Raw genomic sequence first — 57671 nt, forward strand, 5'->3', positions numbered from 1 at the left:
TCAACACAAAGACACGAAATAATCCAGAGCTTCCGCCGAACTCCTCTTCTGTTTTCTTTGATCCTTTGTGTTTGACAGGCTTCGCGTTATCTCTTTTCTCAACACAAAGACACAAAGTAAACTTTTGTTCGAACCTGTCCTCCGTGGTCTCTGATCCTTTATGTTAATAGGTAGGTAGCGGATAGTTAATCATCGATCTCGAGCGTACCCAAAGCGAAGTTCATCAGGATCTCCTGGAAATAGAGCGTGAATACAGCTTGGGCTTGATCTGACTGCGCTCGCACCATTGTCTGGTTGGCGGTGGAAATATCCACAAAGCTGGAAAGCCCCAATCTAAACCGTTCGTTTACCGCCTTAAAGGCCTCTTCCGCTGCCAGCACCTGCACTTGTGAATTTTTCTCCTTGCGCACTGCAGCGAGGTAGTTTTGGTACGAAAGCTTCACTTCCTGATATACTTTCCGCTCGGTGGATTCTTTTTGCAGCAGCTGATTTTCATACGCAGCTCTGCTTCTGGTTACATCCAATCGGGTCTGAAAATTGTTGAAAATCGGAATCGCCAGACCGATGCCCAACGTATTCTGAGGATAAATTTTCAAAAACTGCTCTTGAAGCGAGCGTTCATCCAAGGAGGTAAAAAACGTGTTGTAATTGTAAAAAGCATTCAACCTCGGATAGTACATGGCTTTCACAGCCTGCATGTCCTTTTTATAGGAAGTGGCCAAAAGACTTTGCTGACCCAAGTCCTCACGGTTGGACTTAGCCACCTCATAGAGCTGCGTCATGTCCATCCCCACAAACGAACTGGTCTCCCGGATGGGATCAACGGCCTCAATCTTGGGCACCACTCCCGGCGCCAGTTGCAGGTATTCTGTCAAAAGCCATAAATCATTCTCGAGTTGGATCTCGGCATCTACCTTGACCGATTCAAGCCTTGCCACTTCGGATTGCTGATTGTACAAGTCCGAAATCGTCCGCAAGCCCGCATCCACAAATCCTTCAATCTGAACCAACTGTTGCTTCTGATCATCCAAATTTTGAGTGGCAATCCGGAACAGTTCCTGATCCAGCAGCACCTGAAGATATCTTCTGGACACGTCAAAGATCACCTGTTGCTTGGCGCGGTTCAGGCCTTTTTCTCCCGCTTCCAAGGCAAGCTGGGCTGACTGGGTATCAAGGATTCTCCTTCCGGAGTTGAACAGCGGTAAGTTGACGTTCAGATTGCCACTGACGATCTCATTGGTCACGTTGGTCACCACGATTTCACCCTCAACCTGTTGAAACTGCTGTCCGGACTGTCGGCTGAAGTTAGAGCTTACTCCGACGTTGGGGAAATGGGAAAACAGGGCCACCTGCTTCTCTTTTTTGAGAATGGCCATGTTGTTTTCCTGGATTCGGTATTCCAGATTTTTGGTAAGCGCAAGATCCACCGCCGCTTCAAAATTCAGTGGGATGGTATCTTGTGCCTGTAGGTTGCCGATCGTGAAAAAGCTTCCAATCAAGGCGATCCGTGCAATATTAAGAGGCGATAGCTTCATCAGTTTCAATTCTTCCGTCTACTAAAGTGATTAATCGGGTGCCGAAATCGGCATTTTCCCGCGCATGGGTCGCTTGGATGATGGTCGTCCCTTCCGCATGCAATTCTTTGAATATTTCCATTATTTCTTTTGCCTGAGCTGAATGCAGGTTGCCGGTAGGTTCATCTGCGAGCAAAACTCTTGGCTTACCGGCAATCGCCCGTGCAATCCCCACCAATTGCTGCTGACCTCCCGAAAGCTGCGCCGGGAAAAGATCTTTCTTTGCAACCATATTGAATCTGTCCAGCAAATCAGCAATGATACTTTTACGCTCGCCGGAGGAGACATTTCGATACAGCAAAGGCGTCTCGATGTTTTCATAGACAGTCAGCTCGTCAATCAGATGATAGGCCTGAAAGATATAGCCAAACTCGCCTTTATGAAGATTGGAGCGGTCTCTGTCCCGCATGAGCCGGATATTTCGCTCTCCGAAAAAGTACTCTCCTTCGTAATCTTCATCGAGCAATCCGAGAATATTCAAAAGCGTGGATTTGCCCGCTCCTGAAGGGCCCATGAGCGTGATAAACTCCCCTTCCTTGATGGTCAGGTGGATTCCTTTGAGGATAAATACACGCTGAAAACGCGATTCGATGTACTTATCTATTTCTTTTAACTGTATCATTAAACTATTGGAAGATTGTAAAATTGAAAGATTGTAAAATTTTAAGTTGGGAAGTTGGAGGTCGGAGGTTGAAAGTTGGAAGTTGGGAGGTCAGAGGTTGATCTTTTTTTAATTTCCATAAAGTCAATCAACAAAGTTCTTACTCCATCTTAGAGGTCTGACTACATCTAACATCTGTCACCAAGCATCCCACATTTAGTCGCTTTTTAATGTATTGGAAGGATTCAGTGTGTAGACTTTCCAGCTTCGGTAGCCGATGGTGATCATTGCCAAAAGCAATACTACCAAGATCGCGCTCAGATACGGCCACAGCCCGACGCTTGTCCTGTTGGCAAAAGCTTCCAGCCAGACACCGCTAAACCATATCCCAAATCCTGTTGCCAGTACGGCAGATATTGCCAGCAGTCGGGCAAAATCAGCCGAAAGCACACCAAGTACGTCCGTTTGGGTTGCTCCCAATACCTTGCGGATGCCAATCTCGCGGGTTCTTCTCAGTGCGACATAAGACACCAATCCAAATAATCCCATGCAGGCGATAAGGATCGCGATGCCGGAGAACAAACCAAAGATAGTCCCTACCCGCTCCTCAGAGCGATAGAGCTGTGCATATTCCTGATCGACAAACTTGTAGTTGAAGGGTCTGTCGGGGACCATCTTCTTCCAGGTACTTTCCAAAATCGCCAGATGCTCTGCCGGATTTCCAGCTGGGATTCTTACCAGAAGCACGTTGGCTTGCTCTGGATCCAGGAAGATACCCAGTGGCTCTACTTTGTGATGAAGAGAATTGAAATAGAAGTCGCGGACTACAGCCTTCACATAAGCCGTCGAACCTCCATAGTTCACTTTTTTCCCAACAGCCTGCTCCGGACTCCAGCCCAATTGGCTGAGTGCAGCCTCATTCAAGATCACCGGAAATTCCATCGAGGAGTCGTGCGCAGCCTCCCGGGACAGATCTCTCTCCGCAAAGTTTTCTCCGGCCAAGATCGTCAGGTCAATCGTATTCACCAGGTCTTTGTCTACCGAATAGCCCTTGATCATAAACTCCTTTTGATTGTCTCCTCCCGGAAAGATCGTATACCCAGCCTGAATATGGATCGGCATGTCCGCTGCCAAAGCGATGGATTCAGCAGAACCTGTCCGCAGCATTTCCTGCTTCACGGTTTCGATCGACTTGCGCATATTGTAATGATACGGTAACGCCAACACATGCTCACGCTGATAGCCCAGATTGACTTCCTGCATGTATTCCAGTTGGGATTTGACCACAAAAGTCGCGATCAACAAGCCCATCGAAACGAAGAACTGAAAGACCACCAGCGACTTTCTCACCCAGGCTCCCCCTCCTATCTTCACTTTGTTGCCCAAGGCTTTGATCGGCTCCAATCCCGACAGGATGACCGAGGGATACATGCCAGCCAACAGACCCGTGGTCAGCACCAAAGCCGCCAAGAGCATCATGCCACGTACCGAATAGAGCAATGTCAAATCCAATGGCACGCCGCCGAGTTTGATAAACTGGGGTGCTATCAGATAGATGATCAGCAAACTCAACACTGCTGCTCCGATGGTCAAGATCATCGACTCGGAGATAAACTGACCGAAAAGTTGGCTGCGATCGGCTCCCATCGCCTTTCTCAGCCCCACTTCTTTGTTGCGCTCGGTAGCTTCGGCGGTCGCGAGATTCACGTAGTTGATGATACCGATTGCAATCAGGAGGATCGCTACGATGCCAAAGATGTAGAGATACTTGACATCTGTGCCGGGTTTAATGGAACCGAGCGTCTGATCACCGAGATGGATGTTGGTCACCGGTTGGGTATAGAAGGCCGTCTCAAAGCCGTATTCTTTCTGCTCTGCCCCGAGATGCTTTTCGACCAACTGGGGAAGCTTCGCTTCAAATGCACTCAGGTCCGCATCAGGACGCAATTTCACATAGCTGTAATAGTTGCTGGGTGACCATTCCGGATTCTTGCCATGTCGATGGGTTTTGAACGAAGCCAAGAAGTCAAAATCCAGGTGGCTGTTGCTTGGAAAATCCTCCATCACCCCGGTCACCTGATATTCTTTCCCGTCTATCTTCAGCGACTTGCCTTCGGCATTCTGAGCTGATCCAAAGTATCTTTTTGCAGTTTCTTCTGTCAAGACGACTTGATTGGGCTCGTTGAGAAGACTTCCCTTCTGCCCTGCGAGTATTTCGAAATCAAATACTTTGTAAAAATTTTCATCTACAAAGGCAAACCGGGATTCTTCCTGATTACCCTCCCCGGCATCGACCAGTACAGAAGAAAACATGCTCAGATCAAAAACCAAGGTGCCTGTCTCCACCTCCGGAAACTCCTCTATCAGCGTAGGAACCAACTTCGAGGGCGTACTGCTGACCAGTTGCCGCTCGCCACCGGAGACAAATTCCTGGTTGAATTTATAGATCCGGTCTGCACCGGAATACATTCGGTCATAGCTCCATTCATGATGGATGTAGAGCGAAATCACAAAAAAGCTGACCAATGCAATGGTCAGCCCCAGCAAGTTAATGCCTGTGTAAAGCTTTCGCTTCTTCAGGTTTCTAAAAGATATCTTAAGGTAATTTTTCCACATGGTTTGTCGGATTGGAAGATTGAAAAATTGGAAGGTTGTAAAATTGCCATCGTTTTCAACTCTGTCAGTTCCGTGTCGGTTTATACATCAGTTTCGGTCTTCAGGCTTTCGTCACCATTCTTTGATCATTCCTTCTTTTCCACTATTATGCCAATAAAAAATGCCTCTGAAATAGCTCCAGAGGCATTTTTCTAATTTTTAAGCGGAACAATTCTCGAACATTTTTGTTCGCCAGCGGACGAAACAGTAGGCACTGTTCAGTAGCCAGTCGCAGTGTTCAGTATTCAGTGATCAGTATCCAGTCGCAGTTTTCAGTCATCAGCCGCAAGGTGCGGTGTTCCGTCGCTGTTGTCGCTACCAAGAGATCGCTTCATTCGTTCCTCATTCGCGATGACGTTCTACTTTGTACTTAGTACATGGTACTTTGTACTTAAACTTAGAACTTACGATACTTCCCGTCCAGAAACTCGTTGGCTTCCTTCTCTGCAAACTTGGCTTTTTTGCTGTCCCAGTGTAAGGTCTGATTTGGGAAACGGCCCGCGATCACACCCAGCAAGATCGTCTCGGTCAATCGGGAAGCATAAGAGAACGGCGCGCTACACTCCCCTTTGCCCAGACATGCGTCGACAAACTGGTGGTAGTGTTTCTTGCTTTCGCCATCGTAATCCTTCACCGGCGCACCCAGGTTGAACGACTCGATGTCCATCTCCACATACTTGCCATCAACAATCTTTCTTGGCAACTGCTGGAAATGCGGCAACAACAATCGCCCTTTTTCCCCCATAAACATCGCGCCCTGATCCGGCAATTCGTCACCGTTTGGAAGCATCAAATCTTCATGGGCTGCAGGAGCGCCGATTCCATCGTACCATACCCACTTCAACGTCTCTGCAGTATGCTTGGTGCCCGGAAACTCATAGGTCACGACATTATTTGCAGGGAAACCAAAGCCGGTTGGCTGACGGCATTCGTTGATGATCGTACGCGGCACATCCAGTTCCAGCGCATTGTATGGCGTGTCAAAGATGTGGACACCCATGTCGCCGAGTGTACCGCAACCGTAATCCATTACTTTTCTCCAGTTGCCTGGGTGATAGTAACCTTCCTTGTATGGACGCTCCGGGGCAGTTCCCTGCCATAGATTCCAGTCAAGTGTGGCCGGTACCGGATCACTTCCTGTTGGCTCGGGACCATCAAAGCCCCAATCTTTTGGAGACCAAGCTCTAACGGTATGCACTTTGCCGATGATGCCAGACTGAATCAGCAGCGTGGCCAATTTATAATCGTAGAACGAGTGAACCTGAATCCCCATTTGGGTAACGAGGTTCTTTTTCTCAGCCAACTTCTTCATTGCCCTCGCCTCGGAGACGTGGTGCGTGAGCGGCTTTTGGCAGTAAACAGGCTTATCCATCTTCATCGCCATCATCGATGCCGGAGCATGCGTATGGTCGGGAGTAGATACGATTACCGCGTCGATTTCGTCTTCCAACTCTTTCAGCAAGATTCTGTAATCCGCGTAGGTCTTCGCATTGGGATGCAGCGCCTTCGCTTTGGCCATGGCCGCACTGTCTACGTCGCAAAGTGCCACCACGTCGACCATTGAGTGAGAAGAGATGGCATCCAAGTCTGCCATTCCCATACCCCCCAGTCCGATATGTGCTGTGCGGAGTCGTCCGCCTGCCTGTGCCTTTGCCAAAAGTGACGGAGCCAAAGCCAATCCCAGGATTCCCAGGCCGCTTTTCTTCACAAAGTCTCTCCGATCGATAAATTGGATTTGCTTACTCATGATTTATAAGATTGATTAATGGGTTGATGTTAACTCTTTGATCTTGATGTTTCGAAACCGGACTACGTCACCATGGCCCAAAAAGCCAATATGTCCGCTACTGCGTTGCAATCCCGGATGCTCTTTCCCGTCAAGGGTGCCGTTTTTACTTGCCTCCAGGTAGTCGCCTTCCAGGATGGTTTCACCGTTCAGAATCACCGTGATCTTGGGATGCTTGACGATCACCTCTTCCACATTCCATTCACCGACCGGCTTTTGGAAACCGCGTTTGGCGGCCATCACACCATACACTGAGCCGTGGTATTGATACACTTGGAGGTCTTTGTATTTGTCGGCATCGTTGTCCAGTATCTGGATTTCCTTGCCTACATAGGCAGCATCTCCTTCCAGCGGCGCATGAATCCCCAATCCGTTGTTGGCGCCGGGGGTGAGCTGAAATTCAAACTTCAGGATGAAGTCGCCGTATTCCTTTTCGGTCAGGAGATTTCCTCCGCCCGTGCCCTTGGGATCGATGACGATCATGCCGTCCTGAGCTTGGTAAGCGGTCTTGTTGCCTACCCAGCCATCGAGGTTCTCTCCGTTAAACAAGGGAGTAAATCCTTTGTCGGAAGTTGCTTTTTGGCTGCTGCAGGAACCCAAGGCAGCGGCAATCGTCATTGCCAAAAAAGTGTGTGTCAGTTTAAATTTTCGCATAAGCGTAGTGTCAAACAGTTTTATGTCAGTCACAAAACTAACCGAGAATTTGACTTTTCCAGCTATTTTCCACTCAAATGCCTTCTTTAAAAATATTTATTACTCCAATGGAGGTTTTATTATTTTTTCGGGAAAGATGCTTAAGTCATATGGCACCCTTGCCACGAGGAAGAATTGCCAAAGACGCTGATCGGAAGCAAATAGGAAGGATTACAGCGAAAAGCCGTAAGTGGCGTCTTGGACGGCGACAAAAAATAATGGAAATCCGAGAAACAAAAACCACCCGTAACGTCCTAATTATCAAAAAACTAAGTCCATGCTCAGCAGGTTATTCGTATATTCCTTGCTATGCCTTTTTAACCCATCAATAACCAAAATAACTATGATAAAAACGATCTATTCCAATCTAGTCGCCCTGGCAATCTTGGGGGCTACTTTTGCCTGTCAATCAAGTACAGAAGTGGAACCTGTCCTTTCAGAAAAGGCAGGAGAGCTCTCAATAGCGGGAGACGAAAATGCCAGAAAAGTCAATTCCAATGAATTTGGTGCTTTTCTAACGGGTACAGAAGAGGTTGTTCCCGTCAGTGCACCCGGAAGTGGGGCTGCTTCTCTCTCGGTCACGGAGGATGGCAGCGCGATTCAATTTGAAGTTAGGGTGGCCAATATTACAGGAATCACCATGGCGCATTTGCACCGCGCTCCCTTCGGAACCAACGGTGGCGTGGTGGTCACGTTGATTCCAACCCAAGCTCCATCGGGATTAGAAAATGGGGTGGTTGCCGAAGGGATTATCACTGAAGGTGATCTATCAGGTTTTCTGGCTGGTAAACCCTTATCAGCTTTGGTTGAGGATATGAAAAATGGGCTGATCTACGTAAATGTCCATACCGCCACTAATCCCGGAGGACAGATTCGTGGTCAGGTAAGTGTGGTACTGCCCGAATTAAACAAGAACTTTGTTGTTCATCTTGACGGGAAGAACGAAGTACCGTCGGTAACTTCAAAAGCATCAGGCCTTGCAATTTTTCAGTTTGACGCGATGGACAGCAGTCTGGATTTCCAAATCAATCTGAATCAGATATCGGATGTACGGTTTTCACATATCCACCTCGCCAAGGCCGGAGCAAACGGGCCGGTAGTAGTCGACCTCAGGATGGATAAGGTGATAGGGAACGTCTCTGGGGTATATGCGAAGGGGACAATCACAGCTGATCAGCTGAAGGGTCTTCTACTGGGAGGGGATTTGGCAATTCTCAAGGAGGCACTTCGAACCGGAAACGCCTACGTGAATGTACACTCGGACAATTTCCCCGGGGGAGAGGTCAGAGGACAATTTTAAATATAAGAATCAGGTATAGCATAAAGGCAACCCGAGTGGTTGCCTTTGTTTTTTGCAGTCCTTGTAGAAAGAAACATTCCGCTTACCAATGACGGATTTGATTCTAGGGCAGCCAAATTGTGTCAGTCCGACACTTCGACTTCCCGCCAGGGCGGGCAAGCTGCTCAGTGTGACAGGAGTCGAGGACCCTTCGAACTTCCCAACTCTCGTTGGTCAGGTGCTCAGGGTGACAACGATCCTGTTTCATGGGCTAATGGCCAGACCTATCTTTTTGGAAATGATTCGATAGAGGCTTGTCAGGTATGCTAAACTCTGAATCGGGATAGCAGACGGCTCAACCAACCCGCTGTTTTCTCCCCGTCTTCATTGTTGTAATAGGATCCGGTATACCCACTCTTTCCCATATAGGAGTAGTTGTAGCCATACCCATAGTTATATCCGCCGAAATCATAGACATCCAAACCGGCCTTCATGCCATTGAATACCGCATATATATTGTCGACCTGATCACTGACAAAGAGATCGTTGATCATCAAAAGATAGCGTTTATGGGTGAAGTCCTGCCTGATGATGTACAGATTGACATCGGAAAAACGCATCAAGTCCATGGTCTCCGATACCAGTCCTATCGGCGGGGTATCCATGATTACCACCTCGAATTCAGACTCCAGGGATTTCATAAATTCGTCCATCTTGTCCTTGAGCAAAAGCTCGGCAGGATTGGGTGGAACCGTACCCGATGGCACGATATACAGGTCGTCAAAGCCCGTCTTCAGCACTATATCTGCGCGTTCAGCCTTGCCTACCAAGTAATTTGAAAGCCCGACGCTGCTTTCCACTCCCACATATTCGGAAATCTTTGGGCGTCTCAAGTCAAGTCCTATCAGCACGGTCTTCTTCCCGCTCATTGCAATGGCTGATGCCAGATTGATGCTCACGAAAGTCTTTCCCTCGCCGGAAACGGAAGAAGTCACCAATATCTTCTTACAGGGCTTGTCACTTGCAATGTAGTAGAGTGCCGACCTGAGAGATCTGAACGACTCCGACACCATTGACTTGGGATGTTCCTGCACCAATAAGTTGGTGTCTTTGGTGCTATAGCCAATCGTGCCCAACAGGGGAATCCTGAGCACATTCTTTAGCTGAACCTGGTCCACGATCTTGTTATTCAGGTAGTGATAGAGGAGCAGCAGGGCCAAGGGAAGGGCCAAGCCCAGACCAAAGGCCATCCCATAATTCTGGGACTTTTTAGGGAAGATCTGGCTACCCCTTCGTGCACGGTCCAAGATCGAATTGTCTGAGATGTTTGATGCCTTGGCGATCTGCGCTTCAGCCTGTTTTTCCAGCAGGTAGTTGTAGAGGTTTTCCCGCAGCTTAAACTCCCTGCTTAGGCTCATGAAGTCAGATTCGGCTTGGGGGAGCTTTGAAAATTCAACCCCCTCATCATCCAGCTTAGCCAGCATCTGGGACTTTCTGGTCTCTGTGTTTTCTACCAGATTCTTGATATTCTCGAAGATATTCTCCCGCAGTTTTAAGATCTGCCCATCCAACTCGGCTACGTTCGGGTGGTTTTCGTTGACCACCGCAAGCAGTCGTCGTCTTTGCAGGGATATTTCGATGAGGGAGCTGATCAGGGAGTTGAGCATCCCATCTTCTATCCCCACGAGTGAAGGCGCCAGGATATCTGAATAGTCCTTCCCTTTTTCCTCCAGATAGGTTTTCAGGGATTTATAGTAGCTCAACTGGAATTCGACGATCTGGATCTGGTCTTCCAAATTTTGGATATTGCCGAGCACGCCTCCAAATTCAGAATTGATGTCGAGAAGTTTGTTGCTCACCTTGAAGTTCAACATCTTCCGTTCTACCGATTTTAGGGAGTCTTCCACGATGAAAAGCTGCTGTTGCAAGAAATCTATCGTGTTTTCGGTCATCTGGTTTTTTTCCCGAAGATTGTACTCGATGTAAGATTCCATCAGCGCATTTACATAGTCCGTTCCTTTATCCACTACCGTGGTGACCATGGATATCTGTAATACGGTACCATAGGAAGTCACCGGTCTGACGGAAAGCGCAGCAGCATAAGAGTCTGCTATCTGGGAAGGATTGTGGATGACAAAGGACAGCCTGTCCCCTGCCTTTAAGTTTTTTGTTTTGCGGATGGTAAAACGGCTGTTCTCGGATGAGATCAGTTCATCAAATCCGTAGGAACGGTTCAGGATTGTCTGATCTACCTGCCCTGAAGGTTTGGCGTTGAGAAAGTCAAAGAAGCCGGATTCTTCCTGTGTCAGCACAAATTGACTGTCAGAAATCATGGTAAAGGTAACCTCGCCCATCTCCATTTGCGGGAAATCAGGATCGACCTCCACGCGGATGGGGGATTGGTCGTACATCTCCACTTCCTTGATATTGGTGGCCGCATAGTAGCTGACATCTAGATGCAGCTTGCTGAGCGCTGCTTCAGCCAAGTTCCTTGAGGTAAGGAGAAGGATGTCGTTCTCGAGATTGTACATGCCCGAGAAGATATTCGACCTGTCCAGGATCTTCATCTCCGGGCTTGAGTTTTGCTTGATCAGGATGGAGCCCTGAACCTCATACCTTTCGACGGCATACCTGTGAAAAAGAAAAGTCAGGATCAGCCCCAGAAATATGCTAGTGACGTACAGGGGCCAGTACCTGGAATACTTGATCAGGTAGTACTTGATGTCGATCGGCTTGACCTCATCCTGAAACTTTGAAAGATCCTGCTTCCCGTCTATCATAGATTTCCTGTTGCTAGCGCTACAATTAGGATGATGGAAGACGTGACAGAGATGATCAGGCCAAGGGAGGACGTAAGATTCTCTGCGTTTCCAAACTGCCGGATAGCCATTGGCTCGAGGTAGAGGATGTCGTTGGGCTGGATAAAGTAGTACGGCGAGGCCAGCAGCTGCCGGTCATTGAGGTTGATCTGGTGTATCTTCGTCCCCTTGTCGTATTGGCGGATGATGAACAGCTTGTTTTTCTTGGCGAGTATGTTGGACTCCCCGGCCACGGAGAGCGCGTCAAATATGGTAGCGCGGTTTTTTAGGATGATCTGTGTACCGGTGTTGGAAAATTCGCCAAGGGCCGTGAACCGGATCCCCCCTATCCTCAGCTTGACATAGACTTCCTCTTTGAAGAAATCATTGATCGCTTCCTGCACCACCGTCTCCGCTTCGTCTTCAGTCAGGCCGCCGAGTTTGATCTTACCCAACTTTGGAATTTCGACAAACCCCGTCTGGTCAATCGAATAGCCGGTAAAATAGAACAGGTCACTGACGCCGCCACCTCCGCCGCCACCCTGCCGCATTGATCTGGAGCCCTGAAACTCAAAAGCCTGCGTCAATTCTTCATCGGAGGAGGCAAAATCAATATCCACAATATCAAAAGGCTGCAGGATGTACTGATAATCCACTTCGGCAAAAGGAATATACTCATCCAGGGCAATCTCCGGGTTGCCCGGAAGATTTTGGAGATAGGTGATTCGCTTGTTGCTGATACAGGAACTGGCTATAAACGCAAGAAAAACACTTGCCATCAAGATTGACCTCATCCTAGTCACCGTTTTATTTGTTCGCACCGAAACGTGCCCCTTCCCTGCTTTCAGATGAAATTTTATCCAATGAGTTTGCAAATTCATACATGGTTTGACTGACCAGTTGGCCCGATTCTATCTTGTTCCGAACGAAGTTTAACAAATTTCCCAATACCTTTATATTCTCCTCCGGCAAATGTCCAAAATTATGTGGGTGCCACCACAGATGATACGCTTCCCCCATGGCGCAGGCCCGGTCTATCTCAGCCTTGATCCGTGAGATCCGCTTTTCGTTGAAGATCGAGTTTTCCCGATAGGGTCTCAACAGCCGCGAGGCAGGGATCTTTACGATCTCCCCGGTGCTGGTGTGAGTGAGGTCAAAGCTGGATCTGTAGCCGACAGGAACCAGGGTATCACCGGTTCGAAAAATCCTTTTCAGCAAAGAGTCGGTGGGCGAAGCTTTCCAAAACCAGTCCCGGGGATTGATCCTTGCCACTTCATAGCCTGCCTCATAGGCAGTTTTAAGGTAGGCCCCATCATATTGGTTTCGGGGAAAAACAAGGGACTTCAGATCTACTCCAAACTTGTCCGTGGCAATCCTTTTCGAAGAAAGCAATTCCTCGCCAAAGCTTTCGGTATCTGCGCCTTCAACAGCGGTATAGTAGTGCGTGTAGGTATGGGACCCCAGCTCCTGAAACGGCGTATCAAGTATCTGTCTGACAAGATGGGGGGCGAAAAGGCCAAGCTCGGCTTGGATGTCACTGTCCCGGTACCATTGCACACCGGCGAATTTTTCCCGTCTGAATTCCGGGAGTTTCCGTGGAGCGAAGGTCTCCCATTCTTCCCGGTTTTCGGCCATCAGACTGCCTACCGTAGCCCAAGTGGCATGAATGCCATTTTCTTCAAAAAGTGCCAAAATACGGGGAATGGCATCGAGGGTATTTTGATAATATTCCAAATACGGAGCTAATCCGTACTTGTCAAACCTCCCCCAATGAAGCTCAAAATCCAGAGAAATAATAATTCTACCTGCCGTCAATTCCTAAACACTAAACTTTCTACTATCCGCAATTCCAATACAGGTTGCCCAGATAAAAGGCAGAGACAAAAAAGGCAAAAAAATGGACTTCATCCTATAAACTATGCCGTAATTGTTAAGGGTAAATGTATAAATGACGATCATCATCAGTGAAACGACGAAAAAGGTGAGCAACGGCAGCGGGATCATTCTTTTGCTTTTGAGTAAATAATACCCTCCAAGGAAGACCACCAGAATCAGGAAGGCATTTTCCAGGGAATACACCAAGGTATGGCTGTCCACCGCTTCCCAGGGAAATGGCCTGAGCAGGATAGCAGACAGACGTTCGAAGAAACCCATCCCGGACAGGTTTATCTGTGAGTTGGCGCCGAAACCCTCCAAAAATCCCAGCTGCTGCTCACTCACTTCAGTGATGGATTGAACACTTATCTCGTCTTCCCCAAAAAGTGCGCGCTGCAGGAATACAAGCCCATGCATTAACATCAGGCCTGTAACGCCACAAATTGCAAAGCGGAGCATCCGGGAAGTGTTACGGTTGGCAAGTACCAAGACCAGGAAAGGGATAGCCAGCACCAGGCCGACAACCACCCTGGACTGCAGCGCGAGAAAAAAGCCCAGGAAAGCCAGAAGCAGAGACTTTGCGTCCGCCCGATCGGAGTACCGATACACCAGGCCAAGTGCCACGATCAAAAGTGACTCTTTCGAGATTCCCCCGCTCCAAAAGTGCAGGCCCGGAGACAGACAAACCAACAGGGAGAAGAGCAAAGCCAGGGAACTGCCTCTCTTGTTTTGAGGGAATAGTGTGCCTGTTTTTTCGTAAATCAACCCTATCCCTACAAAGGACAGGAAGTTGTAGAGGGCAGTACCTCCCAGATAGCCAACCCCAGCCCAAACAAAAGGAGCATTTACGGTTTGGACAAAGGAGCTGCCATACTCATAATACGCAATCCATCCGGCAAATCCCTGCTCAGAATACCCCGGCAACTGCCAGTAAGAAACCGAATCTCCACCGTTTTGGGTGATATAGTCAAAGAAATAAATCCCCATCACCAGGTGGATCAGGTACAGCGCGAGATAAAGCCACTTGAAAAGCCGGTCAGGATTGCCCTTGGTACGGTAAACGATCCAAGCCCCCGCACCCAAGACATTTCCGGCAACTAGTGCCCAGTCCAAGATTCCAATCATCGACTCAGTGCAGTTTGGTAAGAATCCAGGGTCGACTCCAGGGAAAAATACATCCTGCCAAATTCCCCCACCTCCGCTCTGTTTACCCCCCGCATGCGGTCCTGCCAATTCAAAAACGCCTGTGCGTCGTAGCTTTCGCCCATCCTAAATACAAAAGGCAGGTCTGAGAGCATGCTGTCAAAGTCCCCGATACCCTCACTATAGATCACCGGGAGACCACACATGAGATATTCCCCCAGCTTGATGGGGGCTATCCCTGCGATGGACTTGGACTTTTTCCGCAGACAGATTCCGATATCGGAAGCCCTGAGTAGCTCAGGGATACTCTCAAACTCAAAGGAAATTACCGATACGAGTGATTGCAACGAGTCGGGCACCAAGTTTCTGGCAGTTTTTTCATCTCTTGTCAGCAGAAGAAGTCTCACGGCAAGCCCACGTTCATACAGATTTTGCAGCAGGTCAAACATCGTGGACGACTCATAGCCTCCACCCAAGGAACCCGAGTGAACAAGCAGCAGCTCTTCTTCCCCAATGCCTAGTTTTGCCCGGATGTCTTTAGCGGCGTGATCAACGTAAAACAGGGCCTCATCCCTCCCGTTGCCGACCTTAAAGAACTTCGAAGGATCCAGACTTGGATTATTTTCCAAATGGATCTCCTTCGCCCGGTTGCTTCGAACGAGTACCTTGTCTGCTTTTCGCAGCATGGCGCTCTCTATGCTGTACAAAAACCTGTGCATTAGGCTCCCTTCTCTCAGCCCCGCAAAGTCAATCCGCTCCTGTATTGGCAGGCCATCAGCATCGAATATAATCTCGGGCAATGCACGGCTCCGGGAAAGCAACCTAAGCACGATCCATGCGGGCATGGTACTTCTCGGCATCACTACCTCGATTCCTTTTTCCTGTATCAGGGCGCCAAGCGGCGTCCGCGCTTTCCAGACTGCAAACAGACTACCTATTGCAGGGTGCGGACTTCGGGACACGGGATAGTGATAGAATGCTATCCCGAGCTGGGCTGCGATGGCCGACAGCCGATCCACCTCCTGCCGACCCGCCCAGGAAAACTGAACGACATGGGGGATAATCACTCCCCGGACCTTTAAGCCAGACAGGATCGGGAAAAACAGAGTTTCCAGATAGTTCCCGGTATCCGAGTCCCAGGTGATGAACAGGAGTTTTTTAGGGTGTATAAGGTTGGAGGTTTGGAAGTGGGATGTTGGGTGTGGGATGTTGGGTGTTGGATGAGGGATGTGGGATGATGGATGTGGGATGTTGGGTGTTTTTTGTTGGAATGGAGTTGATAGGTGTCCTTCGAACTTCCCAACTCTCGTTGGTCAGGTGCTCAGGACGACACGAACGATGTGTCAGGTTGAGCGACCACTACGGTTTGTCAGGCTGACACTTCGACTTTCGCTCAGTGTGACAGGAGTCGAAGCCCATTCCAACACTTCGACTCCGCTCAGTGTGACACTAACGATGTGTCAGGCTGACGCTTCGACTTTCGCTCAGTGTGACAGGAGTCGAAGCCCATTCCAACACTTCGACTCCGCTCAGTGTGACACTAACGATGTGTCAGGCTGAATGACCCCTATGCCAAGTAAGCGATTACTGCTCGTTGTCAGGTTGACACTTCGATCTTCCCAACTCTCGTTGGTCAGGTGCTCAGTTTGACAGGAGTCGAAGCCCATTCCAACACTTCGACTCCGCTCAGTGTGACACTAACGATGTGTCAGGCTGACGCTTCGACTTTCGCTCAGTGTGACAGGAGTCGAAGCCCATTCCAACACTTCGACTCCGCTCAGTGTGACACTAACGATGTGTCAGGCTGAATGCCCCCTATGCCAAGTAAGCGATCACTGCTCATTGTCAGGCTGACACTTCGACTTTCGCTCAGTGTGACAAGAGTCGAAGCCCATTCCAAAATTTTTATGTGTACTCTCATTGTTACATTCCGCCAGCACCTTCAGGCGCTCCCAATTTCCTTCGATGAGAGCCTCCTTCTTTTTCCGGCTCCACCCCTTTACCTGCTTTTCAAACGCGATGGCTTCTTTTACTTCTCTAAAGGTCTGCAAGAAAACCATTTGCAATGGCCTTCGCTTGAAAGTATAGCAATGTGGATCCAGTCCATCACTGTGCTCTTCCAGTCTTCGATCGATGTCATTTGTGACACCGGTGTAGTAGCTTTTGTCAGTGCATTTTAGGATATACACATGATACGTCTTCATAAAAAAGTGGAGTGTACCGAAACTATCAACTCCAATTTATCAAAAAAAGCGATTCGAGGTCCTGTATGGATTTCACGTGCATTCCCCTTCGATCTTCCCAACTCTCGTTGGTCAGGTGCTCAGTGTGACACTAACGCTGTGTCAGGTTGAGCGACCTCTACGGTTTGTCAGGCTGACACTTCGACTCCGCTCAGTGTGACAGGAGTCGAAGCCCTGAATTGAGATAGAAAACATGTCCTTCGACTCCGCTCAGGACGACACGAACGATGTGTCAGGTTGAGCGACCTCTACGGTTTGTCAGGCTGAGCGGAGTCGAAGCCCTGAATTGAGATAGAAAACATCTCCTTCGATCTTCCCAACTCTCGTTGGTCAGGTGCTAAGTGTTACACTAACGCTGTGTCAGGTTGAGCGGAGTCGAAACCCGTACCAGAAATGTTCACTGAACTGTGTCAGGTTGACACTTCGACTCCACTCAGTGTCAGGAGTCAAAGCCTGAGTGACGAGAGTTGGGAATTGGGTCCGCGACTCCCCGCCGCGGCGGGCAAGCTGCTCGGACTGACACGATGCGACTGATCGCCGAATACTGCCGGCTGCCTACTGCCTAACGATCACGGCTTACTGAACTTGAGTCAAGAAGTTAGTCCTCGACTCCGCTCGGACTGACACAAGGAGCACTGCTCGCCGAATACTGCGCTCACTGCACACTACGTACTGCCTAACGAACACTGCCTACTGCGACTGACACAATGCGACCGATCGCCGAATACTGCAAACTGCCTACTGACCACTGCCTTCCTCCGAAAGCACCCGCTTGAGCTTCTGGAAATTTCCCGCCAAGGTATACTCCCGCTCCACCAAGGCTTTGCCAGCTATACCCATTGCCTGACGGGTTTCGCTGCTTCTCAACAGTACTTCGAGGTAGCCCACCCACTCCTGTTGGGTACTTGCCAAGAATCCGTTCTGTCCGTGACACACGACTTCATTGTTCATCCCTACCGGAGAGGCGACCACGGGAAGACCGCAAGCCATATATTGGATGAGCTTATATGCACACTTTCCCTGCTCCCAAGGGTCATCCGGCAAGGGCATGATGCCAATATCCAAGGCAGAAAGCTGGGCAACCTCTTCAGGCTCCGACCAGACCAGATGGACAATCGCCTCCTTGGGCAGGGCTAGGTATTTGCCGTACCGTACACTGCCTCCGTTGATCAGCACAAAGCGGAAGGGCACACGTTGGTAAAGCTCGGAAAGCGCCTCAGAGACCAGGCCGAGGTATTTGAGTGTACTGGGTGAGCCGATCCATCCTATCGTAGGGAGATCGGGTGAACCGGTACTGGCATCGGCCACTTCGGAATAACCCACACCGGTCGGCAACGTCCTGTGCTTTTTGAGGATGGGTATCTGCCTGTATTTTTCGTGATCCACCACAGTTCTCAGGATAATGACACGATCGGCACCCGCCTTTCTTGCCCGGTCTGCGAGGTACTCATTTCCAGCAAAGACGTATGTTGCTGCCTTCATGACCTGATCGATCTTATTCGAAAACAAAGTCCTGACCCAGGCTTTTTTGCTGAGGTCGTAGTTATGAAAGACCGCGTCGTCGTAGTCCAGTAGCAGTCTTACGCCAACGGCGCTGAGCAGCCTCTCTGCCCATGCGGGAAGGAAGGGAAAGAGCTCCTTCTCCACCCAGACGTAATCGTATCGAAACACCGAAAAGAGGACGACGAACCGCCGTAGGTAGCAGCGTAGCACATTCCACACCTCCGGACGTCGGTGGGCATAAACTTGTGTGAGGTAATCATCATTGAAGAAGCTGGACACCCTGATGGTATGGCCTGCCTGCTCCCAAAGAGGCAAAAATTGGTAGGTACGCAAGCGACTGGATGCCCCCATGGGAGGGTATTTGGGGAGGAAGAGGATATTGGATTTCGCTTGCTTGCTTTTCAAAAAATTGGGGGAATAAATATTAGAGATTGAGTGATTGAGTGATTAAGAGATTGAGTTATTGAGAGATTGGGAGATTGGATATTAAGAGAGGACCAAGCGTAAGAAAAATGTCCAGTGGACATTTTTAGCTTGGGGCCAGGCTGCAGGGGGGGATTAGATATTAAGCGATTGAGTGGTTAAGAGATTGGGTGATTAAGAGATTGAGTGATTGAGTGACTCAGAGATTGGGTTGTTGGGAGACTGCTGGATTAATTCTTGACATTTGTCTTGGCATGTTCCCTTTTCAGGTAGAAGATAAAGCCGTTGAGCACCTTGATCGCTTCCAGTACTTGGGATTTGAGACCTTCGTACAGATCCACGGAGATATATCCTTCATCCTTCGCCTCGATCAGATGGTCTATGATCTCTGCAAGAGAACCCCGTGAATTATAGTAGAATCTACTGGAATCGAGAAAGTGGAATCTACCCCATCCTTCGGCAATATTGGCGGTGGCAGAACGTGCTGCTCTCACAATTTGGGATTTGAGTTCAAACTGTTCTTTCGGAGGTAGTTGAGGCAACACCTCCACCCTTATCCGTTGTTTCAGTTGATAGGCCTTCTGCCAGCACACCAAATCTTCAAAGCTTTCCGATATTTTCATTTGATATGTGATTGAGTGATTGGGAGATTGGGTGATTGAGTAATTGGGAGATTGAGTGATTGAGTGATTAAGTGATTAAGTGATTGAGAGATTGAGTGATTGGGAGATTGAGAGATTGATGCTATTATCCAAGTCTCTAATACCCCTAATCTCTTAATCTCCTAGTCTCTATTCTCCCATTCCCTATTCTCCCATTCTCCCATTCTCCATTCCCCATTCTCCTAATCTCTATTCTCCAATTTTCTTCTCTCTCATTCTTTCCTAATCTCCTATTCTCTCAGTCTCTTATTCTCCCATTCTCCCATTCTCTATTTCCCGATCTCCATTCCCCATTCTCCCATTCCCCATTCCCTATTCTCCCAATCTCTTATTCTCCAAGTCTCTATTTCCCATTTACAACAGCCTTCCTCCTCCTAATCTCATCTCTCTGCTGCAGGTCTTTCACCCTTTCCATCGCCTTTTGGATTCTCAGCTTCTTGTTATAGGCAATCAGGAAAAAACAAAAGAGCAGAAAGTAGATCATGGTCATATTCTTCATCCGCATCACCACCCCCAGATTGCTAAGGGCATTCATAAAGGCAAGGGTGACTGGAATCCAGGTAATAATACCTGCCTTCAAAAACAGAGGCATATCCCTCAGTGCCTCCGGAGTCCAGTTACGGTAGATAAAGAAGCTTAGGTAGAGGTATACCAGATTTTCGACTGATGAAAAAAGTGCAACAAAATTGTGTGCGTCCACAAACAATGGTCTAAAAAGATAGGTAAATAGACGCATGGGAAGCGAATAGCCTGAAATATCTACAGCCGAGCCAACATTTCCCCTACTCAAGTTTCCAGCGGTAGTCTCTGTCAAAGTTGTAAGTGTTTCAAGATTTAGTTCTTCAACTTTTAAGAACTCAGCGGTAGAATCCAGCATTAAATAGGTGCCCGCCATTGCAGCCGCCCCCATTAGAATCTTAAAGTGTAATTTAAGTTCGGAGCCCAGCATGATCGCCATGGCCGTACCTCCCAGCAAAGCCTGTCCCATGTGCGGTCTGGCCATGTACACAAAAAAAAGCGCAATCAATCCCTGCCACCAGCGAATTTGATACTTCTGCACCGCGAATAAAAACCAGGCAATGCCCCAAAAGCAAATCGCATCTTTTCCAACTCCCGCAGTCCAAAAGTGAAGGTTTAAGAAATAGAAAACAGCGGGGAAAAGTGAGATCCCAAATATGTCATGATTTGTAGGAAAATACTCAGCGACCATCACATAGATATAACGGATGCCGATAAAGCCCAATGCACCAAAGAGGATATTTCCGGTGATGTAACTTAATCCCAAAATCTTACTGGGGATGTAGCAAAGCCAAAGAATAAACCAAGTAGAATCCCCGAAATAGGACATCCAGGTAATCTCTCCCTTGACAATAGCCTGCTCCATCCCAAATCTCCAATATCCTTGAGAGTCTCCGCCAAAATTGAGGATATACCAAGTAAAGAATAAACTAAAAAAAACATGATAGGCTAATAGGTACTGCAAATGCAACTCTAATTTTGGAGATAGTCGAAACCGTCTAGCCATACTGCTGTTAGAGTTGACAAGAGCAAAAATCACCAGTAAAATCACAAGTACGTCTAGCATATCAGCTGCACTCCAGCGTCCCTTTCTTTCTTAAAAGTTCGGAATATAAACTTTGGACCTCCTTGCAATACTGCTCAGCCGAGTAGTTTGCCATCGCACGGGCATTCCCCTTCGCTCCCATTTGTTTGGCTACCTCGGGATGGTCCATCAGGAACCGGATTTTTTCTGTAAGTAGGGGCGGACTATGGCTTGGCACCAAAAAACCGGTTTCCCCATCCACCACGACATCCTTGAGTCCGCCCACCGATGTGGCAAGCACCGGAAGTCCATGCATCATGGCTTCCACTGCCACCAAGCCGAAGCCCTCATGGGCTGAAGGGATACAGAAGACATCCATTACTCCATAATACGGATGGGGATTGGCTTGCTGTCCAACCAAACTCACCCGGCTTTCCAAGCCCAAGGACGAGACAAGGGCTCTCAAACCCGCCAGATCGGGGCCGTCCCCGACGATCAACAGTTTTACCGAGGGGTTGCGGATCAGCTGTAGGGCCCGGATGATGTCAGAGAAGCGCTTCACTTGGTCAAATACCCTCCCTACCGCACCAACCACAAAATCAGCTTCTGCAAACCCCAAACTTCTTCGTAGATCCCAGTTTTCCGCAGAGAGATTCTTGGGGGGAACTACAATGCCATTATTAATCAACCGTACTTTTTGGCCAGGCAATCTCGCCTTGTCAAGCAGGAACTCAACCACTGAGGGGGAAATCCCAATGATGACATCCGAAAGCCTTAGGAAAAACCGCTGAAGCCAGATGGCTTTTGGGCTTCGGGTGATGGGTTCCGAGGTCTCTTCCAAGATCCGCACCGGCACACCCGCCCAGTACCCCGAAATGGCTGCCATACTCATCCCTTCAAAGATGGCTCCATGGATGATATGGGGCTGATACTCCCGGATTATCTGGATTACCCTTCGGTGCTTTTTCCATTCAAAAGGATGTCGGAATGAGCCAATGGGGATCAGTTGCACACCCTCCTCTTCCAAAGCCTCCGCTATCGCGCCACCTTTCCAGGTACAAATGATTTTGTGTTCAAACTGATCCTTGGGAAGTCCCTTGACCAAGGTTAAGCGAACCTGCTCTACACCGCCGGAGGCGATGGTTTCTATGCAATGAAGGACGCGAATTTTGTACGTCATTGCGAGGAGCTATCGGTCATATTGGATTTATAAGTTGTTTTGCAGCGACTGCCTGTCCCGAATTGTTCGGGAAAGCAATCTCATTGTGGGGTAACATTATCCTTTAATAAGATTGCCTCGGGGCAACCGTCACTGCGAGTGGAGGTACGGAGCGAAGCAGTCTCCCTAATTTATTTCTACTCTTTTGGTGGAGATTGCTTCGGACTAGAATCATCAAAGCCAATTTTTAAACTTACTGGGGAGTCCTCGCAATGACGTGATCATTCGGTGTAGATCGACATCAAGTCCTTTATATAGTTCTCCACCGAAAAGCGCTTTGCTTCTTCTTTCGCCTGCTGTCCCATCTTCGCTCGCTCTTCAGCGGTGAGGTCAAGCATGGATTGCATGGCAGACCGAATAGAATCGACACTGAGTGGGTCGACCATCAGTCCGGAATTACTGGTTCCCAAGATCTCGGATGCTCCGCCCACCTCCGTGACAATGCTCGGCAAGCCCATACCCATGGCTTCTGCCAACGATACGGAAGAACCCTCCCGAAGGGACGGTAAAACGAAAGCATCTACCTCCACCAAATAGGGCCAAACATTGAATTGAAAACCCAATAATTCAACTTGACTCTCCAATTTTAAATTCTTAATTAACAATTCCAAGTTCCCTCTTTCCGGCCCATCTCCAAGAATCCTCAACCTCAGATTTCTGCTCGGATTTGCCTTTACCAGCCCTGCAAATGCCTGGATCAGCCTATCCAAATTCTTGATCGGCACTAATCGACAGGTCGTCACAAAAACAAATTTCTTATCTCTATTTTCTATATCCCCACCCGCATCCTGGCCTCCCGATACGCTGCGCTTCTCGGGACAGGCTCTAACTAAATTTGTCCACTGGACAAATTCTTTACGTTCGGTCCTCTCCATTCTCTGCTCCCTATTCTCTAATCCTTGTTCTCTATTCTCTATTCTCTCCAAAAAAACTGGATTATAAACCACCCTCACCTTCTCTCCCCCAACCTCTCCCAATTCTACGATATTGTTTTTTACCGCCTCCGAGATAGCAATAACACTGTTTGCTTTCCGATAAATCCATCTAAAGATTCCTCTCCAATAAGAATGATGGTTGGGTAAGCCAATCTCCTCTCCGATCCTGGTTCTTACTCCTGCCATCTTTGCGGCCCAAAGACCATGGAAATTGGCTTCCGCACCTTGGCAATGGATGACGTCTGGACGCTCGGCTTGAAGTAATTGCTTTAATCTCCACACCAGCCTGAGGTTGGGGATCCTCACCTTTCGATTTAGGATCTGCACAGGATATCCTGCACTGATGAGTTTACCCGCGATCCGCCCTCCCCTGCCCAGGACGACTACTTTAACCTCAAGCCCATCGACTTTGGCCAGAGCCAGTATGGAGAGCAAAAGGACCTGCTCCACTCCACCAAAATCCAACTCTGATACAATCCGAAGGACCCTCAACTCAGGTGTAGATAAAGCGGAAGCAGAATTTCATGTACTTTCTAAACCATCCAGAAAAAAAATCCGTGGCAAAGAGCCGATGAAGCAATCCAAAGGGAAGCAGATATATTGCCCTGACCAAAAAGTACCTGCCCGGCAAACTATTCAAGGTATCTGCAATGGGTCGTTCATTAGATTTTAAGCGATAGTGGGGAAAAAGGGTAAAGTAGATCCATTTGTCCCTGAAATCTAAAAACTCCTTTTCAATGAAATTTGACCTGTTTCTAGCTGAGAAATGATAATTCTGCTTTACAATCTTTGAAATCAGGGTTTCGTTGAGGGGATATATCTTGTTTGTGGCCTTTTGAGCATCCTCCTGTCCATAATAAACTAGGGTGTTATTTATGTAATACCCATCCCCATAAAAAATGGACGCCCTCAGCCAAAGGTCGATGTCTTCTCCCAATTTGATTTGGGGATCAAAACCGGGATTGTTGCTGAAAAAATCTTTTTTGATAACGGTCGCAGAGGTGAAATACATGGTATTCCTGACTGCTCTTCGGAAATAATGATCAAGTTTAAAACAATGCAGTATTGGTGTTGACTCAATTTCAGTTGAACTATACCGTGTACCAACCATACCGATAACTGGATTTACAGCGATCACCTTGGAAACAAATTCTAAATAATTGACATGCCAATAATCATCAGCATCCAAAAAAGCGATCCATGGAAACATTGCCTGATTGATTCCGACATTCCTGGCTGTAGAAACCCCCTTATTTGTCTGTTGAATTAAGTTGAGCTTTGAGCCATACTTAGAAGCGACAAATTCCCCTCCCCCGTCTGTGGAGCCGTCATCCACCACAATAAGCTCAAACCCGGTAAAGGATTGAGTGAAAACCGAATCAATGGCTCGGGTGACAAAATCTTTCTTGTTGAATAGAGGGATGATTACGGAAAACATGAATTTCTAGGTCACTGGCAGAGCATCGTCAATGCGAGTGAGGCACGAGTGAAGCAATCTGCCTATTGAATAGGATTGCTTCGGATGCTACGTCACTGCGAGGACGAGGTACGTGGAGAAGCAGTCTCCCATTTGGTTATACTTCTCTGCTGGAGATTACTTCGGATTCATTAGCCTTATTCAAAACTCCAAGGCTATAATCCGAATTCTCGCAATGACGTAACCCGTCACTGCGAAAGCATCGTCATTGCGAGGCGGCACGTCATTGCGAGTGAGGCACGAGTGAAGTAATCTGTTTCTTGGATAGGATTGCTTCGGATGCTACGTCACTGCGAAAGCATCGTAATTGCGAGGCGGCACGTCATTGCGAGTGAGGAACGAGTGAAGCAATCTGCTTATTGAATAGGAACGCTTCGGATGCTACGTCACTGCGAGGACGAGGTACGAGGACGAAGCAGTCTCCCATTTGTTTCTACTTCTCTGCTGAAGATTGCTTCGGATTCATTAGCCTTATTCAAAACTCCATGGCTGTAATCCGAATCCTCGCAATGACGGGGAATTGCAATGACGTTCAACCCAAAAAACGTTTTAAGCGAAGGGCATTTTCAAAGCCGATCAATCTGGACATCTGTTGGAATTTAGGGCCACCGATCAGCGTCTGTTCCCGCACTTCCAGTTTCTTGATCAAATTCCGCGCATCCTGAAGCAGGTCAGGATACAGCGGATACACGTCATAGATAAACTTCATAAAGACCCGTTTCAAGGCTTTCCTGATCCTCAGGGAATCTTCTATGTCCAATACTTGCTTTTCGTAAAGGACAAAGGATTCTAATAGGGATTGGGCAGCCTCGTAGGACTTTTGACTGCTGACACTGCCTGCTCCCAAACTGCGGTAGTAGGCCCTTGACTTGGTATCGAAAAGAACCTTTTCACTCCTCAGCAATACCCTCATAAAAAATTCCCCGTCCTGATTGATGGTCAGGGATTCATTCCAGGGGCCAGCCAAGTCGACCAGCGACCTTGAGGTAAGCCAGGAAGAATCGGCCATCATTTCCTGTTTATTCCAGGAATGTAGCAACCAGTCTAACCCCGTCTCAAAATCCTGAAACACCCCATACGGCAATCTGGAAAACTGAGAGACTTGATCCTTAAAATTCACCCATTCACAGGAGGCGATGGTCCATTCAGACTTTCCCTCAAGCAGGTTAAGCTGATTAGCGAGCTTATCGGGTGACAGCAGGTCATCTGCGTCGAGAAATTGGATGTAGTCCCCCTTGCTGGCGCTTATCCCGACATTCGTGGCTCTGGATACGCCACCGTTGGCTTGGTGGATAGATTGGATCTTATCCGGAAAACGGGACCGATACTCTTCCAAGATACCCAATGACCCATCTGTCGAGCCATCATTGACCAAGACCAGCTCTATATTTGGATAGGTCTGTCCCAAGGCCGAATCAAGAGTCTCCCTGAGAAAAGCACCTTTGTTATAAACAGGGATAACAATGGACACCAAAGGGTCTAAAGTCATGCTTTTGCTTTGATTGCAAAACTCGGCGAGATGCCCCGCTCCATCGTCAAATAAACAATCTCCCAACGACGCTTGCTACAAAACTCATATACCGCCTCGATTACGCCATACTTCCAAGGAACATCGATCTCCCCGACAGTAAAATCATGCCCAGCGATAATCCCGCCCAGCTTCATCTTCGGCAGATAGGTCTCTAATTCAGAATTAGTTACAGAATAGCTGTGCGCCGTATCGATATAGATCCAATCAAAATACTTGTCTGGGAAATCCTTCACCACCTCCGTGGACAAGCCTCTGTTGATCTCGACTTTTCCGGTTTTGATCTCAACTTCAAACTTTTTATTGACCTTATAAAATAGCTCCTCAGGATAGCGTTTACTTTTCCAGACATCCACCAGATGGAGTTTCGTGGGTTGATTGATATCCAGGATCTTTTGGCTGAAATCCCCATGGTCTACGCCCAGTTCGGCAACCACCCCGTTGGTTGGAAGGAGAGAGAGCAATTGTTCCCTGGTGGCCAACAGCCTTGCATTTTCTATTAGTGCATAGCCGATCTCCGGAACTGGCATTTGTTCAAATTTCGGCTTCTGAATCAGCCGGTGCTTACTGGTGTAATACTGATAAAACCGCTTCTTTAGGCTTTGTAACATGATCAGCTTTTATCTTTTCGTTTCTTTTCCCCTAATCAAATCAAAGTATTCCTGCAGGGCCCCTAAGTTAATGGCATGACAAACCCTCAAGATGGCCAGGGACTCATAGGGAGAAACGCTTACCAGTTTCTTAAATGCAAAGCGATACCGTCTCCAAATGAACCCCAGTACATGACTACGAAATCCCTTTGCATTGTCCTGAAACTTCCTGGTGAAGGTACCCCCCAACAATCTCCGGTATTTATTGACCAAATCTTCCGTTCTGTATCTCGCCGGATGACTTACTATTAGGTTTTCATTCCAAACGACGGAGTATCGTTGGCTTATTTTCCCAGAGAGTTCCGAATCGCCGTTGGACTTCAACTCATCGTTGAAACAGCCAAACTCCTCCAAGACAGATTTGTAGGAGAACCAATTTGCAGTGATGGCATGTCCATCTTTGGCGTATGCTTCGGTAGTAAAACCGGTATATTTTTCATAAATCTCTGCATCACTCAGATGGTTTGAATCCCTAAAAAACAAAGGAACGGGTCCAGTTAAGATTCCTATCTCCTTTTTGAAATCCTGGGTAAACATCTCCCATGCATTTTTCAGCCAATTGGTATCCGGCAGGCAATCGGAATCGGTGAAAGCCAAGATATTTCCCCTGGCTGCAGCGATACCCATGTTTCTGGCTGCGTAAGACCCGGGGTTCGGCTCTTCCAAAACCCTCAAGCTATAAGGAATAGAGAGTTTTTCGGGAAGGATCAAAGGCAAATCAGGATCATTGTTTACGACTATCACTTCCCAGTTATGCAGGGGTAGGGTCTGCCATTCCAATGAGTTGAGAATTAGCAAAAGACCACTAAAATCCTTGTAGTAGGGGATGATTACCGAAATGAACACCTATCTCTTTCCTTTAAAAACAAAAGATTTATGGAAAGCCCAAAAAACCTCCAAGCCTCTGGGGTAGGCCAATAATCCAAAAAGGTTGGAGAGATAAAAGCCTAAAGCCGCGGCCCATTTCTTTTCTTTGATCCCATAGTAAAACAAGTGGAAACGGATGGTAAAAATCTGCAATTTGATACTGGCCTTTCCTGGAAATGCCGCATCCAGTAATTGGTAAGTGTTTAATGAAAGCTTTGACTTCCGGTAACTGCTCTTTGAAGACCAAAGTCCCTGAGAATGGATTCGATAGACAGATGGGCTTATACTTGGATCAAAACTAAAATCTCCAAACTGCAAGACGTAGGCCCAAAGGAAGGTATCTCCATTGACTACCACTTTTTCGAATTCCTTAGGAAGTTTGAAATTCGAGGGCTTGCGAAAGACAACAGAAGCAGAGGGGATTTCAGGCATTGTAGAGATCAGACCTTCAAAACTCCAATTTCGCTTTTCACTCTCCTGAATCGAGTTTGATAGTATTCTCCCCTCTATGTCACGTTTTTCCCTGTTGTGAAATGACCCTATAAACTCGGAATGGGTCTCCAAAAAGTTAATTTGCTTCTGCACCTTAGAAACATCCGTCCAAAAATCATCCCCATCACAAAGTGCAATGTAATCACCCGTGCAGTTTTCCAAAGCCCAGAGATAATTCAAAGTCGAGCCCAAGTTTCGTTCCTGTCGCTTGTATTTGATCCAATGTCCTTTTGGATGTTCTTTGGCATATTTCAACACAACTTCTTCTGTGTCATCCAAGGAACAATCGTTGGAAATCACCAATTCTATATCAAAATCAGCATTCTGGTTTAAAACTCCTTCTATTGCATCGCCAATGTATTCGCCGACGTTGTAGGCAATCATGCAAACACTCAATTTGACCTTAACTTCGCTGTTATTTCCTATCAAGGTCGATAAAATGAAGTCATGGATTGAAGGAATGCGTCCTTCCCACATTGTTTGATTGCCAGTTCCCTAATTATTTGTGGATCATACCAGGAATAATTCTCTTTTACCTTCAAAATAGCTTCGGCCATAGATTTTGCATCTCGGACAGGTACAATTATCCCAGTGTCAGGCGTAATACTGTCCTCGACCCCACCGTTGGCGGTACTGACTACTGGTAGCCCACACATCATCGCTTCCCTCACGGCTATTCCATGGGGTTCTTGAATTGTAGGCGAAACAAATACATGGGCTTGGTTGAGCACATCCGAAATCTGTTCCCTAGGCACAAAAGGGAAAAATTCTCCTTTTTCAAAAATCCCCAATTCCCGGCTTTTGCGTACAAATAGGTTTTCGGAAGAATGGGCCGAACTTTTATTAGCGCCTTTCCCAATCATAATAAATCTTAGGCTTGGATCCGTTTGGAGTACAATCGCAATCGCCTCCAGGAATTCAACCGCTCCTTTGATGGGCAAGGAATTGAGAATAGTGATGACAGTAAATTCCTTTTTCCTCTTTCCTAAGTCTATGCTGTACCTGTCCTCATCTACCAGATTCCAAATCACATCGGGATTGCATGCGGGCTGGTTCATCATTACCTGCCTACGCTCATCGTAGCTGACAGCCGCAGTTCGTCTCGCGGCTTTAAAAGCATCCATAATCAAAGTGGACCGCAGCTTGGAGTAATAGTGAAAGACAAATACTTGGTGTTCCATAATCACAAATGGTATCCCGGTTTGCTTGCTGATATGGTGGACATAAATCCCCGCATCCATGCCGCTTTGGGCGTGAAGTAGATCTGGTTGCCATCCATTTTGAATAAGTCTACTATAAGTCTTCCAAAATAATCTTAACTCTAAGCCAATCTGAAGGTTATCAGGAACCCTCCTATTCGCAGGAAACTTAAAGCAAAATGCAGGAGGGTCATTTTGAACTGTTGCATCGAATATTGGGTATTTAGTATTTAGCCAAGATTGAATGAAAGTCCAAATCCACCTCAACAAGGAACATGATTTTTTCTCGCCAAAAAGAACTTGAATTACCAATCCATCATTCCTGCTTAGAAATCGTGCCTGTTCTTGAAAATACGAGCCATTTAGGGCTTGAGAAGCCAATGGATACCAAGAGGGTATAATTAGGACTTTCTTAGTCATTTTGAGAGAAAACAACTCAAACATTTCAAAAACCTCTTCACTTCAAAAATCTTAAAAAACGAATTATAACAAATTGAATGTTTTTTGCAATTTTATAAATACTTGAATTTTGAAATGAGATTATTTCAAGCTTTGATCTTAATAAATGAAAATTAATCCTTTCATAAATTTCAATATAATCTTTCCTCTCTAATATCCAATTCAAAAATCTGATATAGTCCAAATGCTTTATAACAGATCCAAGTGGATCAATTTTATTAATTTGACTTCCTGGATTATCCATTCTATATACAGCGTTAATTTCTTGTAAGAAAAGGAAATCTCCATTTATAGCAACAGAACAAAACAATGGAAAATCTCCAAATTTCAATTCATGAAAAAAATCAGGCAAAAATAGATGTTCTCTTTTAAAGAAAAATGAACAAGTAGGAATCAACCATTTTGAAGCCATCAATTCTTTGAGAGTTATAACACTTAAACTATTAACTAATAACCCACTAAAATCACTTATAAAAGATTCGAATATTCGACCTTCCTTCTTATATTGAACATCATGAAAGCTCCCTGAAAACAAAGTATTCTGTATTGATTGAAACTGACGACTCAATTTATCTCGCGACAGCCAATAATCGTCCCCCTCACAAATCGCAATATAATCTCCTAGGCAAAGATCCAAGGCAAATTTCAAATTTGGGTTAATTCCAAGATTCTTTTCCTGGTTGAAGTATTTCACTTTCATGCACCTTGATGGTTCCAATTTCTCAAGGTACGATTCGATCTTCTGGTGAGTTCTGTCTATTGAAGCATCGTTTGAAATGACCAACTCGATGTTTGGATAATCCTGGGCAACAATTCCTTCAAGGCAATCCAGTATAAATCTTTCATGGTTGTAAGCAATGACACATACACTGATTAGGGGAAGATTATTCATGCTGAATGAGCTTTCGTTTGAATATTGTCTTTAAGTTTTGTTTAAGCAAAAACAACATGTAGTAGAGCCGATTAATGGACGGATGGTACTCTTGCTTGAAACTATTGTGAAACATGCCCATGTAAGCCGAATAATAATAAGTTTCCTTAGAACCAAATTTACCTTGAGAGACTAAGAAATCCCGAATTTGAAGTCTTAGGTTAACCCAATTAAGAATCATGGTTTGGCGGTGTTGCTCACCCCTACTCAATGATCCTGTAGTTTTGTAGATCAAGGTCAAGAAACTTGAATCATACTTCGGCAAGTATCCAAGTTTCATGATTCGGAACATCAAGTCATATTCCTCACTAGTTCTTAGGGATGAGTTAAAATAACCAACTTCTTTTAAGACAGATATTTCAAATAGATTGGAACAACTATTTCCCAGCTTGCTGCAAAACAAACCTATCCAAGGATCAGTAAAAAATCGGTTCAAATGTTTTCTACTGTCTTCAAATACATCGACAGAATTACCAACAATAAATGGAATTTTGATTTCTGATTTTTGAATCAAGTTAACTTGGGCTAAAATTTTCCCAGGCAATAATTCATCATCAGCATCCAAAAATTGCACCCAATCTCCCGTTACAAACTCTAACCCTCTATTACGAGTTGCAGCTAATCCAAGATTATTCTTGTTTGGATGGGTATAAACTTGAATTTTGCTTGACAACTCCCTTAACTGATAACTTAACGCTAACGATTCATCTTGTGACCCATCGTCTACAATAATGATTTCATTTACATGCTCCTGTATAAGAGCAGAACTTACCGCTCTTTGAAGAAAATTCTCTGAGTTATAAACTGGAATTATAACACTTACTTCTAAATCAACCACTTTTCGCTTTTCCATGAAGGAAAGTATACTTCAAAACTCTCAAACTCAAACCCAAAAATAAAAAAATTCTAAAATCAAAACCATATAAAACTAAGTATTCCCTAAGTAATGAAAAACCATGAATCTTGTTTTCAATAAATAAAATTTCAAGTCTTTCATATTCAAGTTTTAAATAATATTTTTTATCCAATAAATACAAATTTTGCTTAAAGTATATATTTCTAATTTTTTTAAGTAGTATTTTAATTTCTAAAAAATCAGAAGTCTTTTCTAATTTTCTATGAAAGGAATATTGCATATACAAGGTACGCTCTCTTTTATTAAAGATAGCCCCTCCTAATTTACTCAAAATTTCAATACGCTTAGTTGTAGAATTCTCATCTTGAAGAGTATACTTTGTAGAGCTTAATTGCCCTTTATGTTTTCGATAAGCCATTAATTTTTTAGGAATAATGGCCAAATCTCCAAACATGAGAGTATCCATAAAAAGACCATAATCACCTGCTACCTCAAATCGGAAATCGTAATTAAGGTTATGTTTTCTTAAAAAATCATTATTTATTATAATACTAGGTTGAATAATTGGGCATTCAAACAATGCTCTTGTCCGAATCTCCAAAGGAGTTTCTGTCAGTTCGCTAGAACGATATTCTCCCCAAATTACATCAAAATGAGTTCCTGCGACAGCAATTTCGGGATGGCGATCCATGAAGTCAATTTGAGTAGCAAATCTCTCTGGATAACTGATATCATCAGAATCAACTCGAATTACGTATTTGGAATGAATCATTTCCATTCCTTTTCTTACTGTTCTGCCTATGCCTATATTCTCAGAGTTTTTAAGATAGATAATCCGGACATCATTATAGGAAAGAATAATTTGCTCAGAATCATCTGTAGAACCATCATTTATAATTACGAATTTAAAATCTTTGAATGATTGGCTTAGTATAGAATCAATGGCTTCCTTTAGGTATAATTCTGAATTGTATACCCCCATCAGGACTGAAACCTTATCAGAAATCATCACAAACAAAATTGAATAACTTTAACTTCTCGAACCACCACTTTTTCAATTCAACCTAGTAAAAAGTCAATACTTTATAAAGTAACTATTCAGATAATTTAGCGAGAAATATAATGATAGGAATTTTTTTAAAAGATTGTTGAATAATACCTAAACCATCGTTTTACTAATTTCTTCAAATACCAGGAATTTTTGAAGAAGGAGAATTACACCCCCAAAACTATCTGTCTAATTAATGAATTCCACTGTAAATTATACTGCTCTTTTGTCAAATTTGCCATAGCATATTTCTTGCCATTTTCACCTAGATATTCCGCCAAATCACGGTCTTTGTACAGGTTTACAATGGCCTGAGCCATTTCATCTACATCTCCCTCTTGGACCAAAATCCCATTTTGATCAGATGTAATGACATCAGGAATCCCCGCATGATAGGTACTAATTACAGGAAGCCCCGCTGCCATGGCTTCAAGGATCGCAACAGGCGTTCCTTCTTTGTCACCATTTGCAGCGGTTTTACTATGCTGAACAAAGCAGAATGATTCTGCCATTTCTTTTGCTATCGATAAAGGAGATAATACTCCAGCAAACTCAACATTATCAATTTTCAAAGACTCGGAAATATCCTTGCAAACTGAAAGCAAATCTCCTTCGCCCACAAACTTAATTCGAAGATTAGGACATATCTCTTGAGCCTTTTTGAATGCCAATAAAGTCAAATAAGGAGCTTTTTTCTCTACAAACCTTCCAATCGCTAGCACTTGATTGGATTGATAATCGGGGTTAATATCATTGAATAGCTTTGAAGGTGAACATCTCAATAAAACAACCTTCTTTTCATCAGCCCCAAGCCTAATTACTTTTTGTCTCATTTCAGAGGACACGACAACTATAGCCTTTGCTATTTTGAACATAGTGTGGTATCCAACTATATAATTTTGGATGACTTTTTCTACACTGGCATCGTATCCATGAAAATGAACAATGAGCGAAATCCCTAGCCTTTCTGAAATCTCGCTTAACTCTGCACCTGAAGGACCATAATTGGCTATAATGAGTTGAATCCTTTTACGCTTCAAGTAAGACTCCAAGTACAATTCCCTGAGAGGTATTCTGATCAATCCTAATTTGTATAATGCTTTAATAATAAGCGGTGCTGAGGAGGGATTCTTTAGCTCTCCATCTTCAGACTCAACTGGAAAAAATCCAAAACAATTAAAAATATTCCCGTCAATACTCTTTTTAAGATTCTGAATAAAGGTTTCAGAATACACATTTTTTGAAGGTGAGGTAAAACAAATATTTATTTTTTCCATGCAACAATTCCTAGACTTGTAAACATGATTTGATCACTGAGGGCAGGTTTGATTTTGTCTTTACTTAAAAGTTTTATTAGAAAAGGTTTGAAAACAACAAATAGAAATTTTTGCATCCTTATCGAAAAACCTCTCCTTTTGATCCAAAGCGCAAGCATCTGTACTATTGAGGCATCCCAACCTCCAAGGCAATTAATTTCAACATTAACAAAACCGGATTGTTCTAATAATCGCTGGATAGCAAAGGGCGTATACCGAAAATAGTCATGAGGGGCCTCATGCGTTGGCCATAAAAAAGGCACAGTCAAGACCAAAGGTGAATCTCGTTTCAACACCCTATTAATTTCAGTCAAAGTCAAATGTGGATCCGGACAATGTTCCAAAACCTCAGTGGCAATACCTGAATCAAAAGAAGCATCATCGAATGGCATTTTGATCCCATCCCATAAATAATCCGGCTTTACTCCCCTTTTGTACTCCAAGGCGCCATAGATATCAATACCAGTATAAGTATTTACATTTGATTTTCCCAGAATTTCATTTTTGTAAGGCATCTCTCCACAACCTATGTCCAACAATTCTCCATCAAGGATAAGGGATTTGCTCACCAAGAATTGATAGATTGATCTCTTTATGTAGAACCGATCTACGTTTTCAAATGTCAGACCTTGCGGATTAAAATCAATCATTCTTCTTTTCTAATACTATGAGAATGTTTCTACCATTGACGAGATACTTTCTGCAAAACGATGATATGAAATGATATAATTTTGACGGAAATACCCTTCTAAAAGCTTTCAAAATAAAAAATTTCAAATTATGGACTGAAATCTTACCAACTGAAAAAAGATCAAGAATGTAATCTAACTCTGATTGGGAAATCGGTTCGTATTGAAGTTTAATTAAACTGAATCCAAACTTTTCTCCAACTTTCTTTAAGGCCTTACCTGTCCATAATCCCATATGATGAGGAGGAAGATTTAATGTGTGAAATTTGTCAAACACATACAGGTAGGGATTACTATTAGGAACTCCAATAATGAGCTTACCATTTTTTCGTAGCAATTCACCGGCCTTTACAAAATAATTGGAGACATCTTTTATATGCTCTAAAACTTGAAATGAGGCAATAACATCATATTCACTATTTTTAGCCTCAAAAGAAAAAAAATCGCAGTCATGAACTTCAAATTTTTCATTTTCTGCCTTCAACACTTCTTCGCTATTTAATTCTAATCCCAAAGCTTTTACTCCCCTTTTTGCCAATTCTTTCAAAAAATATGAATTTCCAGAGCCTACCTCAAGCCATTTTTGGCCACTATTTACATGTCTGAGGGCTAGTTTATGTTCCCATCTCTCATGATAATAATTCCTTTTTCCTTTACTTAGATCAATATAAAATACACCGTCTCCCATAAATGAGAAAGGATAATAATATCTATACTTCGTTACTTCACATTCATAAATCTCTGCAAAATCAATCCCACTAAAATATCGTGAAACATCAACTTGAAAATCATTCTTATACCTAGCGACTATTTTTTTTGTAGGAATTCTTTCAATTAACTTTGATTTAAACTCCCTATCGATTGGATTAATCATACTATTCTCCAATTCCCATATTCAACATATTTGGCTGCACCAGGCTGCCAATAATAATCCCTTAACTCACCCATCACTTCCACTTTGAAATGACAGATTTCACCTACTGTATCCAATTTTATTTTGGTAAATTTATCAGCATAATGAACTTTCAAATAATACTCACCAGGATACAGTCTGAGATTTTTAATTTCCGAAACAATTTTTAATTGACTAGTCGATAAATCTAACTCGTGTTCTGAAGCCAAAAATAATTCATGAAAAATTGAGTTTTCATATTCATCAAAAACTTGATAGGAAACAGAAGGAATCTTGACATTCTGAATTAGACTGATCGTTATCTCAACTGAAAATTTTTCATTAAACCTTTGGATATTATTAGGTTCTGAAGTGTTTATAGAAACGCTTACAATTCCTTTACTTATGTTACTTCTATAATCAAGTGACCTTGTCTTCTCCAAACCAAGGTAAGTTGTAACTCCTTTTTCGGTACCACCATTGAATACCATTTGTCCACTTTTCAAAACTATTGTACTTCGGGTCAAAGTTGTTATTGCTTGGATATTGTGGCTTACAAATAATACGGTCCTCCCTTCCTTTTTACTTACCTCCTCCATCTTACCCAAACATTTCTGTTGGAATTCATAATCCCCAACCGCCAATACTTCATCGATAATCAATATTTCAGGTTCAAGATGTGCGGCCACCGAAAATCCCAACCTTACCCGCATCCCAGAAGAATAAAACTTAACCGGTGTATCAATATACTTTTCCACTCCCGAAAAGTTAATGATTTCATCCAGCTTTTGATCGATCTCCTTTTTCGTCATTCCAAGGATGGTGCCATTCATATAGATGTTTTCACGGCCTGTCAATTCAGGGTGAAATCCGGTGCCGACTTCTAGCAAGGCCGCTACACGGCCGTTCATTTCTATTCGCCCCGATGTAGGTTCGGTAATTTTGGATAGGATCTTGAGCAAAGTGGATTTTCCTGCTCCGTTCTTCCCGATTATTCCCAGTACTTCACCTTGCTTAACCTCAAAGCTGACATCCTTTAAGGCCCAGTGGATTGAACCACTTCCCTCCTCAAATTTCCCCAAGCTCTTGATTCGCTTAAAGTTTTCAACGGGAGCTTTAAGATTATTCCAAAGCTGTTGTACAAAGGTATCGGCCTTTTTTTCCTGTAAGCCGATTCGGTATCGCTTGGAGAGGTTTTCGACTTTAATAATTGTGTCGGACATTTTTTAGAATTCAGAATTATGAATTCAGAATTATGAATTGGTGAGATATGAAAATTACGTTAGTTACAAATTGTTACGCCACATCGGCAAAAACCTTCTGCATCCTTCTGTCCCGCAATACTGCGGGATCAAAAAATGGAAAGGTTTTATGCCACATCGGCAAAAACCCGTTCCATTTTTCGAAAGTAAAACAAGCCAAAAACGAAGAACAACGTTGCTATAATAGCTCCTGGCAAAATCCATTCCCAAGGCATGGGGCGGCTGAGAAACATGGCGCGAATGCCTTCAATTACTCCTACCATTGGATTTAGGGAATATAGAAATTGGTATTGCTCAGGAACCGCTGTTGTACTGTAAACCACTGGTGCACCATATAAGAGGAGTTGAACTATAAAACCCAATGCATATTTCACATCCCGATATTGTACGGCCATTGCAGAAAGAATCATTCCTATTCCAAGGGAACAAGCCAAAAGTTGAATTAACAAGATTGGGAAAAAAATTACCTGCCAACCTGGTAGGACTTGGAAGTAAATCAAAAGGACTAGAAGCACCGCAAAGGAAATGATAAAGTCCAATAGCTTGGAAAAGATTGCTGCTAAGGGCAGGATTAGTCTGGGAAAATAGACTTTGGTGATCATGCCTGCGTTAGCCACTAGGCTGTTAGCTGACTCGCTCAAAGTGCCCGAGAAATAATTCCACGGCCAAAGGGCCAGATACGAGAACAGGATATAAGGCATCCCATCGGATTCCACTTTGGCCAATCCGCCAAAGACAACGGTAAATACCAGGGTGGTAAATAGCGGCTGTATAATCGCCCATCCTACACCCAGGACAGATTGGGAATATCGGGCTTTGATTCCACGAACAGTCAGAAAGTATAAAAGATCTTTATACCTCCATAATTCTTTAAAATCAACAACTTTCCAGCCTTTAGAGGACTCAATTATTGTTTTGTTCACTTGTATACTACCCTATATAATCTAGACTTAATTTTTTTAAATACCCTTAAATAATAATTTACTCTTGCAGAGATAACAGATAAAAATGAGGGGTTAATTACTTCTTTTATAGAAAAAAAAACAGCAAATCTCTCATCTCTCTTTAACAAAACCTTACCAAAAAATCCAGTACTATAATTATATTCATTAATAGTCATACACCACATTGGGACTTGGGTATTTATTTTATTTACTTGAGGGTCATTTTGAAATTCATGATGCATACGATGAAAAATAGTTTTTACGGGAATACCATCTTCAACTTTGGAAATTAAGCTCATAAAGGGGTTAAATTTATGGCTCACCTTTGCTGTAACACCTGAAAAAATATCATAAACATATCCGTTATTAAAATTTATCGGTAAGTAATCTGATCCTTTGAACTGGCTTTGAATTTCTTGCAAGAATTTTATATGTAACATATCATCGGTATCCAGACGAGTAGTGATTAGATAATCAAAATTTCTCTCGGCTATGTTAAAAATATCTTCTTCTAAAAATCGGAAAATAGCAAAGTCCAGAAATTTATGACTAATCAAATGAAAATTAGGATAAGGATTAAAAAGACTCTCTAAGTCTATTCTTATTTCTTCAGGTGTTTCACTGTCAATGTAAAAGATCCATTGAAAATTCTTAGTGCTTTGGTTCGCCACTGAAGGAAAGCAATAATCTTTAAAAATTTTTATTCGCCCGATTAACCACTCTTCTGGATCATATCCATATTGAGGCATTTTCTTTTTGTAGAAAACATTCAAACGAGTGATAAGAAAGTGTTTGTATTCCATACTTCAGATAATAATTCTTCCCGGAACTTCCACTACCGTCACTCCATCAGGGACATCTTGAGTTACCACTGACCCCGCCCCCACGATGGCCCTTTTTCCGATTTTTACTTCGGGAAGGATAGTGGCATTGGCTCCTATGGAGGAGAAATCCCCCACTTGTGAAGCCCCGAGCAATACGGCCCTCGGCGTAATCTCGGCAAACTCACCGATGATCACATCGTGGTGGATTTGTGCGCCGGTATTGATGAGTGTTCCTCTTCCGATTTGTGTATTGGCAGCAATAAAACAGAGATTGAAGATGTCCGAATCTATATTTTTTGCAGAAGGAGAGTTTACTACGCCAACACCTTTGATTGCACGATGCTTTCCACCCAGTGCAAGAAACCTTTGGTAAAAGCTAAATCTGACCATTGGATTTCCGGTCCCCAAAATAAATTGGCTATCAGATTTGAAATAAGCAGCAACTTCGGCATCTATGCTTAGAATTGGGTATTTATCCTGAAAGAACTTCGCCTCTGTGAATTCATCGAAAAACACCAGATTATCCGTCATCCCGTTTGCAATCAGTATATCGAGCAGTTCTAAAGCATGGCCTCCGGCACCGGCGACGATCATTTTGGGCTATTATTTTGAACCCGCAACAACAATCTGGCAATCATCCGCTGCTCTTCCTGGCTTAGGGTATGATACAAGGGGAGGCAGAGAATTCTTTCAGAAATGTGATCAGAAACCGGACAATTCCCGGTGGTATAGTCCAAGGAATTCAGCCCCGGGAAAAAGTATCTCCGTGAACCTATGCCATTGTCATCCAAGATCGTCATGCTTGCTTTCAGCTGCTCTACGGTGGAGAATAGAACCGGAAAATAGGCGTAATTGTAAGATTCAATTTCATTTAGGTCAGGGAATACTACCTTCAATCCGGATAGAAGTTTCCTGTAAATGCTTGCCTGCTCCTTTTTCTTGGTTTGGATTGACTCTAAATGAGGAAATAGGGAAAGCCCCATTGCCGCGTGGAATTCAGAGTTTTTGGCGTTAATCCCTATCCCGTTGAACCGCTCAAATCCATCGTGTCCAAAGTTTCTCAGGTAGGCCATTCGCTTGAGCAGTTCTGGGTCCTTGGTAAATACCCCCCCTCCTTCTATGGTATGGAAAATCTTGGTAGCATGGAAGCTGCACGTTGAGATGTCCCCGTAGTCAAAGATGGACTTTCCGTCTATTTTCACTCCAAAGGAATGAGCCCCGTCATAGATCACCTTTAAGCCATGTTTATTGGCAATCTGTTGGATTTTCTCCACCTCGCATGGGATTCCATAGACATGGGTGGCGAGGATAGCGCAGGTTCGATCAGTAATCGCAGCCTCAATCAGATTGGGATCGATGGTTAGTTTGTCAGTAAGTATATCCACAAATACGGGCTGACATCCCTCCCAGATGATGCTAGTTGTGGTGGCCACGTAAGAGAAGGGAGTGGTGATAATCTCTCCGCTGAGCTTAAGGGCCTTGATTGCCAGTTGTAGCGCAATGGTGCCGTTGGAGACATAGAGCATGTGCTTTACGCCCAGATAATCCTTGAGACGGAGTTCCAGTTCATTGACCAGCGGCCCATTGTTGGTCAGCCAGGTGCGTTCCCAGATACCATCCAGATAGCGCTCATAGTCCTCCCGGGGAGGCAGAAAAGGTTTGGTTACGGGGATCATGCTATCAGAATTCAATTGGTCAACACCTTCATGTATCTTTTCTTCCTCCAGTAGATCCAATAGGCTGCGCCCCCTACCGCTCCCGAGATCAGGAAGTAGCTGAGCAGGGAGGTATATTCGGGAAGGTGGATAGCCCATACTTGGACTGCCCAGGTATTGAGGAAAAGCGTATCTCCTTCTGCCAGAAAGGCCGCAAGCGCATCTGAATTAAGCGGAAGCCAGCATAGGGAAAGTACCAGGGCCAGGCCTCCACAGACAATCAGTTCTTTGTCAGCCCAGCGGTATCTTTTGAGCGTCTTGATCAGCACTACCCCCCAGATCGGGATCCAGGCTGCCATAGCAGGAGCCTTGAAGAAAGGCAGGAACAGCACTCCCAACAAAAAGATCAGGACGACAGCCCCACCCAGATTGCCTGCTTCCTGCAGGAACCTTCTGATATATACCAGAGTGAACACCACAATGATCCCCCAGTGCAGGGCGGTGCTCAGGACAAAGTCAAGTGGGAAACGAAACGCGCCAGTGCCCGCCTCGGTGAGAAAGCGGAGGATCCCCAGCGAGTCGTTGTTGCCGGACAGCATCACCAAGATCAGCAAGATCCCGGTAAAGCCCATGATGCCCTTGCTGAGTCTGGAGGACCGGGTTTGTTTCTTTACCTGACGTAGCGCCAAGTCCCAGTTGATGGGATTGTTGACTGCCACGTAGATGATCAGACAAGGCAGGGCAAGCAAGGCAAGCCCGTGAAACAGCTGGTCCGGTATGGAAAGCTCAGCCCATCCCCACACTACCCATCCCAAAAGGGCCAGGATCACCACCGAAAAAAAGGAGACCTGCACGGGAACGACTGACTTGGGCCTTTCCCCTTCATACAGGGGGAGCTTGTCACCCGGCAAAAAGAGCATCAGCAGCCCCGAAAGCAAGAGCAAAGGCGATACAAAGGTGCCCAATATGGACACCATGGCCAGCTTGAACTTCTCGTAGCGGAGGTAATAATTCATCTGCCCCATTCCCAGCGCAAAGGCCATCAGGTCCGGGGAAAAAGGGTGGTACCAGACGGACTTGAGCCAGGCAAAATTGAGGAAGAAGAGGATAAATCCCAGAGTGGCCGGCGCGATCTTGAGCCTCAGTTTCTTGGTGATCCTCACATACCAATACACCGCAATACCCAGGTAGACCACCTGCCAGATAAGCATACCATTGCCCAGCCCTTCATTGTCCTTGACGATGTGAAAGGCCGAAAACGACAGGTTGAGCAGGGCAAAGGGAAGGATGCGGGTGAGCTGGACGAGGTTGTAGCTGGAGGTCTCAATATCGTCCAGAAAGAACCGGCCTACGTCCCTATAAAACACGCCGTCACCGTAGGCACCTTCGTTGACGGGGATTCTCTCGCCGTTTATCTGGAGGTAGACCACCAGTCCCAGAAGGGCGATTAATGCAAATATTCTCAAGGTGTCAGGAGGCGGGGTTCAGTTTGCAGTTGGCAGTGTCCAGTGTGCAGTATTCAGTCGGCAGTGTGCAGTGTTCAGTGTGCAGTGTGCAGTTGGCAGTGTTCAGTTGGCAGTTGGCAAATGGCAGCAGTAGTTTTAAGACAGTCAAATCGTGTCAGTCCGAGCGGAGTCGAGGACGAACTTCCCAACTCTCGTTGGTCAGGTGCTCAGTGTGACAAGAGTCGAAGCCTTGTACTTGAATTGAGATAGGAAACTTGTCCTTCGAACTTCCCAACTCTCGTTGGTCAGGTGCTCAGTGTGACGGGAGTCGAAGCCGTTTTGAGCGAGCAGTGAGCAGTTTGCAGTGAGCAGTGTGTCAGGCTGACACTTCGACTTCGCTCAGTGTGACAGGAGTCGAAGCCGTTTCAAGTGGGCAGCGTCCAGTGTTCAGTTGGCAGTGTTCAGTTTGCAGTAGGCAGTCGGCAAATGGCAAATGGCAGCAGCAGTTTTAAGACAGTCAAATCGTGTCAGGCTGACACTTCGAACTTCACAACTCTCGTTAGTCAGGTGCTCAGTGTGACAGGAGCCGTTTCAAGTGGGCAGTGTCTAGTTGGCTGTTGGCAGTAGGCAGCGTGTCAGGCTGACACTTCGACTTCGCTCAGTGTGACAGGAGTCGAAGCCGTATGCAGTGTCCAGTGTTAGTCCGACACTTCGAACTTCCCAACTCGCGTTGGTCAGGTGCTCAGCACAAGAGTTGTAAGGGCGTCGGAACCGCGACTGCCTACTGATTACTGAGAACAACTTACTGCCCACGGCTTCGCCCTTTCGGTCCCAGTGAGTGACGGGAACTTGCGGGATGAATGGGTGACCCTGGGCGATTGCTTCTCAGCTGAGGCGGACTGCAATGACGACTGAGTAATAAAATTACTCGGTCATCTGGGATTTGCAAGATACCGGGGGGTACTTTTGAAGGGGAATCGCCTCAAGTACTGGTTTACAGGCCAAAAGGCAAAGGAAAAAGGGTAAAAAAAACGGGCGAGGTCACTGCTTTGGAAGTGAATAGGTTTAGCTGCGTGGTATGTCATTCGAACCTCTTTTGCAGTTCCGGCCGAGAAGCAGGACGACGGACACGTTGTCGGCGTGCGTAAAAGCTCCGTAGGAGCGGAATATTTGTAGCCTGGTGTTTCATGGTTCGACAAGCTGACCAACCGACCCCAGGTAATTGTAGGTATCCGTGATCCACCTCGGCGCAGAGATATCGCAAGGATAGGGATGCTGGTGCCGAGGAACGGAGATGTTGATTATGGAGACATAGAAAGTTCGGAGCAGGATAAAGTCTGGATAAGGCCCTGGGAACCCCCACCGTTTATTTCCTTATGTTCTTTTTTCTTGATGAAAAGAACGAAAAAATTAAGACGCAACCTGCCCTGCAAGCTGGCCCATCGCTAAATCAGTTCACTGAACTGATTCTTAACGCTCAGTCCTAGCCGCACGAGGCCGAACGCCGGCCCGCTTTTGCGTCGGCCCCCGCGCCTATCCTAACCATGATTTGTATCCGCCAAAGGCCCTGATTTGATGTCACGACCCAGAATGGGTCAAACCTCTCAATAGCCGTGGGTGAGGCCTGAGGTACGAAGGCCGTAACCCACGGTAAAATGGATCAGATGTTTTGACCTCGGCGCAGAAATCCGGTGGGTAAGAGGATCTCGCTGCCGAGGGACGGAGAAGATGGTTGTTGCACACCTCCCCTGCAGCCTGGCCCCTTCGCTAAATCTTTCCACAGGAAAGATTTTTAACGCTTGGTCCTCCTGCAGCCTGGCCCAAACCTAAAACAGCCCACCGGGCTGTTTCTTGACGGTTTGTCCTCCCTAGCCCACGGCGGGCAGGCGCAATGACGATCGGATTGAAGATCCATGATAGATTGGTCAACAAGTAGTTCGACATTCCCAATGTCGAATAACCCGGCCAGTTGCCACGTTTTCATCCCAAAAAAACCCGGGCAAGACCTCCTGCCCGGGTTTTAACTTCGATTGATTCAATATTTACCGTTACCCCTCGACTTCCCGACTCACGTCGGTCAGGTGCTCGGGGTGACAAATCACCGATTGAACTTGATAATCGAGTGGATCAGGATTTACTTCACTGCCTGTAGCAGCTTTTCCTCCAGCCTGCTTTCATCGACGGTCAGCTGGCAGATGCTGACCAGGATGGTGCCCGCTGTCACTGCATGGCCTGCATAGGCCAGGAGGATTTCGGGTACTTCTCCCGGTGCAGTCAGCATTGCCGTGCCGATAGCTGCGATCAGCAGTCCGGCCTTCTTCAGCAACTGGAAGAAAGGAGGGGTTGGGGCCAGGGCCCGGTTTTTTACTTCTGAGAGTATGTTCATAGTGAATTTGTTAAGTGTTATGCCTCGACTGCGCTCGGCAACCGAGGTTAAGAGTTAAGAGACTAGAGTCAAGAGCCAAGAATCGAGACTCTGTCATGCTGACACTTCGACTTCGCTCAGTGTGACAGGAGTCGAAGCAAAGAGACGAGAATCAAGAAACAGGATTCGAGAGACCATAGACCCTAGTCGGGATATCAATTACCCTATTGGGTGCGCTTGCTTTTGAGTTGGCCGCGGTATTTCTCCAACAGGGACTTGATCACCACCTGCTCGGATTCGAGCCGGATCACGGACTCCTTGAGCCGGGACAGTTCGGTGCTCATCCGCCTAAAATCCTCAATCAGGAGCTTTAGAAAGTAGGCAATCACCGAGAGCAGCAGGGACACCAGTGCCCCCAGGATGCTCAGGAATAGGACGGTTGCCGACACGATTCCAGGACGTAAGGAATGCCCACTGACACCACCTGCAGCTCGATCACCTCTCCCCGCTCCCAGACCGATGACAGTTCGTCCAACAGCTTCAGGAAAGCCAGGCGGGTAAAGAGCGGCGTGCCGTCGGCACGGTAAGCCGTCACCGGGCAGAGTTCCTCCTTTTCAGGAGAATGGTCCGGCGGCCGGGATCGGATCCAGCCCCTTTCCCCTACCCGTATCCTCCAGCCCTCCTCCTCAGTGTGCACCGGTTCCAGTTCGTACACTCCCTCTTCCAGACAATGGACATCGGGATCGTAGCAGGACTTCGGAGCCTCCCGGATGAAGCAGAGCTGTCGGTTGCCGAGGAAGAGCCTCCCCGGAGTGCCCCGGGGAGTGTATCTCCGCTTTAGCAGCAGGCGCATGCTTAGGCCTTGGTTGCCGTGATGATCTTGGCGGCGTTATGTGCGCCGTTGTTGATCGCATACTCGGTGCCGTTGACCATCTGGATAAACTCCACACTCAGCACAAAGGCGAAGTGGGTGCCAGCCAACTGCGTCTTGTCCACGGTGAGGGTTTGGGCCACCGCCGGATCCAAGACCGAAAGCGCGGGGCTGCTTGCGCTCACCAGACTGCGGGTGGCCGAGTCGAAATCCACGCCCACACCCGTCGCCAGGATTCGATAGTGGGTGGCTCCGGTGGGCACGGCGATCATGTCCTGCGGGGTAAAGGCAGGAAGAGCGGCCTCCCAAGAAGCAGGGCTGTCGGTGTACTGGGTTTCGAAATAGAGCGTGCTTCCCAGGGAAGATCCTGCATTCATCTCCATGTCCTTCACCAGATTCCAGTCGCCTTCTTTCACTCTGCGGTCCCCACGGGTGTTGACCTCATCGCTCTTGAGCACCTGCATCAGGATCTGGGTGATGCGCAGATTCAGCCGGCGGTCTCCGATCTTGGAGATCACCGGACGCAGCGCATCCCGCAGCAGCTTGGAGGAGTTGGCATTGTCGGTAAACTCGCGGATATTCTCCCGGGTGCGGGCATACCGGGGATCGTTCATGATCCGGGATTTGTCCACGCCACCCTTTTCACGGGCCAGGTAGCCGTTTCTGGTTTTATAAAAGGACAGTCTCCCGACCGGCCCTTTGAGTGTGATCACTCCTGTCTGTTTTGCCATATGTATATGGGGTTTAGGTTAAACATGGAGCTAAGGTGCAGGCTAGTGGATTGACTATCAATTGAATGTGCGGTCTGTGCGTACTCTTCGGAAATAGGTATTTTATGCACATGATTTTAGTTTGATAGGAGCATAGACAAAAAAATCCCGTATTGAAGTGATCAATACGGGACCAAAGACCCAAGAAGTCGGATCGGGAAGCATCAGATAGCTATTAGCGCAAAAATCATCAGACTCTACCCAGATAAATTATATCTGAATATTCTCCTTTGTTTCGTTCCAGACTAAAAAACCCTCCAAATAGCAACACTTGATCTTCATTAGCCTGAGACCATGGAAGCTGAATGATCTGCAATCCGGATTTTCGATAATTTCCCTCCTGTTGCCAGAAAACAAGTTTCCGATCGGGAACGTAAGCGATCACCTGAAATTTCTCATGCTCTCTCCAGAAATCTGTTGAGGAATTCACAGACCACGTAATCCGGATAGTTTTTTCTTCCAAACGCTCTACCATAAGATTGTCCAGATGAATCAGGTATCCCCGATGCAGGTAAATTTTCTCCGGTATCAGAATTGGCGTCCCGGCATTGTTCTCCATTGCATTCTTTAGAACCCAACTCAATGTTGCATTCATCCCATTTAAAGAACCGGACCTTTTGTGCCTGTGTATTTGATTCAAAATATTTCGAAGCGGGGTAAGAAATTTTTGCCCTACTGCAAAGGACCTCTGTTGATATAGCTGAGGTTCGGATGAAACATAGTTTCTGGGCCCTGGTTTTTGTCGTACCACCGTTTTCCCATTAAGTTTATAGAATATCAGATTACCGAGACTGCCGCTGATGCCGCTTAAAAACCCGTTGTTTATTCGTGCCATAGTTTATTAATTTTAGTTATAATTAAATTTTTAATTTAAATTTATTTCATTGATTTGATTTGAGATCCTCTGCTATTTGCCGGCTATCATCCGTTGGGTTCAACTCGATTTTATGCCGGGAAACCCGGATCAATGTGGGAGTTGAGTGGGATGAACCCAACTGGGTATATTCACAGGTATTCATCTCGCTATTGCTTCCAGTTACTTTTCAAAATTGAGGCAGAAAGAATCTCTGATCAGCTCTGAATTGGATGGTGTTGCCTGTCAGAGATTTTTTTTGAGGTCGTCTTTTGGAATGCCGACGAACTCGGCAAATTCATCCAGCGTCACAAACTGGTGCGGGGCTTTTTTTAAAGTCTCTTTGATCTTGTTGATCAGTTTTTGCGAATACCGCTCACTTCGTCCAGTCAGTTGAACCACATCTTTGGGATATATTACGATTCGATTTTTTAACATAGCGTTGTGGGTTAAGGAGTAGAAAAATCTAATTTTTAATTACCCGTTAAGGTAACTTCCCTAACGAACTGTCACCTCGTTAGGCCATTATGCACATCCTCCCATCGGGAGGAAAAATTGGGAAATCCATTCAATGCTTTTAGTGGATTAAACCATGCAAGCCAGATCCTTGATTCTGAACTTACGGAGCAAAGGTTATCCTTACTTTCCCCTAATTGTCTGTACCGAATACACTAAATCTTCTCTGGAATACAGTCAAAAGCCGGATACATTTTATTCCCTTGCCTCTTGACAAACATAGTTGCTGACAGGAAAAAAAAGCAGAAACCAGTAGCCCGAAAAACTGAAACAGGTGAATAATTGAATGAAACAGCACGGAGCGGTGATGAATTAGGACTACATAATGAATCCAAATTCTTTCGGCAGTATCAAAAAAGATCGAAGAAGACACTCCAAAATGGTATTGTTCCATCATTAGAAATATGATCAGCCCAAAATTCCCCAAGAGTTTATTATCTTAAATTATAACCTCCGTTTTCGGGGTTAAATCTCTCTTCCATCTCCTCCTGAACCAACGCCAGGCGGGTAAACTTTTCTGCTGTAGTGAATAAAAAGCTGCCAGTCCGATACAACGACCAAGTTGGTCGCATCTTGCTTTGCGTGTTGGCCGCATTTCTTGTGGCTATGTATGGCACCGGAGCGCGCTTTTTGGATTCCTTAACCTCAGGTTCCTTTTACATTAAACTGATTGCCGTCTTTTTAATGGCCTGTTTCTTTATCGAATTCATTCACTGGATAACGGTCCATCTTGACAGGTCATATGATTGGAAAGAGAAACCAATCTTCCGGCTGATACTTCAGTTTTCCCTGGGGATGGTGGTTCCAGGCATCATCGATTTCTTCTTTCTTTCACTCTACCAATGGTATTTTGGCTTGACAACGGCTAAGGAAATCCTCAGCACACAAAGCGCCATGCCAATCATGATTATTCCTGTATTTCTGTTCAATGTCTATTACCTGCTCTACTACCAAGTACTAAGAACCAAAGAAGAAAAAGAAGTTTCAAAAAAAGACCAAACCCTGCTAATCCAGCAAGGGACAAAAACCATCCCCATCCAATTGGATAACATACGGTTTATCTACCATCAGGATCGTCTGAACTATCTGGTCACGCTACAGGAAACCACCTATTTTCTGAATGACACCTTGGAAGAACTCGAAAATCAATTGCCCAGAGACTCCTTTTTCCGGGTGAACCGAAAGATGATCATTCATCACCGGGCATGTCAACATTTCCGTACCAACGGGCACGGTAAGCTCATACTGACTTTAAATCCCCCGTTTTCCGAAGAAGTAACGATAAGTCAAAACAAGGCTGCGAGTTTTAGAGAATGGATAAAAAAGTAGCACATTAAATGGATTTTGATAAGCACTTTCGAAGGCATCCCTTTAAAATAGATGCCGATTATCCGCCTTCTTACCAGTAGTTCAATCTGGCCTCGACTTCGCTCGGCCGCCGAGTCTTGGGTTACAAGAAGGGGAGGAAAATGCGGCTGCGCCGCATTTTCCTCCCCTTCTTATATAATCAAATCAACGGTCACCGAACAAAGCAGAGGTGTAATCAAAATACTTCTACTGAGCTTGTCGAAGTATAATTTGGACACTGGTGTCGTTGCGAATAATCAAAACATAAACTCTCCATATCTATAATTTTCAAAGGTAAAATATACCAAAAACCCTGTTGTTTATGCCAGAAATTTGCAAATCCGAGGAATTCAACTTCACTGAAAATCCACCAATATTCTAACTCAAATCACGCTCATTAGCTATTTCTATTGGAATCAAGAAGCGCAGACACAAAATTTTCAGCTTAAAAGAACCAATAAATCTCTCTTTAGGAAAATACCCTAATCGGAAACATAAAAACATACTCTTTAAGACCTTTGAACCTGTTGATTCTACCAGAATCTTGACCGTCTCTGACCAATTTTCCTGCTGAGACACAAAACCGGATAGGATTGGAAAAAATCCGATCCGATATGCATCTCCTATTCAGACTCCCCCTATTTCACTTCGATATTGAAAATCCAGAAACACTGGAAAAACACCGGGAAACCATTCTGGAGGCCATTAAACTCTCCTCAACAGTTTTTTACAAGGAACTGGAAGAAAAACCATTCGCCGAACTGGATGAGAAACAAAGAATCAAACTGAGAAAATACCTGCTCAGAGGCCGGTATCGGCCTACTCCATTCGGGAAGTTTGCCGGTGTAGGAATAGCCAATTGGGGGAAATATCTAAAACCGGATTTCCTGATTCAATCATCGGAATTAAATCCTGCCCCACCGTCCCATTCAAATACAACATCCGAATATTTACCCAATCCCCTAGAGTCCGATTACATTTTGGTCTCCGGCATCCATCAAAAAAACGGCTATTACGAAGCCATGATCCTGGACTCAAAAGCCCAGCGATGGACAGCTTGCAAATTTCCTCAAAACATGCTGTTTGATGTCCTAATCAAACAGGCATCAGAAAAAACCATCAATTTCAGGGAGTTTCATCAGTTGCTGAACCCTAAAGAGTCAGCAATTACCCGAGAACAGGCAAACCAGATTTGGAATCAAATCATTGATTCAGGATTTCTAATTCCTCAATCAATTCCAAACCCACCCAAAAAAGGGATAGACATCATCCTTAAAAATCAACCAGAAATCCCCGAAACGGTTAAAACCCAATTAGACAGGTTCGTAAATTCCGCCGGAAGCCTGTTTTCCAAAGAGGAAAGCACCTACCTCCAGGATTTCAAAAAATGGTTTACGATTCAATTTGACGATCGGTATGTAAGTCTGAACGATCTTTTAACCCACGGGGAATTCTTCTCGGGAAGCTTTCACAATCCTGACCAAAATCCAGAACAGGCAGAAACCGATATCGCTGCAATTCTTCTCGGTAGCAACGGAAAAAAAACCGTCGATCTCGGACAGCAATTTTCAAAATCCGAATTACCCCAAGAAATCTTTGACCTTCAAATCCTCTACAGGCTGGATGCTAATCTTAATCCGGTCATCGAAAATATCGTATGTAACCGGCCCTTTGTCTACACCGGAAGATTCAACAGAGATCCCGAGATCGAAACCTATTCCAAAACAATCAGAGGTGTCATCTACACCAATCAAGAAATAATCTATGCGAACCTTTCAATCAGGGAAACAGAGGCGATCAATCACATCTGCGACGTGAGTACTATCCTTGAATACGAAATCACTCCCTTCCCTACTACCTCTTCCCGTCAACTTGACTTCAGGGATCTTTACCTCGGTATCCATCAGAGCAGGATTGGACTGATCCACAAGCCAACCGGCAAACAGGTAATCCCAGTAGTCCTGCATCCGTTAAATGGAAACCAGATCACCCATCCCATCTTGAGACTCCTCTGGGAGATCGCCCATCAGGACAGGTTCCGCTTTCTTCCCTACCAGAGTCCAATTCTCAGCCAAGCCCCATCTTGCCCCCAACTCAACTGGGACAATCTTTGCCTTCAGAGCAGAAGATGGAATCAAAATTCAAAAATAGCTACCGATACAAAAAGTCTGTCCAAAAAACTGGATGAACTGGCTGTCCCCCAATATATCCTAGCAGGGAACATGGACCGCGAACTTCTTTTAAATCGCCACTGTAGCGATGATCTGAAAATTCTAAATCAGGAACTGCAACGAAACAAAAACCTGACATTAAGCGAACCGCTTTGGTATCCTTCCAATCAGTTTCAATCCGAAGAGGGCATTGAAGCCTATCCGCAGTTTGTCTACCAATTCTCCAGGTACCAGTCTTCCCCTAAACTCACCGGATATTTCAATCCGATCACGAAGACCCAATCCAACTGCCTCTGCATTGTGCTCACCTGCTGCGGGTCGGAAGTAACAGAGGTTCTTGAACGCCTTTTCCTGCGGATGGAAGAAGAGAAGATCCTGTCAGAAGCTCCTCTCTGGTTTTTCCTGATCTATGGAAAAAACGGTTCCACGGAAATCAGATTAAGACTTCTTGAAATCTCAGAAGATCACCAACAGGCTCTTCTCCTTAAATTAAGCTTAATCTTTAAAAAGGAAAACTGGAACTGGAAAACAGCACCCTATTATCCGGAGACCTACAAATACGGGAGCAAAAGTCTTGAAATCTCCCATCGGTTATTTCATCTGGAATCAAAATTCCTTTTTGAAAAAACCACGAGTGAACCCCCTCTATGCCACCATCCCGATTGGAAAGAAAACACCCTAATTCACCTCTGGTGCAGCATAATCCTTCACTGTCCAAATCAACTCGGGTTCTTTTCCTCCCTGAAAGAACATGTGAAGCAAATGCCTGCTGAACTGCTCATCCGCTTAAAATCGGAATTCAACTATCTCCAAACCGACGAACAATACCCATTCCCAGAACGCCACTATCTAAATCTGCTCCGTTCCCACCGCCTTTTCTATTGCGTTGGCGAACAGGTGACCTATTTCTTCCACAATCACCTTCATATGATGGTCAACCGGTTCTTCCACGTAGGTGCAGCCGATCATGAACTGAGAATCCGCTACAAACTTTACCGTGAATTGGGAAAACACTTGTATGCCGGACCAATTCCACTGATTGACTCTTTCCCTAAACCGGAATTCATCGCCGATTCATTTGACTGGATTGAACCTGTCACCTGACAAATTGCGAAGTGAGTCTCCAAAATCTCCGGACACAACAAGTATATCTACAACCAAGATTTCCCTCCATTCACTCACTACCTGATCAACTTATTTTCAAAAATCCGGCGTATTTCCTCTTTATAGGTCCTGCTAATCTGGATCACATCCCCCGAGACCAGTTCACAATGTTCAGCACCCAGAATCCTGACCTTCAGGATATTTACCGCAAAGGATTGATGAACCCTCACCATGTAAGGACTCTTCAACTTGGCAAGACTAACCTCAAAGGCTGAGGTAAGCTTGAATTGCGTCTGGTCTTCCATCCGGACAAAAGAATCCTTCTCCCGCTGTTCCATATACAGTATTTCTCTTTGGTTTATCAACTTGCAGTTATATCCCAGCTTATCGCCAATGACGACATAATCCTCCTCCACCACTTCCCTAACCCAAAACAAGTTGTCCAGCTTTTTTTTCGCCTTAGTCAGCGCATCCATCAGTTGAAGTGCGTCAGGCGGTTTTTCTAGAAAATCGAGCGCATCAACCCGGTACCCATATTTTGCATAGTGGGGATACCCCGAACAGAAGATGACCGGAACCCGGGAATTCAGCAGCCTTTTGGAAATTTCCAATCCTCCCAATCCTGGCATCTGAAGATCCGTGATAAGAATATCGGCCTTGCCTCTTCGGATGTATTCCAATCCCTGCACAGGGTCCACAGTTGAAAAACCCACCTCAAAACCCTGAATCATGCTGATTTCATGAATTAGGACCTTCAGACTGTCCTCCTCATCGTCAATCAATCCTACTTTGAATAGCTCCATAGTCAATCCTCATTTGAAGCGAATACATTAAATTATCTGAATCAACAGCATAGTTAAACCGTTCCCCGAACTCATGGCCCAACACCCGAAAAACGGCGGATGCACCAAAACCGGAGCGGACCTTCATGTCAGTCTTCTGCACTTTATTGGATATAAAAACGCTGAAATCCCGTCCTCCCGAACTATTCTCCGATAGCACAAACTCCATTCGGCAGGGATTGGACTTGTCTTCATATGCCCCATGAAAAAAGACATTTTCTACCAGCGTAAGCAGGCACATCTTGGGCATTGGCAAAACATCAGCTTCTTCCCGGTCCACCGCAATGATAAGTTCCATGGAAAGTCTGCTAAAACGGATCCGCTGGATTTCCAGATAATGGTTCACTGCATCAATCTCTTCCTTGAGTGAGTTTGGGAGTCCAAATTCCTTGATTGAATATCGGAGTAAGGAAGAAAGATGGGCAAACTCTTTAAACAGGACCGGTGACAGTTTTATCATTCTGGCGGCAAACAACGTCAGGACATTCATTAAGAAGTGGGGACTCAGCTGCATGGACCTATGCTCTACTTTCAGCTGTTCATGGCTCATCTCTATTTCGAACTTGTTTTTCCGCAACCCAAGGTTATCATACAAGATCCAAAACGCGGAAGTGATAGCCAGAAAATGAAATACCCTCAAAAACTCCTGCACCATATAAGCCTTTGACCACAAGGACTCATTCATGATCCGGTTTAACACCAACAGCTTAACCGCTCCCAGGACTACTAGTAACACCACCAATGAAGAAACCGCAAATAGCTTCCTCTTCCGCTGAAAAAAATCCGGTAAAACCCGGGAAAAATAGATGGCAATCATCACATAGCCTATCAAAAAATGGATCAATGGAATATACCATCCCTCTATCCTTCCCATCAAAATCACGGTCGCGATCGCATCAACCAAGAGATAGAAAAAGAAAATCAGAAAAAGGAAAAGCAACGGACTTTCCAGTGGATTTTTGAACCTGCGGATTATGGCAAAAAACCTGTCGTTTATACCGAATTCACCAGATGAGACTCCGTTATTCCTAGTTTCCATGACACTAAAACGTAAGCGTTATGATCAACAAACAAACCTTGGATGAATGCCAGCGCGCACTTCAGTCCGTCAGAAAAATCAGTCATCAGGGAAAAAGCAACAGCAAAGGAGGCCGGGTCACCGGCAGCTTTTTCAGGGAGTGCCTTACAACTTTTACCAGGATTTAAGTAAAGCAAAAGGGGGTCGCCCGATTCTGATTCAAAAAAGACTTCACAGGAAGTCAGCCAGCTGTACCGGAAATACTAGTAGTCTCCTATTATAATTAATCCGGTTCCAAAGGATCTGCTATTTGGCAGGTCCTTTTTTTTGGGCATCCGATTCGGAAAAACCGGCGCACCCAGTCAACTTTTCGGGAAACTTCAGAAAAACCCCGTCAACCTATAATTAGGGTAATCCAGCACTTCAGCCCAAAACCGTCCTATGCAGCTTGATTCGGACAGCATATGCCAAAGTTTGTTTGAGCGTCAATCCATCGAATGGGATTCCACGGCCCATCTCCGATTGACTCTTCCAAAAAAGTAATCTCCATCACTATGTAATTCTAAGTTAACAATTCAATCTTATTTCGCAATAGATCCTTAGTTTAATTTTTATTGACATGATGAATCGCCACAAAAACAATGACCGCAATCTTGCATCTTTTTTCTGATGCCCTACAACCCGATAACTCTGCGAGTTATACCGGTTTTCCTGCAACCTATACCCGATCCGAACACTGAATCTTTTTCCTTATCAAATTTAATTCAATGAAGCGGCAGGACTATTCCTGCCTGGAACCAGACAAAAATCACCGATAGAATCCCAAACCAACAATCAATACAGAACAGCATAAATGTAATCCAAGGTTGTAAAGGCCTTGCAAAAAACTTATCAGACAAGATCCAGAAAGACCAGCCAACTAACACATGAATCTGATTTCAAAAATACCGGCCACCCTGCTGATCCTGCTCTGGATCTATACAGGTATGGACAAAATATTAAGATTTAAGATCAGCAGTAAGGCATTCCACAACCAAGTCTTTCCTTCTGAGCTCGCTGAGATTTTAAGCTATGCAGTACCCGGAGTTGAGTTGCTGATTACCCTGCTCCTACTCTTTTCAGTGACACGGTGGTGGGGATACCTGGGCAGTGTCTTGCTGCTGACGGTATTCATCACCTATGTGGGATTGATCTGGGTGGGAGCTTTTCCCAGAGTCCCCTGCAATTGTGCGGGCATCTTGGAGAGTTTGGGCTGGGCGGAGCATTTCCTTTTGAATTTGATTTGTATAGGGATTTCGATTTCGGGTTTAAGATTGGAAAGTTGGAAAATTGAAAAATTGGAAGATTGGAAAATTTGATCGCTGGACGATTATTGATTGGTAGATAGTCCAGCTTCTGGAGAAGCAGGACAACGGGCACATTGTCGGCTTGCGGAAGAGCTCCGTAGGAGCGGAATATTTGTAGCCTGGGGTTTGAACCCCAGGATTTGAAAATGAGATCTCACAAACCTCGGCGCAGGAACACAATGAGTAAATGGATATCGATACCGAGGTACGGAGACGATTATTGATTGACGATAAATTTAAGTGAAGAAGTGGTCTGTGACACAGACCACGACGAGGCGGGCATAGGCCATGGTGAAAGAATTCCTAGTCAAATCCCCCTACCGTCTTTGAAAAGCATTTCTTTTCCCTTCGAATATTGGAATTCAAGGGGGAGTTGCTGCGGAATGACTTGGAAATTGGTCTGCTAGGCCGAGCACCGATTCGAATCGATGGTGAAACAGGACAACGGAACGACCTCCTTCGGGCGGTTCGCAAAAAAGCCCAAGGCAGTGCCCTGAGCTTTAGCGGTGTTAAGTATATGAGAAAGTATCAATCAGATACCCAATTCAAAGATAACTAATACACTATAAATTATCAATAGATCTTTAGTAGAAATTGCCGCACGAAAAAGGGTTCTATGGTAGGAACTTGACATGACAAATATAGAGGAGCGCGAAAGTGCCATAGGCACGGCCGACACCATAGCCTGGGGTTTCAACCCCAGGAAAAATGGATGAGACATTTCAACCTCGGCGCAGGGATATAGTGAGTAAACGGGTGTCGATGCCGAGGTACAGAGACGAATATTGATCGGTAGATAGTTCAGCTTCAGGAGAAGCAGGACAACGGTGAGCCAAAATAAGCCGGTGAGTAAATACACTCACGGCGGCAAAAAACAAGGGCGACGGACGTGGACCCGTCGCCCTACAGCCCAGACATAGTGATAGAGGGCCGCAAAAAATATCAATTCGCCTCACTCCTATTGGAGTCGAAGCAAAACAAGTAAAACTGTACCGTCTATCTCAGATGACTGGGGGTTGAGATACCAGTCAATACCCGGCGGTGCAGGAGTAGAATCGGCTCCTAAACAGGGTTAACCCTGACGGTTCAACACTTTGGCAAGTTGTCCTTGGTCCAAATCCCCACGGAGGATGAAGACCTTGGAAGGGACACCATATCAGAGTGAGTGCTTAATTATGTTTTACCGGGAGGAAACTCCCACAACCATTACAACTATGAAAACTATTAGAAATCTGCTCCCTGCACTGGCATTAGTGTTCGGAGCAACTCTGGCCATGGCGATGAATTTCGCCAGTCCCACTACCGCCAACGATCCAAAGTACGGCTGGCATGAGGGGGAAGTGTATGATGTTACTAACCGTTCCATGGGTTCAGGAGCCTTGCAATACCAGTGCAACATCGATACCGATCCTTGTTTGTTTCAGGATGCGGAAGTGACCACTCCAATCTCTGGCAGTCAGGGCGAGTTTGTCCCTGGCAGTGGCTTGACTCCGATTGAGGACTAGTCGAAATTTCAGCCATTGGACCCTATCCAATGGCTGTTTCACTTTTACAGGGCATCATTTCTCAGCTGCTCATTGAGCGGAAATTCCAATACATAGTCTTCCGGCTCTGTTCCCAGATCATAGACTATCCCCTCAACCACCCTTGGGTCCACTCCCTGCCATTCCTGATCCCTTAGGAATCTGCGCATGTCAGTCCACCGGGTGATCCCGCGATACACCAGCTCTTTCCTTCTCTCTGCCAAGACCTTCTTCAAGACAGGTTCGTCGCCAGGCTCAAGCGGAACAAAAGTTCCAGAATAGTGCCGTTTTTCTAACAGCGTATTCAAGGTCTCTACAGCCTCGGAATCCCTGCCCAACCGTGCCAGGCACTCTGACTTGATCAAGAACAACTCTCCGGTGCTGATTCCTGAAAACAACAAGTAATCCCCTGAAAAGCTTCCCAGAAAGTTGACCCTCCCCTCTTGGTCCGGCTCATTGAAAAACAGGTATTTCCTAATGTCTGTGCTGTCATAGGAATCATACACTTCCTGATTGACAAAGGTCAGTTCGGAGAACATATACGATTGGGAGCCAGCAAGAAGCTGAATCACCACCTCTTCATTAAACCTTGGAATCGCATAGGAATACAGAGGAATGGGGATGTTTTCCAGATCCGGGATGCTGTTGAAATCCATCAGGGTGGACTTGATGGCCAATGCCTGTTCGGCCTGTTGCAAAGCCGTTTCATATTCACCCAATTGAAGGTAGACCTTGGCCAGCATGCCCATGCCTGCCACCTTGGATGGCCGCAAGGGATCTGATGGGCTTTCGGGAAGTAAATCCGTCGCCAACTGCAGATCACCGATGATCTGGCTATACACATCTCCGAGACGGGCATTACCGAGGGGCTCGGTAAAATCGGGAACCAGCGGCATTGGAATCCCCGCCCGGTCCAAATCCGCTTTCGATAGGATCGGATGGGTAAACAGCTGCAACAGTTCGAAATAGTGGTAAGACCTGAGAAACAGGGCCGTTCCCCTAATCCTGTTCAGATATTCCTGCTCCTCAGCATTCTTGAGAACTATGGAATTGGCCTCTTCCAACACGACATTAAACTTAAAAATGTTGCTATAAGCTATCGACCAGGAAGGCATGCTACCCTCTGCATTGCTCAGCTGCTTATTCCAAATATAGCCCATTTGGATATTTTCTCCGAAACCCCGCCAGCCTTCGTCGGTGGTAAAGAGGTCATCGGAAAGCAGGAGCCCGAAGCTGTCTCCGGCATTGACGAGATCCACGGTGTTGAGGAGGCTCTGCAGGTCTTCCAGGGATTCAGGAACAACAATGCTTTTGGAAGGCTTCTGGTCCAAAAACTCGGAGCAGGAACTGAAAGCGAGCATTGCAACCGTGGTAACTAGTATATATAGACGTGATTTTTTCATGATTCTTCTTGTTGATTTTGAATAGCTGGATCAGGGATGGTATCATCTACCCCATTAGAAATCGATTCTTAAGCCA

Annotated in this window: 51 protein-coding genes (1 of these 51 only partly in view); 7 read left to right on the forward strand and 44 right to left on the reverse strand. The window is 45.6% G+C overall.

Annotation, left to right across the window (positions count from 1 at the left end; translation table 11 throughout):
• Positions 1–185 precede the first annotated feature (185 nt).
• The 5 genes from G459_RS0125975 to G459_RS0125995 form a co-directional block, all read right to left on the reverse strand.
• On the reverse strand, positions 186–1535 hold the full coding sequence (locus G459_RS0125975; protein WP_051315440.1) for a TolC family protein: 1350 nt from the start codon (positions 1533–1535) through the stop codon (positions 186–188).
• Complete coding sequence (locus G459_RS0125980; protein ID WP_026970191.1) at positions 1516–2196, reverse strand: ABC transporter ATP-binding protein; 681 nt, start codon at positions 2194–2196, stop codon at positions 1516–1518. Before G459_RS0125980 ends, G459_RS0125975 begins: the two co-directional genes overlap by 20 nt.
• Before the next feature lie 195 nt (positions 2197–2391).
• A complete protein-coding gene (locus tag G459_RS0125985) occupies positions 2392–4791 on the reverse strand; it encodes an ABC transporter permease (protein WP_026970192.1) in 2400 nt (799 codons plus the stop codon).
• Between the two features lie 436 nt (positions 4792–5227).
• Positions 5228–6577 (reverse strand): Gfo/Idh/MocA family protein, encoded by a 1350-nt coding sequence (locus tag G459_RS0125990; RefSeq protein WP_026970193.1) that lies wholly within the window; start codon positions 6575–6577, stop codon positions 5228–5230.
• Positions 6578–6592: 15 nt separating this feature from the next.
• Positions 6593–7270: a 3-keto-disaccharide hydrolase gene (locus tag G459_RS0125995; RefSeq protein ID WP_026970194.1), complete on the reverse strand. Its 678-nt coding sequence runs from the start codon at positions 7268–7270 to the stop codon at positions 6593–6595.
• Positions 7271–7652: 382 nt separating this feature from the next.
• Between G459_RS0125995 and G459_RS29300 the strand changes: the two genes are divergently transcribed.
• Complete coding sequence (locus G459_RS29300) at positions 7653–8609, forward strand: CHRD domain-containing protein (RefSeq protein ID WP_051315441.1); 957 nt, start codon at positions 7653–7655, stop codon at positions 8607–8609.
• 305 nt (positions 8610–8914) lie between these two features.
• Here the strand turns inward: G459_RS29300 and G459_RS0126015 are convergent, their stop codons facing one another.
• From G459_RS0126015 to G459_RS28640, 6 genes are all read right to left on the reverse strand, one after another.
• Positions 8915–11368 carry a GumC family protein gene (locus G459_RS0126015; RefSeq protein WP_026970196.1) on the reverse strand — a complete coding sequence of 818 codons (2454 nt, stop codon included), beginning with the start codon at positions 11366–11368 and terminating at the stop codon, positions 8915–8917.
• The gene (locus G459_RS0126020; RefSeq protein WP_026970197.1) at positions 11365–12180 is read right to left on the reverse strand and encodes a polysaccharide biosynthesis/export family protein; all 816 of its coding nucleotides are present in this window, start codon (positions 12178–12180) and stop codon (positions 11365–11367) included. The genes G459_RS0126015 and G459_RS0126020 overlap by 4 nt, the downstream gene beginning before the upstream one ends.
• 13 nt (positions 12181–12193) lie before the next feature.
• Positions 12194–13201, reverse strand: coding sequence for a polysaccharide deacetylase family protein (locus G459_RS28630; protein WP_051315442.1), 1008 nt, complete (start codon positions 13199–13201; stop codon positions 12194–12196).
• Between the two features lie 3 nt (positions 13202–13204).
• The gene (locus tag G459_RS0126030) at positions 13205–14386 is read right to left on the reverse strand and encodes a hypothetical protein (RefSeq protein WP_026970198.1); all 1182 of its coding nucleotides are present in this window, start codon (positions 14384–14386) and stop codon (positions 13205–13207) included.
• Entirely contained in the window at positions 14383–15471 is a 1089-nt protein-coding gene (locus G459_RS28635) for a glycosyltransferase family protein (protein ID WP_051315443.1), read from the reverse strand. Before G459_RS28635 ends, G459_RS0126030 begins: the two co-directional genes overlap by 4 nt.
• Before the next feature lie 765 nt (positions 15472–16236).
• The gene (locus G459_RS28640) at positions 16237–16608 is read right to left on the reverse strand and encodes a GIY-YIG nuclease family protein (protein WP_084454720.1); all 372 of its coding nucleotides are present in this window, start codon (positions 16606–16608) and stop codon (positions 16237–16239) included.
• A 432-nt stretch (positions 16609–17040) separates the two neighbouring features.
• Here G459_RS28640 and G459_RS30245 point away from each other — a divergent pair, with 432 nt between their 5' ends.
• Positions 17041–17181, forward strand: a complete 141-nt coding sequence (locus G459_RS30245) for a hypothetical protein (RefSeq protein ID WP_169725072.1) — start codon at positions 17041–17043, stop codon at positions 17179–17181.
• A gap of 204 nt (positions 17182–17385) precedes the next feature.
• On the opposite strand, the gene G459_RS0126045 is transcribed toward G459_RS30245, so the two are convergent.
• From G459_RS0126045 to G459_RS0126195, 29 genes are all read right to left on the reverse strand, one after another.
• Positions 17386–18501 (reverse strand): glycosyltransferase family 4 protein, encoded by a 1116-nt coding sequence (locus G459_RS0126045; RefSeq protein ID WP_084454745.1) that lies wholly within the window; start codon positions 18499–18501, stop codon positions 17386–17388.
• A 302-nt stretch (positions 18502–18803) separates the two neighbouring features.
• Complete coding sequence (locus G459_RS0126050; protein WP_026970200.1) at positions 18804–19196, reverse strand: four helix bundle protein; 393 nt, start codon at positions 19194–19196, stop codon at positions 18804–18806.
• Positions 19197–19578: 382 nt separating this feature from the next.
• A complete protein-coding gene (locus tag G459_RS0126055) occupies positions 19579–20718 on the reverse strand; it encodes a hypothetical protein (RefSeq protein WP_245588246.1) in 1140 nt (379 codons plus the stop codon).
• A gap of 103 nt (positions 20719–20821) precedes the next feature.
• Entirely contained in the window at positions 20822–21958 is a 1137-nt protein-coding gene (locus G459_RS0126060) for a glycosyltransferase (RefSeq protein ID WP_026970202.1), read from the reverse strand.
• 260 nt (positions 21959–22218) lie between these two features.
• Positions 22219–23424 (reverse strand): glycosyltransferase, encoded by a 1206-nt coding sequence (locus tag G459_RS0126065; protein WP_026970203.1) that lies wholly within the window; start codon positions 23422–23424, stop codon positions 22219–22221.
• Position 23425: 1 nt separating this feature from the next.
• Complete coding sequence (locus tag G459_RS29305; protein WP_051315444.1) at positions 23426–24370, reverse strand: glycosyltransferase family 2 protein; 945 nt, start codon at positions 24368–24370, stop codon at positions 23426–23428.
• Between the two features lie 571 nt (positions 24371–24941).
• Complete coding sequence (locus G459_RS0126075; RefSeq protein WP_026970204.1) at positions 24942–25898, reverse strand: glycosyltransferase family 2 protein; 957 nt, start codon at positions 25896–25898, stop codon at positions 24942–24944.
• The gene (locus G459_RS28650) at positions 25895–26548 is read right to left on the reverse strand and encodes a class I SAM-dependent methyltransferase (RefSeq protein ID WP_084454722.1); all 654 of its coding nucleotides are present in this window, start codon (positions 26546–26548) and stop codon (positions 25895–25897) included. The genes G459_RS0126075 and G459_RS28650 overlap by 4 nt, the downstream gene beginning before the upstream one ends.
• A 9-nt stretch (positions 26549–26557) precedes the next feature.
• On the reverse strand, positions 26558–27433 hold the full coding sequence (locus tag G459_RS0126085; RefSeq protein ID WP_026970206.1) for a glycosyltransferase family A protein: 876 nt from the start codon (positions 27431–27433) through the stop codon (positions 26558–26560).
• Complete coding sequence (locus G459_RS29310) at positions 27434–28330, reverse strand: glycosyltransferase family 2 protein (RefSeq protein WP_169725073.1); 897 nt, start codon at positions 28328–28330, stop codon at positions 27434–27436.
• Positions 28331–28371: 41 nt separating this feature from the next.
• Entirely contained in the window at positions 28372–29565 is a 1194-nt protein-coding gene (locus G459_RS0126095; protein ID WP_169725074.1) for a glycosyltransferase, read from the reverse strand.
• A gap of 37 nt (positions 29566–29602) precedes the next feature.
• Entirely contained in the window at positions 29603–30496 is an 894-nt protein-coding gene (locus tag G459_RS29315) for a glycosyltransferase family 2 protein (RefSeq protein ID WP_026970208.1), read from the reverse strand.
• Positions 30489–31388 carry a glycosyltransferase family 2 protein gene (locus tag G459_RS0126105; RefSeq protein ID WP_026970209.1) on the reverse strand — a complete coding sequence of 300 codons (900 nt, stop codon included), beginning with the start codon at positions 31386–31388 and terminating at the stop codon, positions 30489–30491. The genes G459_RS29315 and G459_RS0126105 overlap by 8 nt, the downstream gene beginning before the upstream one ends.
• Positions 31366–32400 (reverse strand): glycosyltransferase family 2 protein, encoded by a 1035-nt coding sequence (locus G459_RS29320; RefSeq protein ID WP_051315447.1) that lies wholly within the window; start codon positions 32398–32400, stop codon positions 31366–31368. Before G459_RS29320 ends, G459_RS0126105 begins: the two co-directional genes overlap by 23 nt.
• Positions 32401–32606: 206 nt before the next feature.
• Positions 32607–33716 carry a glycosyltransferase family 4 protein gene (locus G459_RS28670; protein ID WP_051315448.1) on the reverse strand — a complete coding sequence of 370 codons (1110 nt, stop codon included), beginning with the start codon at positions 33714–33716 and terminating at the stop codon, positions 32607–32609.
• Positions 33704–34405, reverse strand: coding sequence for a class I SAM-dependent methyltransferase (locus G459_RS0126120; protein ID WP_026970210.1), 702 nt, complete (start codon positions 34403–34405; stop codon positions 33704–33706). Before G459_RS0126120 ends, G459_RS28670 begins: the two co-directional genes overlap by 13 nt.
• Positions 34398–35318 (reverse strand): class I SAM-dependent methyltransferase, encoded by a 921-nt coding sequence (locus tag G459_RS0126125; RefSeq protein ID WP_026970211.1) that lies wholly within the window; start codon positions 35316–35318, stop codon positions 34398–34400. The genes G459_RS0126120 and G459_RS0126125 overlap by 8 nt, the downstream gene beginning before the upstream one ends.
• Entirely contained in the window at positions 35315–36559 is a 1245-nt protein-coding gene (locus tag G459_RS30520; protein ID WP_026970212.1) for an ABC transporter ATP-binding protein, read from the reverse strand. The genes G459_RS0126125 and G459_RS30520 overlap by 4 nt, the downstream gene beginning before the upstream one ends.
• Positions 36560–36705: 146 nt before the next feature.
• Positions 36706–37521, reverse strand: coding sequence for an ABC transporter permease (locus G459_RS0126140; protein ID WP_026970213.1), 816 nt, complete (start codon positions 37519–37521; stop codon positions 36706–36708).
• Entirely contained in the window at positions 37518–38345 is an 828-nt protein-coding gene (locus G459_RS0126145) for a glycosyltransferase (RefSeq protein ID WP_026970214.1), read from the reverse strand. The genes G459_RS0126140 and G459_RS0126145 overlap by 4 nt, the downstream gene beginning before the upstream one ends.
• Before the next feature lie 3 nt (positions 38346–38348).
• Complete coding sequence (locus tag G459_RS0126150) at positions 38349–38960, reverse strand: acetyltransferase (RefSeq protein WP_026970215.1); 612 nt, start codon at positions 38958–38960, stop codon at positions 38349–38351.
• Positions 38957–40042: a DegT/DnrJ/EryC1/StrS family aminotransferase gene (locus tag G459_RS0126155; RefSeq protein ID WP_026970216.1), complete on the reverse strand. Its 1086-nt coding sequence runs from the start codon at positions 40040–40042 to the stop codon at positions 38957–38959. Before G459_RS0126155 ends, G459_RS0126150 begins: the two co-directional genes overlap by 4 nt.
• 11 nt (positions 40043–40053) lie before the next feature.
• The gene (locus G459_RS0126160; RefSeq protein ID WP_157373466.1) at positions 40054–41487 is read right to left on the reverse strand and encodes a hypothetical protein; all 1434 of its coding nucleotides are present in this window, start codon (positions 41485–41487) and stop codon (positions 40054–40056) included.
• 2113 nt (positions 41488–43600) lie between these two features.
• Positions 43601–43852 carry a hypothetical protein gene (locus tag G459_RS28675; protein WP_051315449.1) on the reverse strand — a complete coding sequence of 84 codons (252 nt, stop codon included), beginning with the start codon at positions 43850–43852 and terminating at the stop codon, positions 43601–43603.
• A gap of 203 nt (positions 43853–44055) precedes the next feature.
• Positions 44056–44280, reverse strand: coding sequence for a hypothetical protein (locus tag G459_RS28680; protein ID WP_157373467.1), 225 nt, complete (start codon positions 44278–44280; stop codon positions 44056–44058).
• A complete protein-coding gene (locus G459_RS0126180) occupies positions 44256–44684 on the reverse strand; it encodes a hypothetical protein (protein ID WP_026970218.1) in 429 nt (142 codons plus the stop codon). Before G459_RS0126180 ends, G459_RS28680 begins: the two co-directional genes overlap by 25 nt.
• A 2-nt stretch (positions 44685–44686) precedes the next feature.
• Positions 44687–45433 carry a hypothetical protein gene (locus G459_RS0126185; RefSeq protein WP_026970219.1) on the reverse strand — a complete coding sequence of 249 codons (747 nt, stop codon included), beginning with the start codon at positions 45431–45433 and terminating at the stop codon, positions 44687–44689.
• 229 nt (positions 45434–45662) lie between these two features.
• Positions 45663–46307 carry a DUF6266 family protein gene (locus tag G459_RS30525; RefSeq protein WP_026970220.1) on the reverse strand — a complete coding sequence of 215 codons (645 nt, stop codon included), beginning with the start codon at positions 46305–46307 and terminating at the stop codon, positions 45663–45665.
• Between the two features lie 264 nt (positions 46308–46571).
• The gene (locus G459_RS0126195) at positions 46572–46763 is read right to left on the reverse strand and encodes a hypothetical protein (protein ID WP_026970221.1); all 192 of its coding nucleotides are present in this window, start codon (positions 46761–46763) and stop codon (positions 46572–46574) included.
• A gap of 603 nt (positions 46764–47366) precedes the next feature.
• Here G459_RS0126195 and G459_RS0126205 point away from each other — a divergent pair.
• Positions 47367–48170, forward strand: coding sequence for a LytR/AlgR family response regulator transcription factor (locus G459_RS0126205; protein ID WP_157373469.1), 804 nt, complete (start codon positions 47367–47369; stop codon positions 48168–48170).
• Between the two features lie 632 nt (positions 48171–48802).
• Positions 48803–51463 carry a lantibiotic dehydratase gene (locus tag G459_RS0126210; protein ID WP_157373470.1) on the forward strand — a complete coding sequence of 887 codons (2661 nt, stop codon included), beginning with the start codon at positions 48803–48805 and terminating at the stop codon, positions 51461–51463.
• 77 nt (positions 51464–51540) lie between these two features.
• On the opposite strand, the gene G459_RS0126215 is transcribed toward G459_RS0126210, so the two are convergent.
• Entirely contained in the window at positions 51541–52266 is a 726-nt protein-coding gene (locus tag G459_RS0126215) for a LytR/AlgR family response regulator transcription factor (protein ID WP_026970225.1), read from the reverse strand.
• On the reverse strand, positions 52238–53344 hold the full coding sequence (locus tag G459_RS0126220; protein ID WP_026970226.1) for a histidine kinase: 1107 nt from the start codon (positions 53342–53344) through the stop codon (positions 52238–52240). Before G459_RS0126220 ends, G459_RS0126215 begins: the two co-directional genes overlap by 29 nt.
• 20 nt (positions 53345–53364) lie before the next feature.
• Between G459_RS0126220 and G459_RS30095 the strand changes: the two genes are divergently transcribed.
• From G459_RS30095 to G459_RS0126240, 3 genes are all read left to right on the forward strand, one after another.
• Entirely contained in the window at positions 53365–53511 is a 147-nt protein-coding gene (locus tag G459_RS30095; protein ID WP_157373471.1) for a hypothetical protein, read from the forward strand.
• Between the two features lie 738 nt (positions 53512–54249).
• Positions 54250–54681, forward strand: coding sequence for a MauE/DoxX family redox-associated membrane protein (locus tag G459_RS29325; RefSeq protein ID WP_051315450.1), 432 nt, complete (start codon positions 54250–54252; stop codon positions 54679–54681).
• Positions 54682–55883: 1202 nt separating this feature from the next.
• Positions 55884–56174, forward strand: a complete 291-nt coding sequence (locus tag G459_RS0126240; protein WP_026970228.1) for a hypothetical protein — start codon at positions 55884–55886, stop codon at positions 56172–56174.
• Positions 56175–56218: 44 nt separating this feature from the next.
• Here G459_RS0126240 and G459_RS0126245 read toward each other — a convergent pair whose 3' ends face one another.
• Positions 56219–57595: a RagB/SusD family nutrient uptake outer membrane protein gene (locus G459_RS0126245; protein ID WP_084454727.1), complete on the reverse strand. Its 1377-nt coding sequence runs from the start codon at positions 57593–57595 to the stop codon at positions 56219–56221.
• Between the two features lie 54 nt (positions 57596–57649).
• A protein-coding gene (locus G459_RS0126250; protein ID WP_026970230.1) for a SusC/RagA family TonB-linked outer membrane protein crosses the window boundary here: on the reverse strand, positions 57650–57671 show its 3' portion. The gene runs 3167 nt beyond the window's last position; the window shows 22 of its 3189 coding nt (coding positions 3168–3189); the start codon falls outside the window, past its right edge — the gene reads right to left on this strand; its stop codon occupies positions 57650–57652.

It is taken from the genome of Algoriphagus terrigena DSM 22685, assembly GCF_000429445.1.
Lineage (GTDB): Bacteria > Bacteroidota > Bacteroidia > Cytophagales > Cyclobacteriaceae > Algoriphagus > Algoriphagus terrigena.

Bases quoted from the DNA above. Each gene is read 5' to 3' on its own strand.
- G459_RS29305 (WP_051315444.1), bottom strand. From the start codon at position 24,370: ATGTTTTCCGTAATCATCCCTCTATTCAACAAGAAAGATTTTGTCACC.
- G459_RS0126155 (WP_026970216.1), bottom strand. From the start codon at position 40,042: ATGATCCCCGTAACCAAACCTTTTCTGCCTCCCCGGGAGGACTATGAG.
- G459_RS29325 (WP_051315450.1), top strand. From the start codon at position 54,250: ATGAATCTGATTTCAAAAATACCGGCCACCCTGCTGATCCTGCTCTGG.
- G459_RS30245 (WP_169725072.1), top strand. From the start codon at position 17,041: ATGTTCACTGAACTGTGTCAGGTTGACACTTCGACTCCACTCAGTGTC.
- G459_RS0126215 (WP_026970225.1), bottom strand. From the start codon at position 52,266: ATGGAGCTATTCAAAGTAGGATTGATTGACGATGAGGAGGACAGTCTG.
- G459_RS29320 (WP_051315447.1), bottom strand. From the start codon at position 32,400: ATGATTTCTGATAAGGTTTCAGTCCTGATGGGGGTATACAATTCAGAA.
- G459_RS0126145 (WP_026970214.1), bottom strand. From the start codon at position 38,345: ATGGAATACAAACACTTTCTTATCACTCGTTTGAATGTTTTCTACAAA.
- G459_RS0126075 (WP_026970204.1), bottom strand. From the start codon at position 25,898: ATGACTTTAGACCCTTTGGTGTCCATTGTTATCCCTGTTTATAACAAA.
- G459_RS29310 (WP_169725073.1), bottom strand. From the start codon at position 28,330: ATGATTGCCTACAACGTCGGCGAATACATTGGCGATGCAATAGAAGGA.
- G459_RS0126195 (WP_026970221.1), bottom strand. From the start codon at position 46,763: ATGTTAAAAAATCGAATCGTAATATATCCCAAAGATGTGGTTCAACTG.
- G459_RS0125990 (WP_026970193.1), bottom strand. From the start codon at position 6,577: ATGAGTAAGCAAATCCAATTTATCGATCGGAGAGACTTTGTGAAGAAA.
- G459_RS29300 (WP_051315441.1), top strand. From the start codon at position 7,653: ATGATAAAAACGATCTATTCCAATCTAGTCGCCCTGGCAATCTTGGGG.
- G459_RS0125995 (WP_026970194.1), bottom strand. From the start codon at position 7,270: ATGCGAAAATTTAAACTGACACACACTTTTTTGGCAATGACGATTGCC.
- G459_RS0126180 (WP_026970218.1), bottom strand. From the start codon at position 44,684: ATGCGCCTGCTGCTAAAGCGGAGATACACTCCCCGGGGCACTCCGGGG.
- G459_RS30525 (WP_026970220.1), bottom strand. From the start codon at position 46,307: ATGGCACGAATAAACAACGGGTTTTTAAGCGGCATCAGCGGCAGTCTC.
- G459_RS28670 (WP_051315448.1), bottom strand. From the start codon at position 33,716: ATGGAAAAAATAAATATTTGTTTTACCTCACCTTCAAAAAATGTGTAT.
- G459_RS0125985 (WP_026970192.1), bottom strand. From the start codon at position 4,791: ATGTGGAAAAATTACCTTAAGATATCTTTTAGAAACCTGAAGAAGCGA.
- G459_RS0126210 (WP_157373470.1), top strand. From the start codon at position 48,803: ATGCATCTCCTATTCAGACTCCCCCTATTTCACTTCGATATTGAAAAT.
- G459_RS0126220 (WP_026970226.1), bottom strand. From the start codon at position 53,344: ATGGAAACTAGGAATAACGGAGTCTCATCTGGTGAATTCGGTATAAAC.
- G459_RS0126095 (WP_169725074.1), bottom strand. From the start codon at position 29,565: ATGACTAAGAAAGTCCTAATTATACCCTCTTGGTATCCATTGGCTTCT.
- G459_RS0126020 (WP_026970197.1), bottom strand. From the start codon at position 12,180: ATGAGGTCAATCTTGATGGCAAGTGTTTTTCTTGCGTTTATAGCCAGT.
- G459_RS28650 (WP_084454722.1), bottom strand. From the start codon at position 26,548: ATGTTACAAAGCCTAAAGAAGCGGTTTTATCAGTATTACACCAGTAAG.
- G459_RS0126105 (WP_026970209.1), bottom strand. From the start codon at position 31,388: ATGGAAAAGCGAAAAGTGGTTGATTTAGAAGTAAGTGTTATAATTCCA.
- G459_RS0126240 (WP_026970228.1), top strand. From the start codon at position 55,884: ATGAAAACTATTAGAAATCTGCTCCCTGCACTGGCATTAGTGTTCGGA.
- G459_RS0126120 (WP_026970210.1), bottom strand. From the start codon at position 34,405: ATGATTGATTTTAATCCGCAAGGTCTGACATTTGAAAACGTAGATCGG.
- G459_RS28675 (WP_051315449.1), bottom strand. From the start codon at position 43,852: ATGAACATACTCTCAGAAGTAAAAAACCGGGCCCTGGCCCCAACCCCT.
- G459_RS0126050 (WP_026970200.1), bottom strand. From the start codon at position 19,196: ATGAAAATATCGGAAAGCTTTGAAGATTTGGTGTGCTGGCAGAAGGCC.
- G459_RS0126030 (WP_026970198.1), bottom strand. From the start codon at position 14,386: ATGATTGGAATCTTGGACTGGGCACTAGTTGCCGGAAATGTCTTGGGT.
- G459_RS30520 (WP_026970212.1), bottom strand. From the start codon at position 36,559: ATGTCCGACACAATTATTAAAGTCGAAAACCTCTCCAAGCGATACCGA.
- G459_RS0126245 (WP_084454727.1), bottom strand. From the start codon at position 57,595: ATGAAAAAATCACGTCTATATATACTAGTTACCACGGTTGCAATGCTC.
- G459_RS0126045 (WP_084454745.1), bottom strand. From the start codon at position 18,501: ATGGGGGCATCCAGTCGCTTGCGTACCTACCAATTTTTGCCTCTTTGG.
- G459_RS0126150 (WP_026970215.1), bottom strand. From the start codon at position 38,960: ATGATCGTCGCCGGTGCCGGAGGCCATGCTTTAGAACTGCTCGATATA.
- G459_RS0126015 (WP_026970196.1), bottom strand. From the start codon at position 11,368: ATGATAGACGGGAAGCAGGATCTTTCAAAGTTTCAGGATGAGGTCAAG.
- G459_RS30095 (WP_157373471.1), top strand. From the start codon at position 53,365: ATGATCAACAAACAAACCTTGGATGAATGCCAGCGCGCACTTCAGTCC.
- G459_RS29315 (WP_026970208.1), bottom strand. From the start codon at position 30,496: ATGAATAATCTTCCCCTAATCAGTGTATGTGTCATTGCTTACAACCAT.
- G459_RS0126060 (WP_026970202.1), bottom strand. From the start codon at position 21,958: ATGACGTACAAAATTCGCGTCCTTCATTGCATAGAAACCATCGCCTCC.
- G459_RS0125975 (WP_051315440.1), bottom strand. From the start codon at position 1,535: ATGAAGCTATCGCCTCTTAATATTGCACGGATCGCCTTGATTGGAAGC.
- G459_RS28640 (WP_084454720.1), bottom strand. From the start codon at position 16,608: ATGAAGACGTATCATGTGTATATCCTAAAATGCACTGACAAAAGCTAC.
- G459_RS0126125 (WP_026970211.1), bottom strand. From the start codon at position 35,318: ATGATTAATCCAATCGATAGGGAGTTTAAATCAAAGTTAATTGAAAGA.
- G459_RS0125980 (WP_026970191.1), bottom strand. From the start codon at position 2,196: ATGATACAGTTAAAAGAAATAGATAAGTACATCGAATCGCGTTTTCAG.
- G459_RS0126185 (WP_026970219.1), bottom strand. From the start codon at position 45,433: ATGGCAAAACAGACAGGAGTGATCACACTCAAAGGGCCGGTCGGGAGA.